At 68.1% G+C, this 57244-nt stretch carries 53 protein-coding genes (2 of these 53 only partly in view); 26 read left to right on the forward strand and 27 right to left on the reverse strand.

Annotation, left to right across the window (positions count from 1 at the left end; genetic code table 11):
• On the forward strand, positions 1–568 hold the 3' portion of the coding sequence (leuA, locus tag EQ874_RS18880; RefSeq protein ID WP_129977740.1) for a 2-isopropylmalate synthase. The gene continues 1244 nt to the left of window position 1, outside the view; only the last 568 of its 1812 coding nucleotides appear in the window; its start codon lies beyond the left edge, outside the window; the stop codon is at positions 566–568.
• Positions 569–748: 180 nt separating this feature from the next.
• On the opposite strand, the gene EQ874_RS18885 is transcribed toward leuA, so the two are convergent.
• Positions 749–1645, reverse strand: coding sequence for a LysR family transcriptional regulator (locus EQ874_RS18885; RefSeq protein WP_129977741.1), 897 nt, complete (start codon positions 1643–1645; stop codon positions 749–751).
• Between the two features lie 71 nt (positions 1646–1716).
• On the opposite strand from EQ874_RS18885, the gene EQ874_RS18890 reads away from it, so the two are divergent.
• Genes EQ874_RS18890 through EQ874_RS18900 form a run of 3 tightly spaced genes read left to right on the forward strand, consistent with a single transcriptional unit; the run spans position 1717 to position 4605 of the window.
• Positions 1717–2754: an EamA family transporter gene (locus EQ874_RS18890; RefSeq protein ID WP_129977742.1), complete on the forward strand. Its 1038-nt coding sequence runs from the start codon at positions 1717–1719 to the stop codon at positions 2752–2754.
• Positions 2649–3902: a Mur ligase family protein gene (locus EQ874_RS18895; RefSeq protein ID WP_064062829.1), complete on the forward strand. Its 1254-nt coding sequence runs from the start codon at positions 2649–2651 to the stop codon at positions 3900–3902. Before EQ874_RS18890 ends, EQ874_RS18895 begins: the two co-directional genes overlap by 106 nt.
• A complete protein-coding gene (locus tag EQ874_RS18900) occupies positions 3895–4605 on the forward strand; it encodes a glutamine amidotransferase (RefSeq protein ID WP_129977743.1) in 711 nt (236 codons plus the stop codon). The genes EQ874_RS18895 and EQ874_RS18900 overlap by 8 nt, the downstream gene beginning before the upstream one ends.
• A gap of 19 nt (positions 4606–4624) precedes the next feature.
• Here the strand turns inward: EQ874_RS18900 and EQ874_RS18905 are convergent, their stop codons facing one another.
• From EQ874_RS18905 to EQ874_RS18915, 3 genes are all read right to left on the reverse strand, one after another.
• Positions 4625–5467 (reverse strand): alpha/beta fold hydrolase, encoded by an 843-nt coding sequence (locus EQ874_RS18905; RefSeq protein WP_064062898.1) that lies wholly within the window; start codon positions 5465–5467, stop codon positions 4625–4627.
• A gap of 222 nt (positions 5468–5689) precedes the next feature.
• Complete coding sequence (locus tag EQ874_RS18910; protein ID WP_129977744.1) at positions 5690–6157, reverse strand: rhodanese-like domain-containing protein; 468 nt, start codon at positions 6155–6157, stop codon at positions 5690–5692.
• On the reverse strand, positions 6154–6825 hold the full coding sequence (locus EQ874_RS18915; protein WP_064062832.1) for a TetR/AcrR family transcriptional regulator: 672 nt from the start codon (positions 6823–6825) through the stop codon (positions 6154–6156). Before EQ874_RS18915 ends, EQ874_RS18910 begins: the two co-directional genes overlap by 4 nt.
• 222 nt (positions 6826–7047) lie before the next feature.
• Between EQ874_RS18915 and EQ874_RS18920 the strand changes: the two genes are divergently transcribed.
• The gene (locus tag EQ874_RS18920) at positions 7048–7983 is read left to right on the forward strand and encodes a metal-dependent hydrolase (RefSeq protein WP_064062833.1); all 936 of its coding nucleotides are present in this window, start codon (positions 7048–7050) and stop codon (positions 7981–7983) included.
• Positions 7983–9158 carry a hypothetical protein gene (locus EQ874_RS18925; protein WP_129977745.1) on the forward strand — a complete coding sequence of 392 codons (1176 nt, stop codon included), beginning with the start codon at positions 7983–7985 and terminating at the stop codon, positions 9156–9158. The genes EQ874_RS18920 and EQ874_RS18925 overlap by 1 nt, the downstream gene beginning before the upstream one ends.
• On the opposite strand, the gene EQ874_RS18930 is transcribed toward EQ874_RS18925, so the two are convergent.
• Both EQ874_RS18930 and EQ874_RS18935 read right to left on the reverse strand, forming a co-directional pair.
• Complete coding sequence (locus tag EQ874_RS18930) at positions 9064–10065, reverse strand: oxygenase MpaB family protein (protein WP_242496810.1); 1002 nt, start codon at positions 10063–10065, stop codon at positions 9064–9066. The two genes, EQ874_RS18925 and EQ874_RS18930, sit on opposite strands and share 95 nt — an antisense overlap.
• 79 nt (positions 10066–10144) lie before the next feature.
• On the reverse strand, positions 10145–10894 hold the full coding sequence (locus EQ874_RS18935) for a GntR family transcriptional regulator (protein WP_064062835.1): 750 nt from the start codon (positions 10892–10894) through the stop codon (positions 10145–10147).
• Positions 10895–11024: 130 nt separating this feature from the next.
• On the opposite strand from EQ874_RS18935, the gene EQ874_RS18940 reads away from it, so the two are divergent.
• A complete protein-coding gene (locus EQ874_RS18940; RefSeq protein WP_207213586.1) occupies positions 11025–12560 on the forward strand; it encodes an aldehyde dehydrogenase family protein in 1536 nt (511 codons plus the stop codon).
• A gap of 4 nt (positions 12561–12564) precedes the next feature.
• Complete coding sequence (locus tag EQ874_RS18945; RefSeq protein WP_129977746.1) at positions 12565–13530, forward strand: oxygenase MpaB family protein; 966 nt, start codon at positions 12565–12567, stop codon at positions 13528–13530.
• Positions 13531–13651: 121 nt separating this feature from the next.
• On the opposite strand, the gene EQ874_RS18950 is transcribed toward EQ874_RS18945, so the two are convergent.
• From EQ874_RS18950 to EQ874_RS18970, 5 genes are all read right to left on the reverse strand, one after another.
• Complete coding sequence (locus EQ874_RS18950) at positions 13652–15127, reverse strand: MFS transporter (protein ID WP_242496811.1); 1476 nt, start codon at positions 15125–15127, stop codon at positions 13652–13654.
• Positions 15128–15222: 95 nt separating this feature from the next.
• Entirely contained in the window at positions 15223–15825 is a 603-nt protein-coding gene (locus tag EQ874_RS18955) for a TetR family transcriptional regulator (protein ID WP_064062838.1), read from the reverse strand.
• A complete protein-coding gene (recR, locus tag EQ874_RS18960; RefSeq protein WP_016693177.1) occupies positions 15822–16430 on the reverse strand; it encodes a recombination mediator RecR in 609 nt (202 codons plus the stop codon). The genes EQ874_RS18955 and recR overlap by 4 nt, the downstream gene beginning before the upstream one ends.
• Before the next feature lie 9 nt (positions 16431–16439).
• Positions 16440–16763, reverse strand: a complete 324-nt coding sequence (locus EQ874_RS18965; RefSeq protein ID WP_016931828.1) for a YbaB/EbfC family nucleoid-associated protein — start codon at positions 16761–16763, stop codon at positions 16440–16442.
• A gap of 102 nt (positions 16764–16865) precedes the next feature.
• Positions 16866–17300 carry an SRPBCC family protein gene (locus EQ874_RS18970; protein WP_016931827.1) on the reverse strand — a complete coding sequence of 145 codons (435 nt, stop codon included), beginning with the start codon at positions 17298–17300 and terminating at the stop codon, positions 16866–16868.
• Positions 17301–17437: 137 nt separating this feature from the next.
• On the opposite strand from EQ874_RS18970, the gene EQ874_RS18975 reads away from it, so the two are divergent.
• The 4 genes from EQ874_RS18975 to EQ874_RS18990 all read left to right on the forward strand — a co-directional run bounded on the left by EQ874_RS18975 (position 17438) and on the right by EQ874_RS18990 (position 22539).
• Complete coding sequence (locus EQ874_RS18975; RefSeq protein ID WP_129977747.1) at positions 17438–18898, forward strand: FAD-binding oxidoreductase; 1461 nt, start codon at positions 17438–17440, stop codon at positions 18896–18898.
• Positions 18895–20202 (forward strand): class I SAM-dependent methyltransferase, encoded by a 1308-nt coding sequence (locus EQ874_RS18980; RefSeq protein WP_129977748.1) that lies wholly within the window; start codon positions 18895–18897, stop codon positions 20200–20202. Before EQ874_RS18975 ends, EQ874_RS18980 begins: the two co-directional genes overlap by 4 nt.
• 35 nt (positions 20203–20237) lie before the next feature.
• Positions 20238–21230: an AraC family transcriptional regulator gene (locus tag EQ874_RS18985; protein ID WP_165369280.1), complete on the forward strand. Its 993-nt coding sequence runs from the start codon at positions 20238–20240 to the stop codon at positions 21228–21230.
• A 109-nt stretch (positions 21231–21339) separates the two neighbouring features.
• On the forward strand, positions 21340–22539 hold the full coding sequence (locus EQ874_RS18990) for a serine hydrolase domain-containing protein (protein WP_242496813.1): 1200 nt from the start codon (positions 21340–21342) through the stop codon (positions 22537–22539).
• 56 nt (positions 22540–22595) lie between these two features.
• On the opposite strand, the gene EQ874_RS18995 is transcribed toward EQ874_RS18990, so the two are convergent.
• From EQ874_RS18995 to EQ874_RS19030, 8 genes are all read right to left on the reverse strand, one after another.
• Positions 22596–24731: a 3-hydroxyacyl-CoA dehydrogenase NAD-binding domain-containing protein gene (locus EQ874_RS18995; RefSeq protein WP_277986192.1), complete on the reverse strand. Its 2136-nt coding sequence runs from the start codon at positions 24729–24731 to the stop codon at positions 22596–22598.
• 35 nt (positions 24732–24766) lie between these two features.
• Positions 24767–25981: an acetyl-CoA C-acetyltransferase gene (locus EQ874_RS19000; protein WP_064062842.1), complete on the reverse strand. Its 1215-nt coding sequence runs from the start codon at positions 25979–25981 to the stop codon at positions 24767–24769.
• Positions 25982–26139: 158 nt separating this feature from the next.
• Entirely contained in the window at positions 26140–27147 is a 1008-nt protein-coding gene (locus EQ874_RS19005; protein WP_129977751.1) for a zinc-binding dehydrogenase, read from the reverse strand.
• A complete protein-coding gene (phnE, locus tag EQ874_RS19010) occupies positions 27123–28712 on the reverse strand; it encodes a phosphonate ABC transporter, permease protein PhnE (RefSeq protein WP_129977752.1) in 1590 nt (529 codons plus the stop codon). The genes EQ874_RS19005 and phnE overlap by 25 nt, the downstream gene beginning before the upstream one ends.
• On the reverse strand, positions 28709–29521 hold the full coding sequence (phnC, locus tag EQ874_RS19015) for a phosphonate ABC transporter ATP-binding protein (RefSeq protein ID WP_016931819.1): 813 nt from the start codon (positions 29519–29521) through the stop codon (positions 28709–28711). The genes phnE and phnC overlap by 4 nt, the downstream gene beginning before the upstream one ends.
• Before the next feature lie 2 nt (positions 29522–29523).
• Positions 29524–30492: a phosphate/phosphite/phosphonate ABC transporter substrate-binding protein gene (locus EQ874_RS19020; protein WP_129977753.1), complete on the reverse strand. Its 969-nt coding sequence runs from the start codon at positions 30490–30492 to the stop codon at positions 29524–29526.
• 25 nt (positions 30493–30517) lie between these two features.
• A complete protein-coding gene (locus tag EQ874_RS19025) occupies positions 30518–31192 on the reverse strand; it encodes a phosphonatase-like hydrolase (protein WP_129977754.1) in 675 nt (224 codons plus the stop codon).
• Between the two features lie 31 nt (positions 31193–31223).
• On the reverse strand, positions 31224–32354 hold the full coding sequence (locus EQ874_RS19030; RefSeq protein WP_129977755.1) for a TIGR03364 family FAD-dependent oxidoreductase: 1131 nt from the start codon (positions 32352–32354) through the stop codon (positions 31224–31226).
• A 98-nt stretch (positions 32355–32452) separates the two neighbouring features.
• On the opposite strand from EQ874_RS19030, the gene EQ874_RS19035 reads away from it, so the two are divergent.
• Positions 32453–33169, forward strand: a complete 717-nt coding sequence (locus EQ874_RS19035) for a GntR family transcriptional regulator (protein ID WP_016931815.1) — start codon at positions 32453–32455, stop codon at positions 33167–33169.
• Positions 33170–33177: 8 nt separating this feature from the next.
• Here EQ874_RS19035 and EQ874_RS19040 read toward each other — a convergent pair whose 3' ends face one another.
• The 3 genes from EQ874_RS19040 to EQ874_RS19050 all read right to left on the reverse strand — a co-directional run bounded on the left by EQ874_RS19040 (position 33178) and on the right by EQ874_RS19050 (position 36522).
• Entirely contained in the window at positions 33178–33813 is a 636-nt protein-coding gene (locus tag EQ874_RS19040) for a response regulator transcription factor (RefSeq protein ID WP_172506074.1), read from the reverse strand.
• Entirely contained in the window at positions 33810–35756 is a 1947-nt protein-coding gene (locus EQ874_RS19045) for a histidine kinase (protein WP_129977756.1), read from the reverse strand. The genes EQ874_RS19040 and EQ874_RS19045 overlap by 4 nt, the downstream gene beginning before the upstream one ends.
• Positions 35757–35826: 70 nt before the next feature.
• A complete protein-coding gene (locus EQ874_RS19050) occupies positions 35827–36522 on the reverse strand; it encodes a hypothetical protein (protein ID WP_207213587.1) in 696 nt (231 codons plus the stop codon).
• 633 nt (positions 36523–37155) lie between these two features.
• Here EQ874_RS19050 and EQ874_RS19055 point away from each other — a divergent pair.
• Positions 37156–38754, forward strand: coding sequence for an FUSC family protein (locus tag EQ874_RS19055; protein ID WP_129977757.1), 1599 nt, complete (start codon positions 37156–37158; stop codon positions 38752–38754).
• Between the two features lie 41 nt (positions 38755–38795).
• On the opposite strand, the gene EQ874_RS19060 is transcribed toward EQ874_RS19055, so the two are convergent.
• Positions 38796–40382 (reverse strand): hypothetical protein, encoded by a 1587-nt coding sequence (locus EQ874_RS19060; protein ID WP_129977758.1) that lies wholly within the window; start codon positions 40380–40382, stop codon positions 38796–38798.
• 327 nt (positions 40383–40709) lie between these two features.
• Between EQ874_RS19060 and EQ874_RS19065 the strand changes: the two genes are divergently transcribed.
• Entirely contained in the window at positions 40710–42179 is a 1470-nt protein-coding gene (locus EQ874_RS19065) for an MFS transporter (protein ID WP_129977759.1), read from the forward strand.
• On the opposite strand, the gene EQ874_RS19070 is transcribed toward EQ874_RS19065, so the two are convergent.
• The gene (locus tag EQ874_RS19070) at positions 42166–43818 is read right to left on the reverse strand and encodes a helix-turn-helix domain-containing protein (protein ID WP_129977760.1); all 1653 of its coding nucleotides are present in this window, start codon (positions 43816–43818) and stop codon (positions 42166–42168) included. The genes EQ874_RS19065 and EQ874_RS19070 overlap by 14 nt on opposite strands.
• A 328-nt stretch (positions 43819–44146) precedes the next feature.
• On the opposite strand from EQ874_RS19070, the gene EQ874_RS19075 reads away from it, so the two are divergent.
• The 8 genes from EQ874_RS19075 to EQ874_RS19110 all read left to right on the forward strand — a co-directional run bounded on the left by EQ874_RS19075 (position 44147) and on the right by EQ874_RS19110 (position 51019).
• Positions 44147–44596: a heme-binding protein gene (locus EQ874_RS19075; protein WP_006552488.1), complete on the forward strand. Its 450-nt coding sequence runs from the start codon at positions 44147–44149 to the stop codon at positions 44594–44596.
• A 40-nt stretch (positions 44597–44636) separates the two neighbouring features.
• Complete coding sequence (locus EQ874_RS19080; protein WP_006552489.1) at positions 44637–45356, forward strand: iron-containing redox enzyme family protein; 720 nt, start codon at positions 44637–44639, stop codon at positions 45354–45356.
• A gap of 84 nt (positions 45357–45440) precedes the next feature.
• Entirely contained in the window at positions 45441–45827 is a 387-nt protein-coding gene (locus EQ874_RS19085; RefSeq protein ID WP_064062904.1) for a Rieske 2Fe-2S domain-containing protein, read from the forward strand.
• Positions 45824–47050 carry an FAD-dependent oxidoreductase gene (locus EQ874_RS19090; protein WP_129977761.1) on the forward strand — a complete coding sequence of 409 codons (1227 nt, stop codon included), beginning with the start codon at positions 45824–45826 and terminating at the stop codon, positions 47048–47050. Before EQ874_RS19085 ends, EQ874_RS19090 begins: the two co-directional genes overlap by 4 nt.
• Positions 47047–48501: an aldehyde dehydrogenase family protein gene (locus EQ874_RS19095; protein WP_129977762.1), complete on the forward strand. Its 1455-nt coding sequence runs from the start codon at positions 47047–47049 to the stop codon at positions 48499–48501. Before EQ874_RS19090 ends, EQ874_RS19095 begins: the two co-directional genes overlap by 4 nt.
• 37 nt (positions 48502–48538) lie before the next feature.
• Positions 48539–48895: a non-heme iron oxygenase ferredoxin subunit gene (locus EQ874_RS19100; RefSeq protein WP_129977763.1), complete on the forward strand. Its 357-nt coding sequence runs from the start codon at positions 48539–48541 to the stop codon at positions 48893–48895.
• Positions 48892–50490: a gamma-glutamyltransferase gene (locus tag EQ874_RS19105; protein WP_129977764.1), complete on the forward strand. Its 1599-nt coding sequence runs from the start codon at positions 48892–48894 to the stop codon at positions 50488–50490. Before EQ874_RS19100 ends, EQ874_RS19105 begins: the two co-directional genes overlap by 4 nt.
• Before the next feature lie 97 nt (positions 50491–50587).
• On the forward strand, positions 50588–51019 hold the full coding sequence (locus tag EQ874_RS19110) for a RidA family protein (protein WP_242496814.1): 432 nt from the start codon (positions 50588–50590) through the stop codon (positions 51017–51019).
• Between the two features lie 98 nt (positions 51020–51117).
• Here EQ874_RS19110 and EQ874_RS19115 read toward each other — a convergent pair whose 3' ends face one another.
• Entirely contained in the window at positions 51118–51693 is a 576-nt protein-coding gene (locus EQ874_RS19115) for a DUF2231 domain-containing protein (protein ID WP_129977765.1), read from the reverse strand.
• A gap of 130 nt (positions 51694–51823) precedes the next feature.
• Between EQ874_RS19115 and EQ874_RS19120 the strand changes: the two genes are divergently transcribed.
• Positions 51824–52702, forward strand: a complete 879-nt coding sequence (locus EQ874_RS19120) for a PDDEXK nuclease domain-containing protein (RefSeq protein WP_242496815.1) — start codon at positions 51824–51826, stop codon at positions 52700–52702.
• A gap of 33 nt (positions 52703–52735) precedes the next feature.
• Here the strand turns inward: EQ874_RS19120 and EQ874_RS19125 are convergent, their stop codons facing one another.
• A complete protein-coding gene (locus tag EQ874_RS19125) occupies positions 52736–55003 on the reverse strand; it encodes a DNA polymerase III subunit gamma and tau (protein WP_129977766.1) in 2268 nt (755 codons plus the stop codon).
• 190 nt (positions 55004–55193) lie between these two features.
• Positions 55194–55883, reverse strand: a complete 690-nt coding sequence (locus tag EQ874_RS19130) for a GntR family transcriptional regulator (RefSeq protein ID WP_016932250.1) — start codon at positions 55881–55883, stop codon at positions 55194–55196.
• Between the two features lie 125 nt (positions 55884–56008).
• Between EQ874_RS19130 and EQ874_RS19135 the strand changes: the two genes are divergently transcribed.
• Complete coding sequence (locus EQ874_RS19135; RefSeq protein ID WP_129977767.1) at positions 56009–56905, forward strand: rhodanese-like domain-containing protein; 897 nt, start codon at positions 56009–56011, stop codon at positions 56903–56905.
• Positions 56906–56962: 57 nt separating this feature from the next.
• Positions 56963–57244: the beginning of a hydroxyethylthiazole kinase gene (gene thiM / locus EQ874_RS19140; protein ID WP_129977768.1), read on the forward strand. Its footprint extends 564 nt past the window's final position; the window shows 282 of its 846 coding nt (coding positions 1–282); the start codon lies at positions 56963–56965; its stop codon lies beyond the right edge, outside the window.

The raw sequence follows: 57244 nt of genomic DNA on the forward strand, positions 1-57244 counted from the left end.
TACCTACGAGGCCGTGATCCGCGTGAACTCGCAGTCCGGCAAGGGCGGCATCGCGTACATCATGAAGCAGGACCACGGCCTGAATCTGCCGCGACGTCTGCAGATCGAGTTCTCGCAGGCCGTGCAGAAGGTCACCGACGGCGAAGGTGGCGAGGTCAGCCCCAAGGAGATGTGGGACATCTTCCACGAGGAGTACCTGGCTCCGGTCACGCCGCTCGAACGCATCCGGCAGAAGGTCACCGCAGCCGAGACCGACGACGGCGAGGACACCATCACCGCTGTGCTCGTGGTCGACGGCGTGGAGAAGGAGATCTCCGGTACCGGCAACGGCCCGTTGGCGGCCTTCGTCGATGCCCTCGAGTCGCTGGGCTACCGGGTGGCCGTCCGCGGTTACGCCGAGCACGCCATGTCCGCCGGCGACGACGCCAACGCCGCCGCATACGTCGAGGCCGACGTCACGCGTCCCGACGGCACGACCACGCTGGTGTGGGGCGCGGGTATCGCCCCGTCGATCACCACGGCGTCGCTGCGCGCGGTGGTCTCCGCGGTGAACCGTTCGCACCGCTGACCCTTCCGACAGAAATGCGGTGGCCCCTTCGGGGGCCACCGCATTCGTCGTTGTCCGGGATTTCACCCCGGCAGTTCATCCGGACATCGACAGTTGCTCGACGACGGTGTCATCGACCGGGACGAGTTCGATGCACTGAAGGCCGGGGTGCTCGCCCGACCCGCACGATCGCGTCGTTTCTCACGTCGACAGCTTCCGCGCCGCGGCGGCACGGAAGCTGTCGAGCACCGCGCCCACGGCCGGTCGTCGCGCCGCGCCCGGGCGGGTGACGAGTTCGTAGATCCGTGCCGCGCGCACCCCGGCCAACGGCAGCCGCACCAGCGCCGGGTGCAGCACCGAGTACCGGGGCAGCAGCGCCACCCCGCGACTCGCCGCCACGAGCTCTTCGATGACACGGAAGTCATTGATGCGGTGCGCAACTCGCGGCCGTATTTCTGTCACCGCGGCGACGGAGAGCAGCACGTCGTCGACGGGGAAACCACCCCGCACACTGATCCAGCTCTCCCCCGCGAGTTCGTCGACCCGCACGCGTTCCTGCGACGCGAGGCGGTGCCCGGACGGCAGGACGAGATCGATCGGTTCACGCATCAGCGTCTCGACATGGAGGCGGGGTCCCGACAGCGGCGCCGATCGCTCGTCGCGGTGGGTGAGCACCACGTCGTAGTCGGCGAGCAGAGCGGGTGCGGCCGAGGCAGGGACGTCCTCGTCGCTCACGTCCAGCTCGACACCGATCGCTTCGGCTGCTTCGAGCACGGCCGGGAGCAGGAGCGCCGCCCCCGAGGGGAACGACGCCACGCGTACCCGCCCGCGAGGCGACCGCGCGTAGGCGGCCATCTCGTCGGTCGCTCGGTCGAGGGCGTCGAGCACCTCGTCGGCGCGCACCACCAGCGCACGACCCGCGTCGGTGAACCGTAGCCGGCGACCGTCCGGTTCGAGCAGCGGGACTCCCGCCTCCTGCCCGAGCACCTTGAGCTGCTGCGACACGGCCGACGGCGTCATCGACAGGGCCGCAGCGGTCGCGGCCACCGTCTCGCGGTCGGCGAGTTCGCGAAGAATCCGCATGCGCGCGACATCCATGTAGAAAAATTACACGATCTCTTCAGAAACATTCGCTTGATCTGATTGTTTCCTGGGCAAAGAATCTATGCATGTCGTTCCGGGACCGTCTGCTCGCTCTCACTGTTGTGGTGCTCTGGGGATGCAACTTCCTCGCGATCAGGATGGGTCTCGACCACTTCCCTCCGTTCTTCTTCGCCGGTCTGCGCTTCGCGGTCATCGCCGTCCCGGTGGTGCTGTTCGTCCCGCGACCCGCTGTTCCGCTGCGCTGGCTCCTGCTGTACGGCGCCGGATTCGGTTTCGCCCAGTTCGCGTTCCTCTTCTGGGCGATGGAGGCCGGTCTGCCCACCGGCCTCGCGTCCCTCGTACTGCAGTCGTCAGCGCCCTTCACGGTCCTGCTCGCCGCGCTGTTCCTGCGCGAACGGCTCGACGGCATCCGTCTCGCCGGTCTCGTGGTCGCCGTGTCCGGCATGGTGATCGTCGCCGTGGGACAGGGCGCCGCGGACGCGAGCCTGATACCCATGACCCTCGCATTGCTCGCCGGACTGTCGTGGGCGGTCGGCAACATCGGGACCCGCAAGGCCGGCGCCGGTGACCCCATGCGCCTGATGATGTGGATGTGCGTCGTGCCCGTGCTCCCGTTCTTCGGGGTCTCCTGGTTCGTCGAGGGCCCGCAGGCGTGGTCCACCCTCGGTACCGCCGTCACCACCGTGGACGGGGGCCTGGCACTGGCCGGACTCGCCTACGTCGTGCTGGCGGGCACGATCGTCGGTACCGGGATCTACGCCTCGCTGCTGTCGCGCTATCCCGCCGGGACCGTGGCGCCGCTCTCCCTCATCGTGCCGGTCGTAGGTTTCACCGTCGCATGGATCACGCTCGGTGAGCGACCGGCGCCGTCGTCCCTGATCGGCGGTGTGATCGTCGTCGTCGGAGCCCTCGCCGCCCAGGGTGGCCGCGGCAGTGTGACGAGCAGGACGCTCCTCCGGCGACACAACGCTCCCGCGCCTGTGGAACACTCGCCGACGTGGGAACCAGCACAGGAATCACCGCACGTGGACGGCTCGCACTACGCGCAGCCCGGGCCGCCGCGTGGGCGTCCCAGAAGGCCGGACGCGGTAAGGGCTCGATGATCGGAGGGCTCGTCGCCCTGAAGATCGATCCGGCACTGATGAAGCAGCTCGGCCACGGCCGGCAGACCGTGCTCGTCACCGGGACGAACGGCAAGTCCACGACGACACGCATGACGGCCGCCGCTCTCGAGACGATCGATTCGGTCGTCACCCAGGCGGACGGCGCGAACATGGACGCCGGGATCGTCGCCGCTCTCGCCACCGACCTCCGGGCGCCGCTCGCCGCGATCGAGGTCGACGAGCTCCACACCCCGCACGTCGCCGACTCCCTCGAACCCAGAGCGATCGTGCTGCTCAATCTCAGCCGCGACCAGCTCGACCGGGTCGGTGAGATCAACATGATCGAGCGGAAGCTGCGCGAGGGCCTGAAGCGGCATCCCGACGCCGTGATCGTCGCGAACTGCGACGACGTGCTCGTCACGTCCGCCGCCTACGACAACCCGAACGTCGTGTGGGTCGCCGCCGGAGCCGGCTGGGCCAACGACTCGGTGAGCTGCCCGCGCTCGGGCGAACCGATCGTCCGTGAAGGTGACCACTGGTACAGCACGGGCTCCGATTTCGCGCGCCCGACACCCGACTGGTGGGTCGACGACGAGAACCTCCACGGACCCGACGGTCTCGTCCTCCCGCTGAAGCTCACCCTCCCCGGCCGCGCGAACCGCGGGAACGCCGCCCAGGCGGTCGCGGCCGCCGTGGCCCTCGGCGCCGATCCGGAGAAGGCCGTCGCGGCCGCAGCGGTCGTGGAGGAGGTCGCCGGCCGCTACAAGACGGTGCAGGTCGGGCCGCATTCGGTGCACATGCTTCTCGCGAAGAACCCCGCCGGCTGGCAGGAGGCCCTGTCGATGATCGATCCGACCGTCGACGGTCTGGTCATCGCCGTCAACGGTCAGGTGCCGGACGGCGAGGACCTGTCGTGGTTGTGGGACGTGCGGTTCGAGCACTTCGAGGGCGTGCAGGTCGTCGCCGCAGGTGAACGCGGCACCGATCTCGCGGTCCGTCTGACCTATGCGGGGGTCGAGCACACGTTGGTGCCGGATCCGCTGAAGGCCATCGCCTCGTGCCCTCCCGGCCGTGTGGAGGTGCTCGCCAACTACACCGCGTTCCGCGATCTCAACACCGCCATTGCCAGGAGAGCTGCCCATGTCTGAGTCGACCGTCCGCATCGGACTCGTCCTGCCCGACGTGATGGGCACCTACGGCGACGGCGGCAACGCCCTGGTGCTGCGCCAGCGACTGCGGATGCGCGGTCACGACGCCGAGGTCGTCGAGATCGGATTGAACGATCCCGTCCCCGAGTCCCTCGACCTCTACACCCTCGGCGGCGCGGAGGACGCGGCACAGCGGCTGGCCACGCGGCACCTGCAGCGCTACCCGGGACTGCAGCGTGCAGCCGAGCGCGGAGCGCCGGTGCTCGCGATCTGCGCCGCGATCCAGGTGCTCGGCCACTGGTACGAGACGTCCTCCGGCGAACGTGTCGACGGCGTCGGCATCCTCGATGCGACCACCTCGCCGCAGCAGACCCGCGCGATCGGCGAGATCGTCATCCGGCCCGCCCTCGCCGGCCTCACCCAGCCGCTGACAGGATTCGAGAACCACCGCGGTGGAACGACTCTCGGCTCCGATGCCATCGGGCTCGGCCGCGTCGACCGCGGTGTCGGCAACGGCGTGGGCGACGGACTCGAAGGTGCCGTGCAGGGCTCGGTGATCGGCACGTATCTGCACGGTCCCGTACTCGCCCGCAACCCCGAGCTCGCCGATCACCTCCTCATGCGCGCTCTGGGCGTGGACTCCCTGCCGCCGCTGGACCTCCCCGAGGTCGATCTGCTGCGGCAGGAACGGTTGCGCGCCTGACGGTTGCGCTCCTGAGCGCTCAGCCGTGCGCGGCGACGTGTTCGAGGACCAGCCGTGCGAGTTTCTCCGGTTCCTCGTCCGGGATCCAGTGACTCGTGCCGACAAGGGTTTCCCGTCGATACGGTCCGGTCACGTAGCGGGCCGTCGCCTCGACCCCGCCGGGTCCGATCGCCGAGTCCTTGTCGCTCCATACCATGAGCGTGGGCACGGTGACCTTCGCGAAAGACCATTTCGGATTCGACAGTGGCACAGCCCGATACCAGTTCACGCCGGCCCGCACCGCAGCCCGGTCCTTCAGACGCGCGACATCGCGGTCGGTCGCGGCGGACGGCTGGCCGGTACCGCTCAGCATCCGGCGCGCGACCGTTTCCTTGCCCAACAGGATCTCGGGGATCCAGGGCAGCTGGAAGACCAGCATGTACCACGAGCGGAGCAGCTGCGGACCGGTGACGAACGAGCGCAGGAAGGCTGCCGGATGCGGAACGGACACCGCCGTCACGGTGCGGACGAGTTCGGGGCGGTGCGCGGCGAGCACCCAGGCGACGGCGGCTCCCCAGTCGTGCCCGACGACGTGCGCACGACCGCCCGGCACCGCTTCGACGAGCGCCACGACGTCGTCGACGAGCAGTTCGAGCAGGTAGTCGCGACGCCGGGGTGGTCGCGCGCCGGGCGAGTAGCCACGCTGGTCGGGTGCGAAGGTGCGATATCCCGCGGCATGCAGGTGAGGCGCGACCGCGTCCCAGGAGCGGGAGTCCTGCGGGAATCCGTGGAGGAGAACGATGGGTTCCCCGTCGAGCGGTCCGTCGTCGCGGATGTCGAACCGGAGTCCGTCCCTCTCGACGGTGGTGATGCGCTCCTCCATCCGGGCCCCCTTGCAGTCGTGGCGATCGGCACCGACCGACATGTGTCTGCGAATCTACCCCCGGACAGGGGTTCGGCCCGGTGATTCGCTTGACGCGTTCTCCGGGCCGGATCTCTGCTTCACGAGCTTCTCTCTGTCGTCCGCGGACGTCTCATAAGCTCGATTCGCACCTTCGATGTTAGCTACGTCACAGCTCGAATGCAAGCTTTTTCGTGCTGCCGGTCAGACCGGAGCGAGGGGGTATCCCAGCGTCGCCCAATCGTGCAGGCCCCCGCGGTAGTAGGCGAGCGCGGACGCGGGATATCCCGCCTCGATCAGCTTCCGGATCGCATCGGGCGACTGAGGACACTGGGGACCGTTGCAGAAGACGATCGTCGTCCGGGCGGTATCGAGCTCTCCCTTCCGCGCGACGATGTCGTCGTGCGGCATGTTCACGGCGCCGGGGAGAGTCACCCCGCTTCGGGAATCGGGCACACGCGTGTCGACGAGTACGGCACCCCGGCCGAGCAACTCGATCACCTCGAGCTCCCCCACGGTCGTCACGCCCGTCGCCACCTGCAGTGGCTGCACCTCGCCCCAGGTCGTCTCCACCACCATGCGGTCGGCTTCACCGTCCGCCGGACGGGGAACGTTCTGCGGGTCGCCGTCGCGCGTACGATCGGCGCGCCTGATCTGCTCCTCGTTCGTCACGAACCGGACTCTACGGGAGAGTGGTCGCTCCTCGCGGCCCCCGGCGTCGGATCCTTCGGTCCCCACTCCCGCTGGGCGAGGATCGCCGTTCCCATCCAGCGGCGCAGATAGCGACGCAGGTCGTCGTCGGAGCGCGGCGGGGTTCCCGGCGAGACGAAGAACGACTGCATGGTGCGCAGCACGTACTCGACCAGTTCGGCGAGGGAGTCGTCGTCGTAGCCGTAGCTCTTCCAGTCCACATCGAATCGCGTGATCATCGCCATGCCGAACATCCACGCCTCCTCCGAGGCCAGCGCCTCGGGGTGCGGGTTCGAATAGGTGCTCGACAACAGGATGCCGAGATGCGGGGTGCGACGCACCTCCGCGAGTGTGTAGACCACACCCTCGGTCATGGCCTCGACCGGATCGTCGAGTCCCGCGACCTGCCGGGTGAGTCGGTCCAGAAATCCTTCGACCGAAGCGATGGCGGCCGCGCGCATCAGCGCGTCGGCGCTCGGGAAGTAGCGGTAGACCGTCTGGCGGATCACCCCGAGGGACTGGGCCACGTCGGCGATGCTGATCTCCGCGCCGGTCCGGTCGATCAGGTCGACGGCAGCAGCGACGATCCGCTGCGACGCCTCGTCGTCGTCGGCGGGAGGACTCCCACCCCACCCACGTCTGCGTGCCACTTCGCGCTTCCTCGAACCGTCGCCTGGAGAAGGCCCGACGGTAACACGCTCGTCCTCTGCGGAGGTGGTCCGAAACGCTCCCCCTCGAGCGAATGGGACACCTATCATACAGATTGCGCCAGTCGTGTATGTTCACGCCGACCGGGGTCTCCCGGCTCTTCCGGGATCCTTCCCAACGGTGTCCCCCACCAGTCCGGTGTCGACGAGACGAGGTACCGCCCCATGACGAACCTGCAGGTCCGCAAGATGCGTTTCGCATTCGCGGATTACGACGTGCCGTTCCTGTGGAACGAGGAGAATCCCGCTTTCTCGAGCATGGCCAACGCCGTCTCGTTCCTCGCGATCGGCTTCGAGAAGATGATCGTGAACATGATCCGCGAGATCACTCCGCGCATCACCGACCCCGGCGTCCGCGAAGAGGCCGACGCCTTCATGTACCAGGAGGGCCAGCATTCGACCGCTCACCGGCAGCACGTGAAGGGCCTGATCAAGAGTTATCCCGGCCTGCAGGAGACCCTCGACGACGTCATCGGTGCCTTCGACACGCTCACCGCCGAGACCTCCGCCGAATACCGGCTCGCGTACACCGCCGACCTCGAGGCGACCTTCACGCCCGTCTTCAAGCTCATGCTCGACAACGACGCAGCGCTCTTCCGCCCCGGCGACGACCGGGTCGCCTCGTTGTTCATCTGGCATTTCGTCGAGGAGATCGAGCACCGCAGCTCGGCGCTCGTCATCTTCGACGCGGTGGTCGGCAGCGATCTGTACCGCATGCGGCAGGCACCGTCGGTGTTCAAGCACGTGCTCGACGTCATCGCCATCGCGTGCGAGGGTTTCAACAAGCACGTGCCCCTGCAGGAACGGAAGATCGACGCGATGTCGATGTTCGCCTCGTACCGCCGTAAGCAGAACCTGCGACGGAGGTTGCCGTTCCTGCAGTACGACGATCACGGCCCCATGCCGCGCGCGTTCGACGTCCTGCCGCTCGGCGAACAACTCGTCTCGCTGATGGGCATCATCCGCAGCCAGATGCCCAAACACAATCCCGACCACGAGAAGCTGCCGGCCCTCGCCGACGTGTGGTTCCGGCGATTCGACGAAGGTTACGACGTCTCGCACTGGTACACGGCGGACACCGCCGGCGGAAGGAACGATTGATGTCCGACCTGTGCTCGCCCACCTTCGAGGACCTTTCGGCCCGCCTCGGATTCTCGTGCGACGAAGCGGGTGGGATCTTCGAACTGCGCAGTCCGTTCGCGTCGGAGAACTGGACGCTGCCCGTCCTCGAGGCGACCATCGTGCTCGGCGCCGTGCTGATGCTGGTGTACGCGATCGTCCGGCTGCGGCGCACCGGTGACGCCACGAACCTCGTCGTCTGGCTCGGCACGCTCGCGTTCCTGTTCATCATCGAACCACTGCTGTACTTCCCCGACGTATTCGGCGTCGAGGAGTACCTCGATACGATGTTCGCGCACAACGTGTTCACCGTCGAGTTCCTGTGGGGGCGCCTGCCGCTCTACATCATCGCCATCTATCCGATGATGGCGACGATCGCGTTCGAGATCGTCCGCATGCTCGGGGTGTTCCGGCAGTACGGCACCCTCGTCGGGGCGGTTTGTGCAGGTTTCGTCCACCACGCCTTCTACGAGATCTTCGACCATCTCGGTCCGCAGCTGCGGTGGTGGGAGTGGTCGCTCGACAATCCGATCAACCAGCCCTTCTTCGACTCGGTGCCGCTTCCCAGTGTGGTGGTCTTCGCCGCCCTGTGGCCGATGTCCCTCGCGTTCTGCGCGCAGTTCTTCGTCGGCCGGCACATCGACGCCGGTCGCACCTTCGGTGGACTCGAACTGACCTGGCGCACGATCACTGTCGGACTTGTCGCGTCCGTGGGCGTCGTGATCCTCCCGGCGCCGGCGACCGTGATCGGCATGGGCAGCACGACGGTGCGGGCGGCGATCTACGCCGCCGAACTCGTGATCCTGTCGATCGTGGCGATCTACGTGCTCTCGCGCCAATGGTCCCGGCTACGGAGCACACCCGCCGATCGCCCCTGTTCGAACGACCTCGTCCGCTGGTACGCCGTCGCGTATCTCGCCGTGATGGCCGTGCTGTGGATCGGCGCGCTGCCCGACTGGTTCTCGGCCGTCGACGGGGTCACCGAGGCGGGTGACCCGATCGGCAGCCTGTGGTACACCGCGGCGTGCTTCGTCGTCGCAATCGCTTGTGTCGCTGCGACCTTCACCATTCCGCGGAAGGCCGATGCGGGCACGAACGGGACCGCATCGAAGACGCTCGCTGCCGCACCCGGCGGCACCCGCCCGCCCGAGACCTGAGCCACCCGGCATCCGCACCGTATCGGTCCTCGCGAACTCGATGCGCTGTGGGAGCCTGTCGGATGACCTGTCCGTGCGCCTTCATCCGGCGGCGCATGTCGTGCAGGTAACAGGTGGCCGAGAGCTGACGGATCGGCTCGGGCACCGCACGATAGATGGGCGGGACCACCTTCCAGAACAGATCGAACCGACGCTGGTCGCGCGGACTCCACGGCAGTGCGAACTCGTCACGCATACGTTGCGGGAGCAGCCCGATCGTCATGAAGCGCTGCAGCGGCATGAGCGCGCGGACGGGAAGCGGGGCGTCACCACCGGTGAGCAGATTGCGGGTGAACGAACGCACCTCCGCGTCGACCTCGAAGGTCGCGATCATCTCGTCCCAGTACTTGTCGAACTCCTTCCGCGTCTTCGGCCACATGTCGTCCTCGACCTGCAGGGCAGTGCCGTAGACCGCGGACTGGCGGTAGATGCGTTCGATGTCGGCCTCGGCGAGAGGGCCGAACATCCGCTGGTACATATCGATGCCGTTGCGGTACAGCGTTGCGGCAACCCACAACTGGAGTTCGGGATCGAAGGCGTTGTAGGTCTCCGAACGCACCGGGACGTGCGCCTTGTTGACCATCCGCACGATCTGCTTCTTCTCCTCGGGAGTCCCGAGGGTGACCGCGTAGACGTAGGTCATCGTGGTGCGCAGCCGGTCGAGAGGCCGCTGCAGGGTGCTGCTGTGGTCGGCGACGCCGTGCCCGACTCCGCGCGATGCCAACTGCAGGAGGACCGTCGCGCCGGCCCCGAGCAGGAGCATCGACTCACCGACGAAGTCGGCCAGATCGACGGTGGCGGCCTGGAGCGGCGCAGGGGCCGTCACGGATTTCCCGGCGGGGACGCGCTCGTCGGCGTGGGTCGTCATCGGAGGTCTCCTGATGGTGAAAGTACCAGTGCGGCACCGTCATACGATTGCGCCCATCCGTACCCGGATGGGCGGATGCCTATCCGGAAGGCGAATCGACCCCTGCTCGCTCGCGGTGCGCGACCAGACGCGCGGCCGCATCCTCGAACTGCACGAGCGTCTGCGTGATCACCTCGCTGTGGTCCTGCGCGGTGAGCGCCTCGATCAACGTGATGTGCGATCGGACGGCGAGCCTCCCCCACTCGGCGTCACGTGCGTAGAGGCGGTACGGAATCGTGCGAGCAGCGGCGTTGAGGAACCACGCGAGCTTCGGGCTGTCGGCGATGCGGTTGAGTTCCCGATGGAAGTCGAACTCCGCGTCGGCGATCCGTTCGATGTCGGGTGTCACCCCGTCCGGAAGGACGACGAGCATGCGCAGGCGCTCGTTCAGCTCGGTCAGACGTTCGAGATCGGCCGGCGTGGCGCGGTCGACCGCGCGGAGGGCGAGCTCGACGGCGATCTGCCCCTGCAGCCAGAAGATGTCGTCGATGTCGCCGCGGGTGAGCGGCGAGACCCGGTATCCGCGATTCGGGGCGGACTCGACCATCCCCTCACCTCGCAGCGTCAGCAACGCCTCCCGCACGGGAGTGACGCTGACGCCCAGTTCGACGGCGGTCTCGTCGAGCCGGATGAAGTCGCCCGGGCGCAGGACGCCCGACATGATCGATCCGCGGAGGTGGCCGGCCACCTCGTCGGAAAGTTGCGGACGGCGCCGCACGCGCCCCTCCGAACGTCGGGATGCCGCAGCGTGATCCGTCTCGATCCCGGGGCTGCGTGTCGGTGCCGCCATCGTGTCTCCTGTAGCAATCCGGACAACTGCGCACGGGGGTTGTCCAATCGGCCCGCGAACGCTTAGTGTGATGTCCACTACAGTTATCACATCAAATATATGTGATGTGGTCCACCAGGAAGTGTCGAATATGACCCAGAACCTCACCGATCCGAAGAGGGCCGTGGCCACCTCGGACTCGGCATCCACGACGGCGAGCACCGACACCTTCGCGAGCCTCGATCCCCGGAACGGCGAGGTGATCGCCGAGTACCCGATCGCCGACGAAGCCGCCGTGGGTGCGGCCGTCGAACGCGCCCGTGTCGCCGCCCGCTGGTGGGAGGCGCAGGACTTCCGCGGCCGTCGCGACTGGCTCCTCGAGTTCAAGAAGGCCGTCGCATCCGATGCATCCTCGCTCGCATCGACGGTGTCGAAGGAGACCGGCAAGCCCTTCGGCGATGCCTTCCTCGAAGTGATGCTCGCGGTCGAGCACCTCGACTGGGCGGCCAGGAACGCGAAGAAGGTTCTGAAGCCGCGCAAGGTGCCCTCGGGGCTCGCCGCCTTCAATCAGGCCGCGACCCTCGAGTACAAGCCGCTCGGTGTCATCGGCGTGATCGGTCCGTGGAACTACCCGGTGTACACGCCCATGGGTTCGATCGCCTACTCGCTGGCCGCCGGTAACGCCGTCGTGTTCAAGCCGAGCGAGCTCACCCCCGGCGTCGCGAAGTGGCTCGAGGACAAGTGGAACTCGATCGCTCCCACTCAGCCCGTCTTCCAGGTGATCACCGGTCTCGGTGAGACGGGTTCGGCGCTCGTGCGTTCGGGTGTCGACAAGGTCGCGTTCACCGGTTCCGGCCCCACCGCCCGCAAGGTCATGGCGGTGTGCGCCGAATCGCTCACCCCGCTCGTCGCCGAGTGCGGCGGCAAGGACGCGATGATCGTCGCAGCCGATGCGAACATCGACGAGGCCGTCGAGTTCGCGGCGTTCGGTGCCTTCGGCAATGCCGGCCAGACCTGTGCGGGTGTCGAGCGCATCTACGTCGAAGAGCCCGTCTACCGCGAGTTCCTCGACAAGCTCACTGCCACCGTCGAACGCGCGAAGCCGGGCGGCGACGAGAACTCGACCTACGGCCCCATGACGCTTCCCCGCCAGGTCGACATCGTCCGCAGCCACATCCGGGACGCTCTGTCGTCCGGCGGCAAGGCCGTCCTCGGCGGACTCGAGTCGGTGCAGGAGCGCATCGTCGAACCCGTCATCCTCACCGACGTGCCCGAGACCTCGGCCGCGGTACGCGAGGAAACCTTCGGTCCGACGGTCGTCGTCAACAGGGTCCGCGATCTCGACGAGGCCGTCGAACGCGCCAACGGCACGAACTACGGTCTCGGAGCGTCGATCTTCACGCGCGACAAGAAGAAGGGCCGCCGGCTCGCCGAGCGCCTGCGCAACGGCATGGTGTCGGTCAACTCGGTTCTCGGTTTCGCCGCCATCGCGTCGCTGCCCTTCGGCGGCATCGGCGAGTCCGGCTTCGGCCGCATCCACGGCGCCGACGGCCTGCGTGAGTTCAGCCGTCCCAAGTCCGTCACGGTGGCGAGGTTCGGCTCGCCGCTCGAGCTCATGAGCCTCGAACGCCCGGAGCGCCACCTGAAGATCGCGAAGATCATGCTCGAGTACATGCACGGAAGGTGAGCCGATGACGACCACTCCCCCGCGCACTCGAAGCCGGAAGGCCGCCGTCGTCGCACATCCCGAGGCACGCGTCGAGAAGGCCGGTACGTTCCCGCCTCCGAACAGGGATCCGCGCCCCAAACGTGGACGGAGGGGCTGGGTCGAGGTGATCGACGGACTCGATCCGGTCACCCACCACCAGGACATCGTGCGGATCACCGCCGGCTACGAGTTCCCGTGGGACTACCAGCGGTCGCTGGAGTTCGCCCTGTTCCGCACGTACTGCGTGCCGAGCATCTCGGAGCTGCTCGCCCGCACCGGCGAGTTCGAGAAACGGCCGCAGAAGCGGTACGACGACACGGCGCTGCTCATGGCCGAGCTGGTCGAGCACGGTTACGACGCCGAGCGGGGACGCGAGTCGCTGCGCAACATCAACCGGATGCACGGCAAGTACTCGATCGACAACGACGACATGTTGTACGTGCTGTCGACCTTCGTGTACGACCCGCTCGACTGGATCGACCGTTACGGGTGGCGTCGTCTCCATCCGAAGGAGCGGCTGGCGTCGTTCTACTTCTACCGCCAGGTGGGCATCCGGATGGGCATCAAGGACATCCCGGAGTCGTTCCAGGAGTTCCACCGGTTCAAGCTCGAGTACGAACGCGAGAAGTTCACCTACAGCGACGACAATCACGCCATCGGCACGTACACGCTGCGCCTGTTCCAGTCGTGGTACCCGAAGGTGCTGAACAAGGGCATCGAGAAGGTCGTCTTCGCGCTGATCGACGACCGCATGGCGTCGGCTTTCGGTTTCCCCCAGAGCTCGCCACAGCTGACGGAGATCGCCGAGGGCGCACTGCGGGCACGGTCGGCATTCGTACGGCGACTGCCGAAGCGACGTGTGTCGCTGTCGGCAGGCAATGCCGCGAACCGGACGTATCCGGGCTACCCCCTCGGCTACCGCCCGAGCGACCTCGGCGTCGAGCACTGAATCCGGTCGAACACTCGATCCGGTCGGATACCGAGACCTGGGGACAGGAGGGTCGGCCCCGCATTCCGGTTTCGCGACCGGGGTACGGGGCCGTAACCGTCGCGGAGGAAGCCGGAGCGACTCAAGTCGTGACGGAACGCAGGGACTGCTTCGAGGGGAGCGCGAAACCCGAGACGAAGACCACCACGGCGCAGCCGGCGCACACGAGATAAGCGATCACGAAGCCCGCGGTGCCGATGCCGAGCCCACCGCCGACGGTGTGGGCCGCGAGCACCGACGCGACCACCGCGCTGCACACGGTGCTGCCCACGGTGCGGAGCAGGACGTTGACGCCGTTCGCCGCCGCGTTCTGCGACAGGGGCACCGCACCGAGCAGGAGCACCGGAAGCGTGCAGTACACGAGCGATGTGCCGATGGCCGCGACGAAGATCGCGGCCACCACGACCCACAGCGGTTTTCCGGGCACCGCGTGGACGCTGTAGCCGGCGAGCAGGAAGACCGCTCCCGTCATGATCGTGATCTTGGGCCCGAAACGCTCGGTGATCCGGGAGGCCACGATCGCGAAGATCATCATCGCGAAGCTTGCGGCGAGCTGGCATGCCGCCGCCTGGAGGATGGTCAGGTCGTATCCGGCTCCGTGCGCGGACGACGCCTGCAGCAGCTGGGTGGTGATGAGGGTGTTGCCGTAGAAGGCGAACCCGACGAGCAGCGCCGACAGGTGCGGCGCGAGGACGGAGCGGCGGGCCGAGACGCGGAGGTCGACGAGCGGGTTGCGGTTGCGTAACTGCTGCGCGCCCCACAGCACGAACAGCAGTACCGCCGCGGCGAACGAGAGCAGCACGGCAGGACTCGTCCAGCCCCATGTGCTGCCTTGGGTGATGGGCACGAGCAGGCACACGAGGGCGGCGGACAGGCCGGCGGCGCCCACTGCGTCGAAACGGCCTCCGGTGCGGCTGCTCGACTCCGGGATGACGATCCACGCCGCGAGGGCCACACCGGCCCCGATGGCGGCGGTGATCCAGAAGAGCAGGTGCCAGTCGGCGAACTGGACGATGGCGGCCGCGAACGGGATGCCGACCGCGGTGCCGATGCCGAGGGTGGAGCTGAGGATCGCGATGGAGCGCTCCACCCGATCGCGGGGCATGACTTCCCGGAGGATCGCCATGCCGATGGGCAGTACGGCTGCGCCGGCACCCTGCAGGCCGCGGGCGAGGATGAGCAGTCCGATGTCCGAGGTCAGCGCGCAGATCAGTGAGCCGAGGGTCATGAGCGAGAACGCGACGAGCAGCATGCGCTTCTTGCCGATCATGTCGGCGAGGCGCCCGAAGATGGGCGTCATCACCGCACCGACCAGCAGTGTGCTCGTCACCAGCCACGACACCGCGGTGGGTCCGGCGCCGGTGAAGCCCGGCATGCTCGGCAGGAGGGGCACCATGACGGTCTGCATGATGGCCTGGAAGACGGCTCCCACCGCGAGGACCGGGAAGACGAAGTGCCCCAGGTCGCGTCGCTTCTCCGCAGCTCCCGAGGCCGGGCGCCTCAGGGCGGAGGTGGCCCTGCCCGGTACGTGCAGGCGCAGAGGGAGCGAAATCGACATGACGTCCCTCCTCACCGAATAGGTAAATAGCCATTCACCACATTAGGTGAACGGCTATTTACCCTCAAGGGAGGTGACCAAAATCATTTCAGCCGCTAAGAACCGTCTCCGTCGAGCAGTCGCTGCACCAGCGGCGCGTACAGCGCCACCACCTCCTCGACCGTGCCGGTCGCGCGTTCCTGCATCATGCGGCGCCGCATGATCGCCAAACCCATCACCGCCGACATCGCCAGCTCGGCCCGGAGGCGGGCGTCCTGGCCCGGAAGCCGCGCGGCGAGGGCATCGATCATCTGCGTGGAGTAGTTGTCGCGGAGCATGCGGTTGCTTTCCTCGCTGCTGCCCCCGCTCATGAAGAGGATGTTCATCGACAACGGCTTGTAGGGCTCGAGCGGGCGGGCGAGCATCGCGACCATCCTCTCCCCCAGGCTCTCGAGCGGGCCGTCGAACAGCACCTGCGCGCCGTACTGGAAGTCGACGAGTTCCTCGTACAGTTGCTCCTTCGAGCCGAAGTACTTGATGATCAGCGGTGCGCTGACCCCCGCGTCCTCCGCGATGTCCTTGAGCGTGATGTCGCGATAGGGGCGCGTCGCGAACGCCTTCCCCGCGGCATCGATGATCAACTGCCTGGTCTCGTCGGAAGTCCGGCGGCGCTTCTCGGGCTCTCCCCGACGCGATGCCTCCGTGCCGCGCACGGTCACATCGCCCGCCTCCCCGACAGCGCTCGTCCCAGCGTCAGCTCGTCGGCGAACTCGAGGTCGCCACCCATCGGCAGACCCGACGCGAGGCGTGTGACGCTCAGCCCCGGGAAGTCACGCAGCATCCGCACCAGATAGGTGGCCGTCGCCTCACCCTCCGTGTTGGGGTCGGTCGCGATGATCACCTCGGAGACGTCGACGCCGTCCTCCTGATTGCCGATCCGGGTGAGCAGTTCGCGGATGTGCAGCTGGTCGGGGCCGACGCCGTTGAGCGGGTCGAGTGCACCACCGAGGACGTGATAGCGCCCCCGGAATTCACGGGTGCGTTCGATCGCCTGCACGTCCTTGGGTTCCTCGACCACGCAGATCACCGTGCGGTCGCGGCGAGGATCGGAGCAGATGCGGCAACGCTGCTGGTCCGAGACGGTGCCGCAGACCTCGCAGAACTGGACACCGTCGCGGATCCGCTGGAGCGCCGCCTGCAGGCGGTCGATCTCGGGCGGCTCGACCGAAAGCAGGTGGAACGCGATGCGCTGGGCACTCTTCGGACCGACGCCCGGAAGTTTGCCCAGCTCGTCGATGAGGTCCTGTACCGGTCCTTCGTACAACGCCGACCTCTAGAAGCCGGGCAGGCCGGGGATTCCGCCGCCGAGCCCACCCGCGAGCGGACCGAGCTTCTCGGCCGCGATGTCCTGGGCCTTCGCCGAGGCATCGGCGATCGCACCGACCACGAGATCCTGCAGGGTCTCGACGTCGTCGGGATCGACGACCTTCGGATCGATCTTCACGGACACGACCTCGCCCGTGCCCTTCACCGTCGCCGTGACGAGACCACCGCCGGCCTGGCCGGTGACCTCCGCCTGCGCCATCTCGTTCTGCGCAGCGACGAGCTGCTGCTGCATCTGCTGGGCCTGAGCGAGGAGTTGCTGCATGTCGGGCATTCCACCACCGGGTTGCACGGCACGTCCTTTCTGAAGTGTGTACGCCAGCCTAGTCCCGGCGCATCGCGGTCGGCACGGACGCCGAGATCGACGAAACCGAGGTCAGTCGACTTCCTTCTTCAGGTTCTCGAGCACCTGCTGCTGGATCTTCCGCAGGCCGAGCGGCGCGAAGGTCTTCTCGAAGAAGCCCTTGACGCCTCCGGCACCCTTCCACTGCGTGAGCACGACGACCGTCGAACCCGTCCCGTTCGGCACGACGCTGTAGGTCGTCACGAGCGTGGAGTTCGCGTCGGTCTCCGTGACGGTACTGCCCTTGACCGACACGGTGGCCTGCACGTCGCGCTGACGCTTCTCCGTGGCCTGGAGGATCCAGTGCACGACCGTGCCGTCGCCGCGACCGCCGGAGATCACGCGGTAGTCGCGGTAGTGCTCGGTGAGGATGCGCGGACGGACCGTCTCGTAATCGGCGAGTGCGGTGAGTACCGCCTCGGGGGCGGCCGCCACCTGGATCGAACTGCTTGCGCTGACCTGTGCCATGAACGACTCCTTCTTCTTCGTGCGTGCTCGAATGTGCCTGTGACGACTGCATCCATCCTGCCTTCCGCCTTTCGGGACGGATGCGACCGCCGGGTCTATTGTGGACGTGCTACCGATGCGCCGCTCCGAGGAGTCGAATGCAGATGCCGAGATCGTCAGGTGTGAAGGTCCCGTACGGAGAGGCGGTACACCGGCACGGTGTCGACCGCCTGCTGCGTTCGTACCGCGCGATTCCGGCCGACGCGCCCGTGCGACTCGCCAAGAAGACGTCGAACCTCTTCCGAGCGCGCGCCGCGGTGAACGCGCCCGGACTCGACGTCTCCGGTCTCGGCGGGGTCGTCTCCGTCGATCCGCAGGCCCGCACCGCCGACGTCGCCGGGATGTGCACCTACGAGGATCTCGTCGACGCGACCCTGCCCTACGGTCTCGCTCCGCTGGTCGTCCCGCAATTGAAGACCATCACGCTCGGCGGCGCCGTCACCGGACTCGGCATCGAGTCGACGTCCTTCCGGAACGGTCTCCCCCACGAGTCGGTACTCGAGATGGACATCCTCACCGGGTCCGGCGAGATCGTCACCGCCCGCCCCGAGGGCGAGACCGCCGATCTGTTCCACGGCTTCCCCAACTCCTACGGTTCCCTCGGGTACGCGACGCGCCTGCGCATCGAACTCGAACCGGTGAAGCGGTACGTCGCGCTGCGGCACCTGCGGTTCGACACGATCGCCGACCTACAGTCCGTCCTCGCACGGATCGTCGACGAGCGCACCTGGGACGGCACATCGGTCGACTATCTCGACGGGGTCGTCTTCTCGGCAGCCGAGAGCTACCTGACGCTCGGCACGCAAACCGACGAGCCGGGACCCGTCAGCGATTACACCGGGCAGGACATCTACTACCGGTCGATCCAGCACGTCTCCGTCAACCGCCCCAAGGAGGATCGACTCACGATCCGCGACTATCTGTGGCGGTGGGACACCGACTGGTTCTGGTGCTCACGCGCGTTCGGCGCCCAGAATCCGAAGATCCGTCGACTGTGGCCGAAGCGGTTGCTGCGCAGCAGCTTCTACTGGAAGCTCATCGCCCTCGATCACAAGTACTCGGTGGCCGACCGGATCGAGGCACGCAAGGGCAATCCGCCCCGCGAGCGTGTCGTCCAGGACATCGAGGTTCCGCTCGAGCGCACCCGGGAGTTCGTCGAATGGTTCCTCGACGAGATTCCCATCGAACCGATCTGGTTGTGCCCCTTGAAATTGCGCGACACCGAGTCGTCCCCGGAGGGCCGGCGGCCGAGCGCCTCGGACGCCCAGCGGCCGTGGCCGCTGTACCCGCTCGAGCCGAAGCGCGCCTATGTGAACGTCGGGTTCTGGTCGTCCGTTCCCATCGTGCCCGGCGCCGAGGAAGGCGCCGCCAACCGGTTGATCGAGAAGAAGGTCGCCGAACTCGACGGGCACAAATCGCTCTACTCGGATTCCTACTACTCGAAGGACGAGTTCGAGAAACTCTATTACGGCGGTGGCGAATACCCCACCCTCAAACAGAAATACGACCCTCGGTCCCGTCTACTGGACCTCTTCTCGAAGGCGGTGCAACGAAAGTGACCATTTTCAAGGCCGAGAACGATCGATCCACCGAGGACAAGCTCGCCCTCGCCCAGATCGTCGAGATCGTGACCGGCGGCGACATGCCGCTGCGCTTCACGGCCTACGACGGCTCCGCAGCGGGCCCGGCGAACTCCCCCTACGGCCTGCACCTCGCATCGCCCAAGGGCGCGACGTACATCGCCACGGCTCCCGGCGATCTGGGCATGGCCCGGGCCTACATCTCGGGTGATCTCGAGGCGCAGGGCGTGCATCCCGGCAACCCCTACGAGTTGCTCGCTTCGCTCGGCGACCTGCACTTCGAGCGTCCTCCGGCCCGCGTCCTCGCGCAGATCGCCCGGTCGCTCGGCACCGAACTGCTCAAGCCGATCGCGCCGCCGCCGCAGGAACACCTGCCGCGCTGGCGCCGGATCGCCGAGGGTCTGCGGCACTCGAAGTCGCGCGACGCCGAGGTCATCCACCACCACTACGACGTGTCCAACGAGTTCTACGAGTACGTGCTCGGACCGTCGATGACGTACACCTGCGCCGTCTTCGAATCCCGGAATCAGAGCCTCGAGGACGCCCAGGAGAACAAGTACCGTCTGGTCTTCGAGAAGCTGCGATTGAAGCCGGGCGACCGTCTGCTCGACATCGGTTGCGGCTGGGGCGGAATGGTGCGGTATGCAGCTCGGCGCGGCGTGAAGGCCCTCGGCGTGACGCTCTCCGGGGAGCAGGCCGAGTGGGCGCAGAAGGCCATCGTCGAGGAAGGTCTGAGCGACCTGGCCGAGGTCCGGCACTCCGACTACCGCGACGTGACCGAGGGCGGGTTCGACGCCATCTCGTCGATCGGCCTGACCGAGCACATCGGCGTCGCCAACTATCCGGCGTATTTCCGGTTCCTCCACGACAAGCTGCGTGCCGGTGGTCTGCTGCTCAACCACTGCATCACCCGGCCGACCAACAACAGCCGGGTCAAGGCGGGCGGTTTCATCGACCGGTACGTCTTCCCCGACGGGGAACTCACCGGCTCGGGGCGCATCATCACCGAGGCGCAGAACATCGGCTTCGAGGTGATGCACGAGGAGAATCTGCGCGAGCATTACGCCCTGACGCTGAAGGGCTGGTGCGAGTACCTCGAGAAGCACTGGGAGGCGTGCGTCGCCGAGGTCGGTGAGGGCACGGCCCGTCTGTGGGGCCTGTACATGGCCGGCTCCCGTCTCGGCTTCGAACGCAATGTGGTGCAGCTGCACCAGGTGCTGGCGGTCAAGCTGGGCGACGACAAGAAGCCGCAGACGCCGCTACGGCCCTGGTGGGTCGCCTGACCTCACCCGGTTTCATCGCATATCTTGGACGCGTGTTGCCGGATCTGGACCCGAGACCGCTCCCGAGCCGCCGTCGGTCGGCTCGGGAATCGGATTGGGATGCCATTCGTGCCTGGACGGACGACAAGTACATGCGGTTCGATGTACGGCCGACGGACCGCACAGCCGTCCCCGCATCGTCGATGTTCTCGGTACCGATCCACGACATCACCATGACGCGGTTCCGCTACGGCGTAGAAGTCGATCTTCGGAACTTCGATTCCGACGCAGGAAACATCCTGGTGTTGACCACGATTCGAGGCAGGACACGTCATGCGACAGGAACATACGACGAGACCGAATTGGGTGCGGGCCAGACGTTCGTCGCCGACTGCAGTCGGGTGGACTATCGGCTCGACGCAGATCCCGACCATCTCCAGCTCAACCTGACGATTCCGCACCGCTTCCTGTCCGATCTCGCCCTGCAGTGGTGGGGCTACGTTCCCGACGAACGACTGTGGAGTCACCAGTGTGCGGTCGGAGGGCCGGACAGTGCGTGGCTCGCCCTGCTCGACTACGCCACAAGGACGGCTTCGACCGCCCCGGACGCTGTTGCCGCCGGAAGAATAGGCCACAATCTCCAGGAGATGCTCGCCGCTCACCTGCTCGACGAGTGGGCTCGCTCGGCGGGCATCGACCTCACCGGGCCCGCGCCGGTTGCCGCTCCTGGATATGTGCGGCTTGCTGTGCAGTACATCGACGAGCATGCGAAGGATCTGCCCACCGTCACCGAGACGGCATCAGCAGTGGGCGTCAGTGTCCGTGCCCTCAACGGTGCGTTCAAGAAATATGTGGGGACCTCCCCGCGGGCGTATCTGGTCGAGCAGCGACTGCGCGGCGTTCGTCGCTCTTTGAGCGCGGGGTCTCCTTCGGTGTCGTCCGCGGCCCACGAATGGGGGTACGTCAACATGGGTGTCTTCGCCGCGGCCTATCGGCGCCGGTTCGGAGAGAACCCGTCGGAGACCTTGCGTCGAGCGCGCACAGGCTAGACGCGTCATTCTTGCCGATTGCAGATATCCCCTACCGATCACAGACGTACAGAGCCGATCACATGTCCTACCTTCCATGCGTGTCACGCATCACACCGGAAGGACGGATATGCACACACTGGATCTCTCTGCTTTGACAACGAGTCTCGACGACGCTCTGGACCACGTCACCGCTTTTCCCGACGGACCGGCTCTGGTTCCCGGCGTTGCAGCCGCGGTCACGCGCTCGACCGGGTCCGTGTACGAGGGGGCGTCCGGCGTCCGCTCGTTGAGCGATGCCACTCCGATGACCACGGATTCGGTACTCGCACTGTTCTCCACCACCAAGGCGATCACCGGAACAGTCGTGCTCCAGTGCGTCGAAGAAGGACTGATCGACCTCGATGCTCCGGCATCGGAATACGTGCCGGACATCGCGGATCTCTCCGTCGCAGAGGGTTTCGACGAGTCCGGGGTCCTGACGCTGCGCGCTCCCCGCACGCCGATCACCACCCGAATGCTGTTGCTGCATACTGCCGGACTCGGGTACTCGTTCTTCGACGACACCTATCACCGTCTCTCGGTCGCGGGCGTCCACCCGAGCGTGATCACAGCAACTCGTGCGGCGCTGCAGACGCCTCTGCTGTTCGAGCCCGGTACCCGGTGGAACTACGGATCCAACATCGACTGGGCGGGGCTCGTGGTCGAAGCCGTTCGCGGGAAGCGACTCGGCGACGTCATGACGGAACGTGTCTTCCGTCCACTGGGGATGAGTGACACCGCATTCACCATGACCCCCTCGATGCAGGAACGACGAGCAGAGATCCACCAACGCAGGGAGGACGGGACGCTCGTGCCGACCGGTCTGGTGCTGCCGCAGGAGCCCGAAGTGGATATGGGCGGTCACGGCCTGTACTCGACCATCGGTGATTACACCCGATTCCTACAGATGTGGTTGAACGACGGTGAGGGTGAGTACGGTCGAGTGTTGCAGCCGGAGACTGTGGCGAAAGCTGCGATCAGCGGTCTCGGCGACCTTCAGGTGACGATGCTCCCAGGAGTCGAGCCCGAGCTCTCGAATGACGCGGAGTTCTTTCCGGGCCAGCGGAAGACGTGGTCGTACTCCTTCATGGTCAACGAGGAACAAGCGCCCACCGGCCGCAGCGCAGGGTCCCTGAGCTGGGCGGGACTGGCAAATCTGTACTACTGGATCGACCGTCGTGCCGATGTTGCCGGAATCTGGGCGGCACAGGTGCTCCCGTTCGCCGACCGCGCCTCCGTCGGTGGATTCCTGGAGTTCGAATCGCGCGTCTACCGCGCACTGCACTGAGAAAGGGCTCCCGACGCCGTGGCGTCGGGAGCCCTTCCGTGTAACCGTCGTGTGCGTCAGCTGCGCAGCGACGCCGGCGGGGTGAAGCGTTCGCCGTACTTGGCGGCGAGCTCCTCGGCCCGCGCGACGAAGCCTTCCTTGCCACCCGGGTAACCGACGATGTACTGAGCGACACCACCGGTCCAGGCCGGGAAACCGATGCCGAAGATCGAGCCGATGTTGGCGTCGGCGGTGGTCTCGAGAACACCCTCGTCGAAGCACTTCTGGGTCTCGATCGCCTCGGCGAAGAGCATGCGGTCGATCAGATCCTGCAGCGGCACATCGAGGGTCGCCTCGGTCTTGAAGTGATCGCGCACACCCTGCCAGATGCCCTGACGCTTGCCGTTCTCGTCGTACTCGTAGAAGCCGGCCTTCTCGAGACGACCCGGACGGCCCTGCTCGACCATCCAGTCGACCACGTCGAGTGCGGGATGACGCGTGGTGCCGAGCTTGGTGTCGCCCTGCTTGGCGGCCTCCTCGGTTTCCTTCGCGATCTTCTGCATGAGCTTCATGTTCAGCTCGTCGGTCAGCTGCAGCGGCGGAGCCGGGTAACCCGCCTGCGAACCGGCCTGCTCGATGGTCGCGGGCTCGATGCCCTCGCCGAGCATGGCGATGGCCTCGTTGACGAAGGTGCCGATCACACGCGAGGTGAAGAAGCCGCGACTGTCGTTGACGACGATCGGGGTCTTGCGGATCGCGAGCGTGTAGTCGAACACGCGGGCCAGGGCCTCGTCGGAGGTCTTCTCACCCTTGATGATCTCGACCAGCGGCATCTTGTCGACCGGCGAGAAGAAGTGGATACCGATGAAGTCCTCGGGACGCTTGACGCCGGTCGCGAGACCGGTGATGGGCAGCGTCGAGGTGTTCGAACCGAGCAGCGCGTCGGGATCGACGATGTCTTCGATCTCCTGGAACACCTTGTGCTTGAGCTCGGTGTTCTCGAACACCGCCTCGATGACGAAGTCGACGCCCACGAAGTCGGCGGGGTCGGCCGTCGGCGTGATGCGGTCGAGCAGAGCCTTCGACTTCTCCTCGGTGGTCTTGCCACGCGAGAGAGCCTTGGTCTCGATCTTCTCCGAGTAGTTCTTGCCACGCTCGGCGGCCTCGAGGGTGACGTCCTTGAGGACGACCTCGTAACCGGCCTTGGCGGAGACGTAGGCGATGCCGGCGCCCATCATGCCCGCACCGAGAACGCCGATCTTCTTGATCTCGCGCTTCGGCACGTCCTTCGGACGCGAAGCGCCCGAGTTGATGGACTGCATGTCGAAGAAGAACGCCTGGATCATGTTCTTCGCGACCTGGCCGGTGGCGAGTTCGACGAAGTACCGCGACTCGATGGTCGACGCGTTGTCGAAGTCCACCTGCGAGCCCTCGACGGCGGCGGCCATGATGGCGCGCGGAGCCGGCATCGGAGCGCCCTTGATCTGCTTGCGCAGGTTCGCGGGGAAGGCCGGGAGGTTCGCGGCGAAGGCCGGGCTGGAGGGGGTGCCGCCGGGGATCTTGTAGCCCTTGACATCCCACGGCTGGACGCCGCCCTCGGGGTTGGCCTTGATCCATTCCTTGGCGGCCGGAACGAGCTCCTCGACGCTGCCCACGACGTCGTGGACGAGGCCGATCTCCTTGGCCTTGACCGCGTTGTACTTGTTGCCCTGCAGCAGAACCGAGAGCAGCGCCGTCTGGATGCCGAGCAGGCGCACGGTGCGGGTGATGCCACCGCCACCGGGGAGCAGGCCCAGGCTGGCCTCGGGCAGACCGATCTGCACGCCCTTGACATCGGCAGCGATGCGGTGATGCGTCGCGAGGGCGATTTCGAGGCCGCCACCGAGAGCCGCGCCGTTGATGGCGGCGACGACGGGCTTACCGAGGGTCTCGAGACGACGCAGGTCGGCCTTGATGCCCTGGACCTCGTCGAACGCGGCCTGCGCGTCGTCGGGGCCGATCGCGATGATGTTGCGCAGGTCGCCGCCGGCGAAGAAGGTCTTCTTCGCGGAGGTGATCACCACACCGGTGATGGAGTCCTGCTCCTCGTACAGACGGTCGACGGTGGCCTTCATCGACGCCTTGTACAGCTCGTTCATCGTGTTGGCGCCCTGGTTGGGATCGTCGAGTGTCAGCACGACGATGCCGTCGGCGTCCTTGTCCCAGGAAATCATGTTGTCGCTCACTGTTTTTCGAATTCCTTCCGGTGTCAGACGCGCTCGATGATGGTGGCCACACCCATGCCGCCACCGATGCACAGGGTGACGAGGGCGCGCTTGGCTCCGCGGCGCTCGAGCTCGTCGATCATGGTGCCGGTGATCATGGCGCCGGTGGCGCCGAGCGGGTGGCCCATCGCGATGGCGCCGCCGTTGACGTTGAGCTTCTCGTCCGGGATGTTCAGGTCCTTCTGGAACTTCAGGACGACGGAGGCGAACGCCTCGTTGATCTCGAACAGGTCGATGTCGTCGACCGTCAGGCCCGCCGAGGCGAGAACCTTGTGCGCGGCCGGCGTGGGGCCGGTGAGCATGATCGTCGAGTCGGCACCGGAGGTGGCCGTGGCGACGACGCGGGCACGCGGGGTCAGACCGAGGTCCTTGCCGGCCTGCTCGGAACCGACGAGCACGAGTGCCGCGCCGTCGACGATGCCCGAGCTGTTGCCGCCGTGGTGGACGTGATCGATCTTCTCGACGAAGTGGAACTTCTGCTGCGCCACGGCGTCGAAGCCGCCCATCTCACCGATGGTCGCGAACGACGGCTGCAGCTTGGCGAGGCCTTCGAGGGTGGTGTCGGGACGCATGTGCTCGTCGTGATCGAGGATCGTCAGACCGTTCTGGTCCTTGACCGGCACGACCGACTTGGAGAAGTAGCCGCCCGACCAGGCTGCCGCGGCGAGCTGCTGCGAGCGCAGTGCGTAGGCGTCGACGTCCTCGCGGGTGAAGCCCTCGATGGTCGCGATGAGATCGGCGGAGATGCCCTGGGGAACCAGGTAGCTGTCGTAGTTGGTGGCGGGATCGAGCATCCACGCGCCACCGTCGGAGCCCATGGAGACACGCGACATGGACTCGACGCCGCCGGCGAGAACGAGCTCGTCCCAGCCGGAGCGGACCTTCTGCGCAGCCATGTTGACGGCCTCGAGGCCCGACGCGCAGAACCGGTTGATCTGCACGCCGCCCGTGGTGGCCGGCAGGTTCGCGATGGTGACAGCGGTGCGGGCGATGTCGGCACCCTGATCGCCGACGGGGCTGACGACACCGAGGATCAGGTCGGAGATGCGGTTCTCGTCGAGATCGGGGAATCGAACACGCAGCTCGTCGATCAGGCCCGTAACCAGGGAGATCGGCTTGACGGAGTGCAGCGAGCCCGTCTTCTTGCCTCGGCCGCGTGGTGTTCGGATGGCTTCATAGATGAATGCCTCGGTGGTCACAGTGCGCAGGTTCCTTCCCGTGCTTGCGGAGCGACGGCACCCACGGCCCTGCAGAGGGCCGCCGTGCCCAACCTCCCCCACGGTAGAAGCGGGTACCCCTCGGCCGTAAGGACCGAAGCGATCGGTGTCCGTGACCGAACCGAACGTCCGCAAACCCCTTACGGGACCACCGCCGCCCGCAGGTGCGGCCCCGCGTGCAGGACTTCTCGCAGCGCATCGAGGGGGACGGGGGTGCCGACGAGCTCGTCCCACGGGTAGACGGCGACCGTGCGGGACAGGAACGCCACGGCCTCGCGCAGGTGCGCGGGTTCGTAGTTGTGCACCCCGCTGATGGTGAGCCACCGGCGCACGATCGCCTCCGGATCCACGGGAACGGCGGGACCGGGCGCCACCGAGCCCGCGAGCACGAGGCGTCCGCCCACATCGAGGCGCGACACGAGCGACGCGATCGCATCCGCCGAACCCGAGAAGTCGAGAGCGATATCGGCAGGACCACCGTCGTCGAGAACCGCGCCGAACCGTTCGGCGCGTGCCGCGCGCTGCGGGTCGATGTCCACGATCGTGACGTCGGCACCGGCTTCGGCACACATGGCGACCGCCGTGACACCGAGCATCCCGGCACCGCACACCACGACCCTGCGGCCGTCGAGATCGCCGGCCGCCTCGACCACCGCGACAGCCGTCGCGGTCGCACACGAGGCCGGAGCTGCGACGACGTCGGGCACCGCGGCCGGGACGGGCACGGTCGTCGCGCCCGCGGGCAGCACGATGTACTCGGAGTAGGTGCCCGACAGTGGCCACGGCCCGGTGAACGGTTCGTGGCCGACCTTCGTCACCGACCTGCACTTGGCCGTGCGCCCGGATCGGCACCGGTCGCAGTCGTGGCACGCGCACGTCACGCTCCACACGATCCGCTCCCCCACCGCCGCGGAGGCGTGCGGACCGGCAGCGACGATCTCCCCTACCCCTTCGTGTCCGAGCACCGAGGGCGCCGGTCCGGGGCGGCGCCCGGACACGGTGTGCAGGTCGCTCCCGCACACCGTGGCGAGGCGGACACGCACGAGCAGTTCGCGGTAACCGAGGGCCGGTATCGGTACCTGCCGCAGCTCGATGCCCGTCCCGGTCCACACCGCCGTACGGCTCACACGACCTTCGAGCGGATCCATCCCGACATCCTTTCGATGACGTACACGACGGCGAACACGATGACGACGATCGCGCCGGCGAACTCGAAGTTCAGCGTCCGGACCGCTTCGAAGAGAAGGAATCCCACGCCGCCCGCACCGACGACACCGAGAACGGTCGAGGTGCGGATGTTGACGTCGAGCAGGTACAGCGTCGACCCGACGACCGACGGAACCACCTGGGGGATCACCGCGGCGAAGAGGGTCTTCCACCATCCGCCGCCGACGGCGCGGACCGCGTCGAGCGGCCCGGGGTCGATCTCCTCGACCGCGTCGGCGACGAGTTTGCCGAGGAATCCGACGGAACCGACGGCGAGCGCACACGCACCGGCGACCGGACCGAGTCCGATGGCGGCCACGAAGATCACCGCGAGTACGAGTTCGGGGATCGCCCGCACCACGAGGATCACGGCGCGAGCGGTGGCATAGACGGTGGGATGCGGAGACACGTTGTTCGCCGCCAGGATTCCGAACGGAAGCGACAGCACGGCACCGACGGCGGTGGCGACCGCGCCGATCGCGAGGGTCTGCAGCACCGCGTCGACGAGATCCGAACCCACCGCGGTGAAGTCCGGTGGAACGAGCCGTGTGAAGACCTCGAGGGACGGTCCGATCCAGGTGAACAGATCACGCGGATCGATACGGAGAGCGAACAGAGCGGCCGCCGTGGCCGCGATGACGGTGGACGAGAAGATGATACGCGAGAGACGTTCTCGTCCAGGACCGTTCGCGGACGGAGTGAGCAGAGCGCGCCGGACGACGATGGCGACGACCTCCATCGCCGCGATGATCACCAGGATCACGCAGACGATTCCGAGTGCACGTGGATAGACCAGTCCACGCAGTGCGTCCTGCAACGCGAATCCGATTCCGCCGGCTCCGACGAAACCGAGGACGACGGAGGTTCGGAGGTTGATGTCGATCCGGTAGACGAAGTTGGCGGTCCAGGACGGGACGACCTGCGGCAGAACCGCGTTGATCATCTCCCGGACGTATCCGACGCCGGTGCTGCGCACCGCCTCCCGTGGACCTGCGTCGGTCTGTTCGATCGCGTCGGCGAACAACTTGCCGAGCATGCCTATCGAGTGGAGAGCCAATGCCAGAACACCGGGCAGGACGCCGATTCCGAGTGCGCGGACGAACAGGACCGCAAACAGCAGGTCGGGCATGGCGCGGCAGAACGTGATGACGGCGCGGGCGATGCGGTGCAGCGCCGGGTGCGGTGTCGTGTTGCGCGCAGCCAGGAACGCGAGCGGTACCGATGCGACCGCCGCGAGGACGGTGCCGAGCACCGCCATGAGCAGCGTCTCGATCGCGAGCACACCGATGCGGCCGGGGTCGTCGAGCCGCGGCGGCAGCATGCGTTCGATCAGGCCGGCCGTCGAGTCGAGCCCGTCCAGCAAGGTTGTGGGAGCGAAATCGATGTACGCGGCCGACGCGACGACCACGACCGCGACGACGGCCCAACCGGCGGTGATCGTCCGCCGACGGTCACGACCGGCGCCGTGGGGCCTCGTCTCCGTGCGGGTCGGGGTGAGGATGCTCATGCCGACCGTGCTCCGAGAGAGCCGGAGGCGGGTTCGACGCGCTGGTAGATCTCCATGGCCTCGTCGCGGGAGAGCCCGACCGCCGGGCGATCGAGCACCTTGCGACCGTCTCGCAGGCCGACGATGCGGTGTGCCCAGCCGAGTGCGAGGTCCACCTGGTGCAGCGTGCACACGACGGTGAGCTTGTCTTCCATGCACACCCGGAACAGCAGATCCATGACCACGCCGGCGTTCTCCGGATCGAGGGAGGCGACGGGTTCGTCGGCGAGCAGCACCGTGGGCCGCTGCATGAGGGTCCGTGCGATCGCGACGCGCTGCTGCTGGCCTCCCGACAGGGTGTCGGCACGCCGGTCCGCGAGGTCGGCGAGACCGACCCGGTCGAGATGCTCCCGCGCCTCGACGCGCATGGTCTTCGGGTAGGTGAGCGCCCCGTAGCGGGGCAGCGACAATCTGCCGAGCCCGCCGATGAGCACGTTCTCGAGGCAACTGAGCCGTCCGACGAGATTGAACTGCTGGAAGACGAATCCGACGTCCTTGCGCAGCGACCGCAGCTCGCGGCGGGACGCGAGATCGACCCGTGTACCGGAGACGTCGATCCTGCCCTCGGTGACGGGGTGCAGACCGTTCAAGCACCGGAGGAAGGTCGACTTCCCCGAGCCCGACAGACCCAGCAGGACGACCAGTTCGCTGCGGTGCACGTCGAGATCGACGCCGGACAGCGCGGTGGTGGTGCCGAATTCCTTGGTGACGCCGCGGGCCGAGACGACGAGGTCGTCGCCGGCGACCTGGTGGGTGGGATCGATGCTCATCGTCAGCCCTTGCACTTCTCGGATTCGGTGATCTCGCAGACGTGGCGGACCCCGTCGTAGTCGGCGTCGGTCGCAGCCACGACACCCCAGGCACGCTCGTCGGTGATGCGGCATTCGCCGTCGCAGTATCCCTGGGCGAGCAGGTAGTCGGCGTTGCCCTTCTCGGTGAGGATGGTGGCGAGTCGTTCGGTGACCTCGGTGCCGAGGGAGTTGTCGGCGACGAACAGGGATCCGGCGATCGTCTCGGATTCCCAGACCTTCTTCAGTTCGCCTTCCCGGAGGTCGCCGCTCTCGATCATCGTCCGGTCGACCATGGTGTCGAACGCGAAACCGGCGTCGCAGTCGCCCGCTGCGATCGCCAGGGCGGAAGCGTCGTGCCCACCGGCGTAGACGGGGGTCAGACCGGCGACGAGATCCTGCTCGGTTCCCGACTCGACGACTCCCGCTTCGATGAGTCCTGCCGAGGGGTACAGGAATCCGGACGTCGAACCGGGATCGACGAAGCACACGTCCTTGCCCGCGAAGTCCTCGATGCTGTCGATCCCGGAGTTGCCGGACTGCGTCAGACCGTAGGAGCGGTAGCCGGGTTCGGCGTCCGGGTCCTGGACGACGGCACCGAGCGGAGTGGTGTCGGCGCCGTTGAGTTGCGCCACGACGTACGCGAAGGGACCGAAGAAGGCGAGGTCGACGTTGTCGGCGATCATGCCCTCGACCACGCCCGCGTAATCGGAGGCCTGGACGAACTCGACGGTGGATCCGGTCTCGTCCTCGAGCATCGTCAGCAGCGGCTCGTAACTCGACTTCAGATCGGACGAGTTCTCGGCGGGAATCGCACCGAGCGTGATGGTTTCGGGAAAGCCTTGTTCGTTGAGCGTGTCGGGATCCGAACCGCCGCAGGCGGTCAGAGCGAGGGTGAGACCGGCGGCGAGACCGGCGGAGACGGCGGCTCGGCGAGACGACAGGGAACGCATGGGAAGGGTCCTTCGAGTCGGCAGGTCAGGAGACGATCAGGGCGGGCAGAGCGACGATCGAGTCGAGAACGTGGGTGGCACCGGCTTCGCGGAGTGTCGCCTCGTCGTGGGCTCCTGTGCGCGTGCCGGCGACGACGGACGCTCCGGACCGCAGACCCGAGAGCATGTCGCCGGCGGTGTCACCGACCACGGCGGTCTCGCGGACGTCGTCGGTGCCGGTGCGCAGCAGCGCGGTGAGGATCATGTCGGGGTAGGGACGACCGCGACCGGCGTCGGCGGGCGTGAGGGCGATGTCGGCGAGGTCGCGCCAGCCGAGTGCGTCGAGCAGCCGGTCCTGGGTGGAGCGGCTGAATCCGGTGGTGAGTGCGACTTTCACGCCTGCCTCGCGTAGTTGCGTGATCGTCCTCTCCGCGCCCGGAATCGGGGCGACGTCCCCGGCGTCGACGAACCGTTCGTAGGCGCGTTCGAAGGCGTCGTTGGCGATCCGGGCGCGCTCGTCGCTGCCGAACAGGGCGCGGAAGACGACGATCTTCGACTGCCCCATCGTGTCGAGGACGTATCGGCGCGCGTCGTCCCGCTCGGGGCCGCTCTCGGGAAGGCCGACGGCGGTGGCCGCTTCGTCGAAGGCGCGGACGACGAGTCCGTCATCGGCGACGGTGGTTCCGGCCATGTCGAGCACGGCCAGTCGGATGGTGGTCATGATCTTCTGCTCCAAGGGTTTCGGGAGTCGGTCAGAGTCCGAGCAGGTCGGCGGTCTCTTCGCCGAGATAGGGGCCGAGTGTCATACCGCGGCCACCCGGCCCGGCGACGACCCACACGTCCTCGTCGGCCTTCGCGCGGTGGACGAGCGCGGTGGGATCGGTGCACTGGCTGTAGACCCCTGCCCAGCGCCGGACGACGGGCGGCAGACGGCGACCGAGGAGTTCTTCCGTGACGGCGGTGAGATGGTCGTAGGGTTCCTCGTCGACGTCGAAGTCGAACGGTTCGTCGTAGGCGTGGGTGTCTCCGATGGTCAGGCCGCCGTGCAACCGTTGGACGCACAGCAGCTGCATGCGATGTTGCTCTGCGACGGGGCGTTGCTGTTCGGCGACGGTGAGATCGTCGAGGGCGGTACCGGCGAATCCCGGGTAGTAGCGGAGGCTGTCGCCGTCGGCGATCGAGGTGGTGAGCGGTTCGTCCAGTGGTGCGGTCTGCATCATCTGCAACCGGACCCGGCGCAACGGCAGGTCGCCGGCGAGATCGCGGGCCAGGCCACCGAGTGTCGCGCCGGGGCAGGCGAGAACGAGATCCACCTCGTGCACGACACCGTGATCGTCGCGTACCCGGACCGTCCCGTGCGGCGTGCGGGAGACGTCCCGGGCCTCGGTGGACGGCAGGAACCGGTAGCGACCCGACGTGGCGAGGTGTTGCCGGATCGCCGGAAGCGCGATGCGGGACTCGACGGCGGCGTCGGTACCGCAGTGCAGTGCGGCGACGAATTTCCCACGGAGCGCAGGGTTGACACCGCGCGCTTCGTCGGCGTCGAGAAGTGTGAATCCTCGCCGGCCCGCGTCGTCACGCGCGACGGCCTCCTCGGCGACGGCGACCTCGGCGGCGGTGCGCAACAGCGTCAGTGAGCCGTTCGCACGGAAGCCGACATCGGGCACGCGCGCGCCGAGGTCCTCCCACAATTCCCGGGACCGGAGGGTCGCGTCGAGTTCGCCGCGCGTGCGGCCGGAGACCCAGACGAGACCGAAATTGCGCACGGTGGCACCGCGTGCTTCCGGTTCGCGTTCGAGATGCAGGACGTCGTGTCCGCGACGGACGGCGGCGTCGGCGTGTGCGGTGCCGAGGATGCCACCACCGATGATCAGGATTCGCATGTCTGCAACAGTGGAGCATGGTCTAGACCAGATGGGGGCGGTTCGGCGAACGCACGGTGAACAGTTGGTATAGACCGGAATTCGGTTACGCTGGATGTGTGGCCACCGTCGTTCGCGAAGCGCGCACCCTCAAGCACCAGGTCGTGCGCCGCCAGGTCGAGTGTCTTCTCGACCAGCTCACCGTGGGAGACCAGGTGCCCTCCGAGCGCGATCTCGCCACCCGATTCGACGTCGCCCGCGAAACCGTCCGCCAGGCACTGCGCGAACTGCTCGTCGACGGCCGCATCGAACGACGGGGTCGCAGCACCGTCGTCGCCGGACCGAAGATCGTCCAACCCCTCGTCATCGGTTCCTACACCGAAGCCGCCCTCCTCGAAGGACGGAGCGCGGGGCGTGTGCTGGTCGCGTGGACCGATCTCGTCGCCGACGACGAAACGGCCTGCCGCCTCGGCATCGAGGCCGGAGACCCCGTCCTCGAACTCGAACGTGTCCTGCTCACCGACGGGGTGCACGTCGGACTCGAACGCACCCGGCTTCCCGCACACCGCTTTCCGGAGCTGCGCCGGACGCTGGATCCGTCGTCGTCACTGTACGCCGCGATCCGCGCCTGCGGGATCACGTTCGCGCGGGCGGTCGAGAAGATCGAGACCACACTGCCCGACGCGCGCGAAGCGGCCCTGCTCGACGCCGACACCCGCACACCCATGTTGTTGCTCGAACGGATCTCCTACGACGAGAACGACGTCCCCATCGAACATCGCCGCTCGCTCTATCGCGGCGACCGGATGTCGTTCGTCACGACCGTCACTCCCTGAGCAGCAGGTCAATCGACGCCCAGGCCTGCTTCCCGCGCCCGGACGATCGCGCTCGCCCGGTCGGCCGCACCGATCTTGCCCAGGATGTTCGACACGTGGTTGCGCACCGTCTTCTGGCTGAGTATCAGTCGCCGGGAGATCGCCGCATTGTCGAGTCCGCGCGCCACGAGATCGAGGATCTCCCGTTCACGTTCGGTCAGATCCGGGAAGGCGGCCGCAGTGTTGCGGGATGTCGACACCGCCGCAAGGGCTTTCGCGGCGACCGCCGCGCCGACGATCATCTCCCCGGCGGCCACCGCCCTGATCGCCCGTTCGACCCCCGACGGATCGGCCCCCTTGACGAGATAGCCGGAGGCACCGGCGCGGATGGATGCGACCAGGATGTCCTCGTCCTCGTGCATGGTGACCATCAGGATGCGGGTGCCCGGGACCTTCCGGAGAATGCTGCGGGTCGCGTCGATCCCCGAGCCGTCGCCGAGTTCGATGTCCATGAGCACGACGTCGATGTCGGCGTTCACGCCTTCGAGCGCCTCCCCCACCGAACTTGCCTGGCACACCACGTCGATCCCGTCGAGGGTGCCGAGGAGCGCGGCCATACCGAGGCGGAAGACGGGATGGTCGTCGACGATCGCGACGCGTATCACCGGGTTGTCGCTCTCGATTCGGACCAGGGTAGCCGCGCGCGCACCACGACACCGCGCGGGTCGCCGGATTCGATGCCCACCGTCCCACCGACCTCCCGGGCCCGTTCACGCATGCTCGGCGTGCCCACGCCGACGCGTGCGTCGGCTGCGAGTCCGCTCCCGTCGTCGACGATGTCGAGTGCCAGAACGTCGCACTCCGCCGCGACCCGCACCGTGCACTCGTCGGTACCGGAATGCCGCCGGGCGTTGATGATCGCCTCGGAGGCGATGCCGTATGCGGCCCACGCGACAGGGCCGGACATCCCGGCCGGGAGGTCGGCCTGCAGGTGGACGCGGAATCCCGCGCGGGCGTGCGTGATCACGAGCTCGTCGAGGGCTGCGGTGAGACCGAGTTCGTCGAGGACCGGGGGCAGCAGGCTGCGCGAGAGTTCGCGGACACCGTCGACCTGGCGGTCGAGTTCGCGGAGCAGTTCGTCGACGAGCACGGCCGCGGCCTCCGGATCGGTGGTGACGAGATTGCGTGCCCCCTGCAGACCGAGCCGCACCCCGGCGAGCGACGGCCCCAGTCCGTCGTGCAGTTCACGGCGGATGGTGCGGCGTTCCTCGAGCCGGACCTCGGTGAGGCGCCGGCGGGAGTCTTCGAGGTCCTCGGCCGACCGCAGTACCACCAGTCCGGCATCGACGACGGTCGCGAGTTCGGTCAGCGCCCGCCGGCTGCGGGCCCCGAGCGATTCACCCGGCGGTGCGGTGACGGCGAGGGTCGCGTCGCCCGAGCCGACCGGCACCTCCTCGACAGGTCCCGAGGCGGTCCCCCAGCGCGCGATGACGTCATCCCCGCGGCGCACCTCGACCGATTCGAGGCGCAGCGCGGTGCCGATGCCGGCGGCGAGTTCACCCAGCAGCAGGTCGGGGGAATCGGCGCCGGCGAAGTGCCGCCCGAGAATCCGTACCGCGCGCGCCGGGTCGACACCGTCGCCGTAGACGAGCCGGTGCACCCTCCGGCCGAGCCACATCCGCACCGGTTGCACAGCGAGCGCGACGGTGGTGGCCCCGACCGCCTGGGCGAACACCGATTCGTTCGGGAGCACCAGCGAGACCGCGACCGTCACCGCGAGATAGCAGGTGACGAGCACGGCGGTGAGACTGCCGGCGAGAGCAGCGCGTCCGACCGCGAGGTCGATGCCCCAGAGTCGTTGGCGCAACACGACGGCGAGGATCGCGACCGGATAGAAGGCCTGCGTCGCGAGGTGGAGCAGAGGGGTGAGCATCCACGGCACATCCGGCACCGCCAGCGGGATGTACGAGGCCGTCATGAGCGCACTGCCGAGAGCGAGCCATCCCATCCCGGATCGTTCGGCCGCCGGGGCGTGACGGCGGCGCCACTCGACGTGTCCGGCGGTGAGGAAACCTACGGCCACAACGGGTCCGACGAACCAGATGTCGGCGATGCCGGTGAACGTGCGCGCCCAGAAGAACCAGGCGATCGTCACGACGCCGGCGAGAACCCCCGCTCGCACCACCGGGCCGGCAGGACGATCGCGGACGAGCCACGGCACCACCAGGAACAACGCGAGCGTCCCGGGGATCCAGGTGGTGTTCTGCAGCGGCCCGAGGAATCCCACGGGAAGTTCGGGACGGACGAGGGCGAGCTGGGTCCAGCTGTAGGACACCGCTGCCAGGCCCACCCCGATCGACGCGACGGCCAGCAGGATCGGAACGGCGTGGACGCGACGGGCGAGGATGACACCGGCGACCGTCCCGTAGACGGCGGCACCGACCACGTCCACGAGGAAGAACAGCTGGTCGGAGTCGAGCACGGGCCGGGCCGCGACGAACACGACCACGGCCGCGACGGCGAGCAGCCAGGAGGCGACGGCCACGACGGCGGCGGGTACCGGAGCCCCGGTACCCGCCGATCCGTTCGCTGTGGCTGTGTCCTTCATGGTGCGGTGAGTATGCACCACTGTGTCCTTGATGCGGCAGGTATACGCCGCTGGGCCGTTCGCAGTGGTACTAACGTGCACGCCGGTCCGTGAGAGCGAATCCGACACCGGCCACCAGCACCCACACCGGGCCGGTGAAACCCGCCATGTACTGCAGCGGGGAGATGCCGAGGAGCAGCGTCAGGCCACCGAGAACGATGCTCGCCCAACCGATCCACCGAGGTGCCGCACGGTGACGCAGGGCGGCCACCGCGACCGCGACGCCGCTCACTCCGGCCCCGACCCACAGCCACGGGATGGTGCCCATCCAGTGCGAGGCGAAGACCGCGACCTCGGGCACCATCCGATCGGTGTTCCCGAGCCCGAACAGCAGCTCGGTGTCGAGCCCCGTGCCCATGAGTGTCGCGACCGAGGTGAGCACGAGCCCGAAGGCCGCGACCGTCGGCACGAGGCCGAACTCCGGAGTGCCCGCGCGCAGTCGGCGCTGCAGGCCCGCAGCGAAGACGAGCAGCAAGGCCGTCGACGCCATCAACGTCAGGTGCATGACGAGCATGGCCGTGCGCTGCCCGGCGAACTCGGTCATGATCGCCGCCGCGTTGCCGGCGGTGCGCTCGTCGTACGCCGCGCCCATCGCCATGCTCGCCTGGATGCCCACGACGCCGGCGAGTCCGGCGGCGGCACCCGTCCACGCCCAGATCGAGCCGGGGCCACGAGGGTCGGGGGTGATCGGCGTGAGAGGTTCGGTCTCGGTGCCGAGAGTGTTCATGAGGGTCCCTTCGGATCGGTGCGACGTCCTGCGCGTCGTGGAAGGAACGATCCGGCGCCCGGTGTCCCGGATGGAAGGGGCGGCCGTCCCGATCTCTCGGGATCCCTGCCCGTGCCGCCGCCGGGCGGCACACACCCGCCGCTCACGAGCTCGGGGAGGTTGTACGCGATTCTCCCGGGCGGTTTCAGGTAGCCAGCGCAACACAACCTCCCCGAGATCGGAGAGTGCCGACGCGAATATTCTGCGGGCGCCCGGATCCGCGTCGTTCCGAATTCACTCAGGGATGACGGGCGCGGCGTTCGCTCGCCGAATGCAGAGCACCGACGGAAGCGAAGGCTGCAGCAAGTACCAGCAGCAACAGCACGACATTCAGAGTCATGGAAATGTCCTTTCACGGGCCGGGTGAAAATTACCCGGCATCGAAACAGGCGCCCCTCACTTCTATCCCATTCCCACCGAATATGCGAGTCGTTCCATTTTTCCGAACCGACTCGAATTGTTCGCTATTCGAACACCGAGAATTTCCCGCAACGTATTCGACGGGAGAATGCGCACTCCCGGACGAGTGACCTGGGCCTCATGTTCGCACGCCGACGCGAAGGACCGTCGGGACCGTTCCTAGAGTGATCGGTCGTGGCGGAGTCGAGCGGAGACCATCGGGTTGCCGAACTATCGCTGCCCACTCCCGCCCCCTTACGCACCGCTTTGCTGACGGTTCCCCGTCAGGGACGCCGGTGGCCCGGGGCCGCGCGTGCAGTCGCCACAGTCGCGGGGCCCGGTCTCGTGGGCGTCACTCTGGGATTCGGTGCCGTCTCCGCCGTCGCCACACTCGGCGCCTTCGCCGTCGTCTACGGCGAACAACGTCCCTATCGGGTACGTGCCCGGGTGGTCGCCCTCGTCGGCACGGTGCTCGTCGTGCTGGCGACGATCGGTGCCGCGGCCGGGTCGGTGGTCCACGACGCGGTGGCAGCCGGCGGGTCGGCGTGGTGGTATCTGCTGGTCGTCGCGGCGATGACCGCGACCGTCTCGGTGTGCGCGTTCGTCGTGGACGCATTGCGCATGGGTGCGCCCGGCGCCTTCCTGATGTTGCTGTCCCTCGAGATCGCCTCGGCTCTGCCCGCGTTGGGGGTGTCCGTCCCGGCGGTCGCGGTGTGGACGGCGATCGGAGCGGCGACGGCCGTCGTGATGTCCGTGTCCGGCGCCCCCTTCCGGCCACGGACCCCGGAACGCACCGCGGTGGCCGCGGCGGTCGTCGCCGTCGACGCGGTCTTCGAGGAGAACTCACCGGCGCATCGCCGTGCCGCCGTCCACGATCTGCACGTGGCCTGGCAGTGCCTGCACGACGCCGGCCTCGTCGGCTCGGGACACCCCCTGGAACGAGCATTGCACGCCGCCCACGTTCGATGTGCGGAGACACTGCACGAACGTCCGCGGGACGAAGCGGTCCCCGAGGACGACCTGCAATTGCAGCCTCCGCTGCGGCGACCCTCGGTGCGGTACCGCCTCGCGCGGGCCGCGCACCCGCGCAGTCGTTCGGCGACGATCGCGGTGCGCCTGCTCGTCGCGGGGCCGGTCGCCGGCACGACCGCGATCGCGCTGGGTGTCGGGCGCCCCGATTGGGCGGTCATCACGGCGGCGATGATCCTGCACCAGGGACCGGACCGGATCCTCGGCTCGTACCGGGCCGCGCACCGCTTCGTCGGCACCGTGCTCGGGCTCGTCCTGCTGGCCTGCCTGACGCCCTTCCATCCGAGCGGTGTCGCGCTCGTGGTGGTGCTGGCCGCGGCGATGGCCGGCACCGAGATGTTCCTGGTGCGGAACTACGGCCTCGCGATGGTCTTCATCACCCCGCTCGTCGTCGTTCTCGGCGGGCTGGGTACCCCCGGCGATCTGGTGACGGTCTCACGCGACCGGTTCCTCGAGACCGTCGTCGGCGTCTGTGTCGCGCTGGCGGTGATGTGGGGCGTGCTGCCCCGGGCCCACCGCCGCGTCCTCGACTTCGCCGACGGTCGCGTCCGTGACGCCGTCGCCGGGATCGCCGCGTCGACGGACGTGAAAGAACTGCCCGAACTGCGCCGCGACCTGGAGTTCGATCTGCACGCCTCCACCACCGCAGCGGTCATCGCCGCGCACACCGAGCCGGTGTGGACCCGGCAGCGCTGGACCGAGCATCGCCGGCTCCACGAGCTCGGCTACCGGATCCTGACCCTGCCGGAACGACCGGGACCCTGAAGCAGGGACCCGGTCGCTTCCGCACGAAGATGCGCCTTTCGTCAGAGCACCAACACTGCGAAGACGGTCGAGAGGATCAGCCCCGCCATCACCGGCAGGAAGCACTTGCGGGCGAGATCCAGCACCGGCACCCGGGCGAAACCGGCCACCGCGACCAGCGAGGACCAGGCGATGATGACGCCGCCGCCCGACCAGATGTTGCCCATCTGACCGATCGCCGCGAGCGTCGACGGGTCGACGTCGACGGCCGGGCCGAGAGCACCCGACAGCGCGCCGGTGAGGGGCAGTCCGCTGAATCCGGAACCGTCGAGTCCCGCGACCACTCCGATGAGCAGAATTCCGAACGAGGTGACGAAGGCGTTCTGCGGCAGATGTGCCTGCACCGAGGTCACGAGGTCGAACAGGATTGCCGGGCCTGCGGCGTCGGTGGACAGGCCGAGGATCGGGCCTGCGAACTCCGGGTTGCCGATGAAGAAGAAGCCGGCGATCGGAAGAACACAGCCCATGGCTTTGAATGCGAAGACCAGACCGTCGACGAGGTGATCCGAGGTGGTCTCGAGGAAGCTTCCCCGGTCGGTCGACGCTGCGGCAGCGAACAGGATCAGGGCTGCGATCCCGCCCACGATCGCGGCGGCCTCACCACCCTGCAGGGGCGGCACGACCTCGGTGAACTTGCCCAGCATCAGATAGACGATGAACGCGAGGTAGGCCAGCGGCACGAGCATCGCGAACGCCTTCGCGGTACCGCGACGCTCCTTCTCCGCCTCGGCGGGGTCGGCGACCGGCTCGGACGGAGCCACCAGCACCGCCGTGGCCGCCGTTGCCTGCTCGCCGCCACCACCGGGCCCGCCGGGACCGCCGGCCGGTTCGGGCCGGCGCGGAGGACGGGAGCCGCCTGCTCCACCCGAGGAGTCGTCGCCGCCACGGGTGTCACCGATGCCGCTGTCGGCTTCGGATTCCCATTCGACGAGCAGGTCGGCGGACGGTGCACGCCAGTGCCGCTTCTGGACGAAGTAGGTGATGAGCAGTGCCGTGACGCCCACGATCAGGGAGAGGACCAGTGCCTTGTCCGCGACGGAGTCGGCGTCGACGCCGGCGGCTGCCGCGGAGATACCGGGTGCGACCTTGATGATGTAGTCCGACGACAACGCCATGCCCTGACCGCAGATCGCGATGACCATGCCCACCGACAGCGGGGACATGCCGGCGCGGATCGCGACGGGGATGAGCACTGCGCCGACGAGGGGCACGGCCGGGGTGGGCCAGAAGAACAGGGAGATCACGTAGGTGACGGCGGCGAGGACGAGGAAGCTGCTGGTGCCCGCGCGCATGACGCGCCGGAACGGCGCGACCATCATCCGGTCCGCGCCGAGCTGGCGCAGCGCGCCGAGCATGGCCGTGACCATCGCGATGATGAGGAAGATGTTGAACAGTTCCTTCGCCGCGACGAGGCTCGCGTTGAAGATGGCCGACAGTCCCGTGACGATGCTGCCCGAGAACGTCAGTGCGGTCAGGAAGGTTGCGACGACTGCAGGAACGACGATGTTCTTCCGCAGGGCCATGGTGGCCAGGATGACGAGGATGCCGGCCAGGTAGACCCAGTGCGCGGCGGTGAGGTGTACGTCCAAGGCGTTTCCTTCGACAGGAGGGTGGAACGAGTCGGGCTGTGTTCGTGGACGGTGAATGGGCACTCGATGTATTGGGGGAACTTTCCGCTACCGCCCGTGCTCGGTCAACGAGAACGGTGCACAGTGACCGACACGCCAACTGTGCACTGTGTTCCACTTTTGCGATTTCGTGACGCCGAGTCGCTCGCATGTGAAAAATTGCTACGAACATGTGTCGCGAGCCCGGCGCCGGTCTCGCGATCTCGCCGAATGTGCACCCTGCCCCGGCTCGTCCGGATCCGATGTGCATCTCGACTCCGCGATGGCGATGCATCCGACGGTAGCGCAGTGCGACAGTGGTCCGACGGTACGAACCGTGCCGCGCACGTTCCCGAGGTTCCGGAGAGTTCGATGACCACTCGCACCGATACACCGGCAGCGCCGGCAACCGAAACGGATGCAGGCACCCCTACGGCCCTGTCCGCCCTGCTCGCCGGGACCCTCGTCGGGACACTGAGCAACAACATCATCAATGTCCCACTGCCACAGATTCTTTCCGACTTCGACGCAAGCCTCGACGACGGCGCGCTCCTGGCCGTCGGTTTCCTTCTCACTTTCGCTGCGGCGATGCCCCTCGCGGGGTACATCGGCGACCGATACGGCCGCCGGCGCGTCTACTGCGGCGCACTGCTCGGCACCGCGATCTGCGCGGCCGGAGCGGCGACGGCGCCGACCCTCGAGATCCTCGTGGTCTGGCGCGCCCTCGGTGGACTCGCGGCCGCCGCCTTCGCACCGGCCGTCATGGGGCTGATCGCGTGGCTGTTCGGCGCACACCGACGCGCACGCGCGGTGAGCGCGTGGGCCACCGTGAACGGACTCGGCCAGGCCGTCGGCCCCACCCTCGGCGGTTTCGTTGCGGGACAGTGGGGTTGGCGATGGGTTTTCGTCCCGATGATTCCGATTGCACTGATCGGACTCGCCGGAACGCTGCGCTGGATCCCGATCTTCCCCGGCCGCCGGATGACCCTCGACGTACCCGGCGCGATCGCACTGACACTCGGTTCCGCCGGAGTCGTGCTGGGGCTGAGCATGTTCGGACAGGCGGGGATCCCCACGTCCGCGGCAGGAATCGTGCTGGCGGTCTCGATCGTCGTACTCGTCGGTTTCGTCGGGCACTGCCTGCGCGCGACCGTACCGTTCGTCGACGTCCGGCTGCTGGTCGAGAGCCGGTTCGCGCGGAGCGCGGCCGCCGCCTTCGCGCAGATGTTCTGCCTGGGTGCGGCCCTGCTGGCCGTGCCGCTGCGGTTGCACGCGACGGGCGCGTCGACGGCTACGGCCGGGGTGATCCTGTTCGCGCTGCCCGCAGTGATGGCGGCCCTCGCCCCGGTGGTCGGCCGCACCGTCGATCGTGTCGGTGGACGACGGATGTTGCGGGCGGGACTGGTGGTGCTGCTCGTCGGTCAGGTCGCGCTCGCCGTCGTCCTCTCGGCGGACGAGCCACGCCTGTGGCTCGTCGCGACGGTCCTGGCGATCACCGGTGCCGGCATCGCCGCCGTGCAGACCCCTGCAGCGGCAGGATCGACCCGGTCACCGGCGGGTGAGCGCGGGACAGGGCTGGGCGTGTTCAACCTGATCCGTTTCGGCGGATCGGCCGTGGGGGCGGCGTGGGTGACCGTCGCGCTCGGCTCGTGGACGGTGGGCCCGCTCTTCGCGGTGTGCGCCGTGGTCGTGTGCGCGGGGTTGGCCGCCTCGTTCCTGGGGACGGATCCGGAGGACACCGAACCCGTCTCCGATTCGACAGCCCTCAGCGGTAGTTGATCTCGTTCTCGACCGAGGTGCGCAGCCGGTCGAGGAGCTCGAGCCGGACGGCGAGCCAGGCCGTGAACTGGTTCTCCGGTATCCGGACGTCCATCGCCATCGCGCGGGAGATCCGGTCGAGCTTCGACAGCATCGTGTTGCGATGAACCGACAACTCCCGCGCCGCCGCATTGACGTTCCCGCCGGCCGCGAGATAGGCCGACAACGTGTCGTAGAGGTCGGTGCCGGGCTCGAGCGCGCCGAGCACGTCGCCGACGAATCTGCGGCTCCGGTCGGTCTCGGCGACCAACTCGAGCACGCCGTAGCCCCGCAGATCGCGATACGCCACCGAACCCGACATCCCGAGCCGCTGCCCGATGCCGAGCGCCACGCGGGCCTGCCGGTAGCTCTCGCGGATCTGGTCCGCCCCGACGGCCGGAGCACCGTGGGCGACGGGTACCGGGCGCACGCGCCGGCGGGACAGATCCTGTGAGACCGCGTCGGCGTACTCGGCGATCTCGAGCTCGACATCGCGCGGGTCGCGGTAGCGCAGCGACCGCACCACGACCAGGACGTCGCCGATCACCGTGACGTACGAGCGCACCGACGGATGGGGCAGGACGCTGGCCGCGTACCGGGCCAACCGCAGCAGTCCACCGGATTCGTCGCCACCCGGACCGGCCGGGTTCTCCCCGTAGCCGGGCGCGACGAAGACCGCGAACGTCGAGGTGAGGTCGATGTCGTGGTACTCGGCGCGGGCCTGCATGTCGTGCTGGCTGGTGAAGCTGCCGTGCACCAGAGCCTGCACGAAATCGCCGCGGGCCCGTTCCTCGGCCTCGTCGACACTGCGTTGCCGCAGCATCTCCGACCCGATGATCGCCGTCGCCTGTTCGGTGACGACCGCGTGCTGGGCCAGCTCGTGCGGTCCCGGCGACGGCCCCGAGGCGAGAACGACCACCCAGCCCTCGAACCGTTTGCCGAGCCGGATGGTGCTCGCCGTGCACGTCCAGGGCGTGCCTCCGACGACCTCCTCCAGCACGCGGGTGTCGTGGTGCGCGTGACGATCCGCTGCCGTCACCGCCGACAACTTCTCGAGCAGGATCTCCGAGATCTCGTCCGCCCGGCCGGCATCCACGCCATGGAAGGCGACGGCCTGGCCACGCGCGTCGAGCGCGATCGCCGGATGCTGCGCGAGGGCGGAGACCTCCTTGACCAGCAACGTCAGTCCCGCGCCGCGGTGCAGCAGACCGGCGAGCGTCGAGTGCACGTGCGCGGAATAGCGCATGACGTGCATTTCCTGCATCAGCGACCGCTCGGCGAGCAACCTGTTGAGCGCCGCGAATCCCACGGGCAGGTCGAGTTCGATCACCACCGATCCCGGCGGCCAGGACACTCCGGCGGGCGCCGCGCCGTCGACGACCAGCGCCGCGGCGCCGCGGGCCGCAAGCGCGGACAGAGCGTGCGCGCTGTCGGCGAGCGACTCCGGCCGCATGTACACGGCGACACCGTCGAGATCGTCGAATCGGCCGATGACCTCGCCGAACGGCAGCACCCAGGTGAGCGCCCGGTCGAGATCGGCCTCCCGATCCACGACCCGGGCGCCCGCCATGAGCGGTTCGTCGAGCAGCCCTCGGACAGTCAGACGCGGGCTCGATTCCATGGGGACCTGCTTCCCTCGGGAGCATCTGCGGGCCGCGAGGGGGTGGGCCCGCCGACACCGTGGCGGTGTGCACTTTCTACACCAGTTACCAGAGTCGTGGGTCACAGACACATGTGCACTGTGTACACCGAATTCCGAAAACGACGGTGATCTTGACCGTCCCCATCGGCGCGCGGCCCTGTTAGAAATGAGCCACGCCGGACGCACCGCTTCACCACTCCGGCACCCGCCGACACTTCAGCGACGCGGCATCGGCGGGACGCATCCGGATCCCGACGCGGACCAGGAATCGTCCGACTCTCCGACCCGACCTCGAAAGTGGACACCCATGCACCGAATCCACCGCATCACCCTCGACGACGCACTCCCCCTGCTCGCCGCCGGCCGCGCGAAGGCCGAGGAGATCGGCGTGAAGCAGACCCTGTGTGTCTGCGACGAGAGCGCGAATGTCATTGCTCTGCACCGGCTTCCCGGCGCCCGCCTCACCGGCGTCGAGATCGCCATGGCGAAGGCGTTCACCGCCGCCGGGCACGAGCGCGCCACCCACCTGTTCAACGAGGGCCCCAACGGACCCGCCCTCCCCGGCAACGAAGCGTTCGGCATCAGCCACATGCTCCCCGGGAAGTTCGCGATCTTCGTCGGCGGCTTCCCCCTCGTCTACGACGGGCAGATCGTCGGCGCCGTCGGCATCAGCGGCGGCAACGGCGAGCAGGACAAGGCGGTCGGCGCCGCCATGATCGCCGAATTCGAAGCTCTGACCTCCGCGATCAACGCCTGATCGCATCCCCCGCACGACCTCCTCACCGAAAGGCATCATCATGACCGAACTGCTCGGACGCGACGAATTCCGCGCCGCACTCGAAGACGCCATCAAGGGACGCGAGGCCAAGAACGCCTCGTTCAGCAAGGCGTGGGCCGAGGGCAAGCTCGAAAAGCACCACTTCGCCCGGTGGGCCGAGAACCACTACCACTACGTCGGCCCCTTCGCCGACTACCTGGCGAACATCTACTCCAACACCCCCGATCACTTCACCGACGCCAAGGACTTCACCCTCCAGAACATGTACGAGGAGGAACTGGCCGACATCCGGCACACCGACCTGCTCATCAAGTTCGCCGAGGCGTGCGGCACCACCAAGGAGCGCGTCGAGGATCCGAACAACATGAACGCCGTGACGCGCGGCCTGCAAGCGTGGTGCTACGCGGTGTCCCAGCGCGAACACTTCGTCGTCGCCACCGCGGCGCTGGTCGTCGGCCTCGAATCGCAGGTGCCGAGCATCTACAAGAAGCAGATCGTCCCGCTGCGCGAGGTGTACGGATTCACCGAGGACGAGATCGAGTTCTTCGACCTGCACATCACCTCCGATGTGGTGCACGGTGAGCGCGGCTACCAGATCGTCCTGGACTGCGCCGACACCCCGCAGCTGCAGCAGCGCTGCCTGCAGCTCGTCCGCTGGGGAGCGGAGATGCGCTTCTCGTACACGAAGGGCCTGTACGACACGTACGTCGCTCCCGATCTGGAGCTGGCGTCCGCCTGATCCGATGTGCGGGAGCGGAAGTCGCTCGCGGCTTCCGCTCCCGATGTCGCACACGAGCGAAGGAGAAGCATGTCCACCGAAATCATGGGCAGCGGGACCACCGGCACCGATGCCGCAACGGAGTCCCCGGCCTGGGTCGCCGTCGCCACGGTGAAAGAGGTGACCCGCCGCCGCAAACTCCGCGTGGAGGTCGCCGGCCTCGCGATCGCACTGTTCCATGCGAACGACCGCATCTACGCCTTCGCCGACCTGTGCATCCACCAGGACCGCTCGCTCGTGAAGGGCACGCTCCTGCACGGCCGGGTCATCTGCCCGGGCCACCAGTGGCGCTTCGATCTCGAGACCGGATACGAAGAGGACCAGGACCTCTGCCAGCCGGTCTATCCCGTCCTCGTGCGCGACGAGACCGTCCTCGTCGACCCCACCCCGCGTCCGGCACCGGCCGCATCCGGAAAGGAGTGCACGGCATGACCGTTCGCACCGTAGTCACCGTGGGCGCCGGCCAGGTCGCCGCCGTCGCCGCACGCACCCTGCGTCGCCGCGGCTTCGACGGACGGATCGTGCTGCTCGGCGACGAGCAGCACGCCCCCTACCAGCGTCCGCCCCTGTCGAAGGAATTCCTCGCGGGCCGTGAAGGAGTCGACTCCCTCGCGCTGCTGACCCGGAAATGGCTCGACGCCAACGACATCGACATCCGCACGGGCGTGTCGGTGCAGCGCATCGACACCGCGACCCGCACCGTCGAGTTCGACGGCGGCGAGATCGCCGCCGACGCGATCGTTCTCGCGACGGGCGGACGCCCCCGCACCCTCACCACCACCGGATCCCGTCCCGATCTCGTCCACTACCTGCGCACTGTCGACGACGCGACCGCCCTCGCGGCACGCCTGACCCCGGGGTCGAGTCTCGCAATCGTCGGTGGCGGCTTCATCGGACTCGAGATCGCCGCGACGGCACGATCTCTCGGCGTGACGGTGACGGTCCTCGAACAGGCCGAACACCTGCTCGGAGGCATTCTCGGCGAGCGGGTCGGCGGCCACTGCGCCGATCTGCACCGCCGCAACGGCGTCGACCTGCGCACCGGCACGGGTGTCGCCTCGGTGACCACCTCCGACAGCGGCGTACGGATCGAGACCACCACCGGTGGGATCGTCGAGGCCGACGCCGTGGTGGTCGGTATCGGCATCGTGCCCAACACCGACATCGCGGCGGCGAGCGGACTGACCGTCGACGGTGGGGTCGTGGTCGACGCCACCGGACGCACCTCGGTCGAGAACATCTACGCGGCAGGCGATGTCGCGAAGCGCTTCTCACCGCGGGAAGGCCGGCACATCCGCGTCGAGCACTTCGACAACGCGAACCGGCAGGCCGCGGTGGTCGCCGACACGATCGCCGGACGGCAGTCGCTCTCCGACGACCCGCACTGGTTCTGGTCGGATCAATACGACACCAACATCCAGTTCGCCGGATCGGCTTCCGGAACAACCGAACTCGTCGTCCGAGGTGATGCCGGCAGCGGAGAGTTCTCCGTCTTCTATCTCGCGGGAGACGTATTGACCGCCGCCTTCGCGATGGACCGCGGCGAGGACATCATGGCGGCCCGCGAACTCGTCGGACGCCGAGTGGACGCGGCGCTGCTCGCCGACGAGGACACCGATCTGTGGGAGATGTACGAGGAGGTCGAGCCCGCATGACGATCACCGGCCTGAACCACATCGACGGCAACTGGGTACCGGCGGCCTCCGGAGCGGTCTTCGAACGCCGCAACCCGGCCGACGAGACCGATCTGATCGGCACCTTCCCGGATTCCGACAGCGTCGACGTCCGCAACGCCGTCGGCGCACTCGACAAGGCCGCGCCCGAATGGGCCGCCACCCCGCCGGAACGCCGCGCCGCGATCCTCGAAGCGGCCGCCGACCACCTCGCCGCGCGCTCGGCCGAACTCGTCGACGAACTGATCCGCGAGGAGGGCAAGACCCGCACCGAAGCGTCGATGGAGGTGAGCCGCACCCCCATGAACCTGCGCTTCTACGCGGGTGAAGCGCTGCGCGCCACCGGTGCGACCTTCCCGGCCCCCGGATCCACGACGATCTACACCGTGCGCGAACCGATCGGGATCGTCGGTGCCATCACACCGTGGAACTTCCCGCTCAACATCCCCTCCCGCAAGCTCGGGCCGGCGCTCGCCGCCGGCAACACGGTGCTGTTCAAGCCGTCCGAGATCACCCCGCTGATGGGGCAGCGACTCGTCGAGGCCCTGCTCGCCGGTGGTCTGCCGCCCGGCGCAATCGCACTCGTCCAGGGCGACGGCAAGGCAGGCGCGGCCGTGTCCGGCGACGAACGGGTCGCGGCCGTGACCTTCACCGGCTCCACCGAGGTCGGACGCGCCATCCACCGCAGCGTCGGCCCCGACCGGCGCGTGCAGCTGGAGATGGGCGGCAAGAACCCCGTCGTCGTGCTGGCCGACGCCGACCTCGACGCCGCAGCCGCACTGATCGTCAAGGGCGCCTTCGGATTGTCGGGCCAGGCGTGCACCGGCACCAGCCGTGTCGTCGCCGTCGACGCAATCCACGACGAGTTGCTCGAGAAGGTCGCCGAACGCACCCGCGCCCTGCGGGTGGGACCGGGTTCGGGTGCCGCCGTCGACCTCGGCCCGCTCGCGAGTCGCGGTCAGCTCGACAAGTTCCTCGAGTACGTCACCATCGGCACGGACGAAGGCGCACGGCTCGTGTGCGGTGGCGCGCGATGCGACGACGATGCGCTGCGAGACGGATTCTTCGTGCGGCCCACAGTGTTCGCGGACACCGCACCGGGGATGCGCCTGCTCACCGACGAGATCTTCGGACCCGTGCTGGCCTTCCAGCGCGCCGGTTCCTTCGACGAAGCCCTCGTCCTGGCGAACGACACCGCCTTCGGGCTCAGCGCCTCCGTCGTCACCCGGAGCCTCTCGGACGCCCAGCGATTCGTCGCCGGATCGAGGACCGGACTCGTGAAGGTCAACCAGCCCACCACGGGAATGGCCATGAACGCACCGTTCGGCGGTTACAAGCAGTCGAGCACGCAGACCTTCAAGGAACAGGCCGGCCCCACGCTCATGCAGTTCTACCAATCCGAGAAGACCGTCTACCTCGCCCCCGACGCCTGACCGGCGAACACCCCTACACATGCCTGGAGGAAAGACCATGGAGTTCAAACGAGTGGCCCGATCCGGGCAGGTGCCCGAAGGCATCGTCCGCCGGTTCTACGCCGACGACTACGAGTTCGCCGTCTCCCGGCTCGACGGCAAGGCGTACGCGACATCCAACTACTGCTCGCATCTCGACTGCCTGCTCTCGTCCGGCAAGCTCGTCCAGGACGGCATCGGGTGCTCCTGCCACGGAAGCGCGTTCGACCTCGCAACCGGTGAGCCGATCTGCCCTCCGGCCACCGAGCCGATCAAGACCTATCCGTGCGAGGAGCGCGACGGGGAGATCTTCGTCGGGATCGACCCCGCCGAGCCGCCGGAAGGACCGCGCCGACGCAGGATGCGGTCGGCATGACCCGGCGCGCTGTACGACCGGCGACGCTCGCTACCGGGGGCATGGTCGCGTCGAGTCATCCGCTCGCGAGTCGGGCCGGGGTCCGCGTGCTCGAAGACGGTGGTAACGCCGTCGACGCGGCCCTGGCGATGGCGGCGGTCACGTGGCTGACCCTGCCCGGGCAATGCGGCATCGGTGGCGACGCCTTCGCCGTGGTGCGCGAACCGGACGGATCGGTGTGGACGGTCAACGGCAGTGGTTACGGACCCGACGGCGGCACACCGGATTTCTACCGGGAACACGGACTCGGCGCGATCCCGCTCGACGGGGCGCTCGCCGTCGCCGTGCCCGGTGCGCCCGCCGCGCTGGCCGCACTGCACCGGCGGGGAGCGAGCAGGTCGCTGCCCGAACTGTGGGCACCGGCCGCCCGTCTCGCCGGAAGCGGCCTGCCCTGCTCGGCGAAGACCCGGACCGATGTGCAGACCGCTCTCCATGCGATCCGCGGCGACGCCGGACTCACCTCGGTGTACACCCCGGGCGACCGTTTCCCGCGCGTCGGCGACATACTGCCGCAACCGGATCTGGCCCGCACCATCCGTGCTCTCGCCGACGATCCGGGATCGTTCTACACCGGCGCGCTCGCCGAACGCTGTATGGCTACGCTGCAGGGGGGCGGAGCACCGTTCACCGGCGACGAATGGCAGGCCGGGGCGACAGTGGACGCGGAAGCACCGCTCACCGCCACCTATGCGGGGCACGTCGTGCACCAGACCCCGCTCCCGACGCCGGGATGGATGGTGCTGCACCAGGCCGCCCTGTGCGACGGCGCACTCGGCACGCATCCCGTGCTCGGGGCGGCATCGATCGACCGGATGGCCCGCGCGGCCACCCTCGCCTTCGAGGACAGACTCCGCTGGTGTTCGTCGGACAACGACGGGGTCGCGCGGGTGCTCGACCCCGCGAATATCGCAGCGGGTCGCGCACGGATCGACGAGCGTGCACCGGCCGGGGCGTTCGCGGTCGCCGCCGGGGACACGACGTCGTTCGTCGCCGTGGACGCCGACGGGCGGGCGGTGTCGTTCATCCATTCGCTGGCGTTCACCTTCGGCGCGAAACTCACCGTGCCCGGCACCGGCATCGTGCTCAACAACCGGCTCGGTCGCGGTGCCTACCTGATCGACGGTCACCCCAACGAGGTTGCACCGCGCCGCAAGCCCCTGCACACACTCAACGCGTGGATCGTCACCGACTCGGCGGGCGAGCTGCGGCACGTCGGCAACACCCCCGGCGGCGACGGTCAGGTGCAGTGGAACATGCAGTTGCTGTCGCACCTGCTCGATCACGGTCTCGATCCCCAGGAGGCGGTCTCGGCGCCGCGCTTCACCGTCTTCCCCGGATCGGACGCCGACGTGCTCGGCGAACCGACCGCGTTGCGGATCGAAGGCGACGTCGCCGACGGTGTGTGCGACGAACTGCGCCGGCTCGGTCACCGGGTGGAGATGCTCGAACCACTGGGCGCCGACGGAAGCGCACAGGTGATCTCGATCGACGACCGCGGAGTGCTGTCCGGCGGCAGCGATCCACGACAGGAGGGGGTGGCGCTCGGTGTCCTCTGACAGTGCTCCGCAACGGGTGTCCTCTGGCAGTGCTCCGCAACGGGTGTCCTCTGACAGTGCTCCGCAACGGGTGTCCTCTGACAGTGCTCCGCAACGGGTGTCCTCTGATATTGCTGCTGTCGCACCGCGTCCGCAGGGCCGGTACGTCCCCGCCGTACTGGCCGGCGACACCGTCCGCACGGCGGGCATGACGCCCCGGCGCGACGGCGAACTGATACTCACCGGGCGGGTCGGCGCGGAGGTCACCGTCGACGAGGCACGTGCCGCCGCGATCGTCGCGGTGGGCAACGCGCTGGCGGCGATCCGTGCGGCGCTGCCGGAGGGCACACCGTTCCGGCCGGTCGAGATGGTCGTCTACGTCGCGACCGCGCCCGGGTTCACCGACCTGTCGGTGGTCGCGGACGGCGCGTCGAACGTGATCGAACGCGAACTCGGTGTCGCCGCACTACCGGCACGCACCGCCGTCGGCGTCCACACCCTGCCCGGTGGAGCGCCGCTCGAGATCGCACTGACCGCCGTGTGCGGATAGACGGAGGCCACAACCGGGAAACGAAGCTCACAACCCCGGTGGTCGGCCATCAGGGTTGCGAGCCTCGACTGTGGGTGGTCCACCTCGGCGACGAGCGCTCACCTCTTCGCGCCGATGTCCTCGAGTTCGGCTGCGAGATCGACACTCTCGGACGGTCGCTGCCACCGATACACTCCCCCGCCCTGGGCGTAGGAGAGGTGACCGCCGAGCGCGCCGCCGACACTTACGGCGCCGAGACCGACCAGGGTCCACACCGTCCCCGTCCGGTCGTGCCGCGCGCGACGCGCGCGATAGGACGTCGCCATGCAGATCGCCCCGATCGCATTGGACACAGCATGCACCGCGCCGACCCTGCGCTGGGGAACATCGAGGGTGGAGAAGTCGGCGTATCCGGTGATCACGGTCGGAACGGCCGCGGCCAGTCCGAGGGCGACGAGTTTCCGGGACGCGTCCCGCTGACCGGACAGCGCATCCAACACGGCAGCGGAGATCCACGATCCGATCGGGACGGTGACGAGGAGGGGATGGACGGGGTGTCCGAGCCAGGAACCTCGGAGCAGGTCGTCGACGACGGAACCGTCGAGGACTCGCCGTATGCGCTGCGCGATGCGCTCGGCGGGCCGATCCACAGCGTCGAAGGATTCGACGGTGCGCAGGAGTTCGTGCAGGTTCATGATGGGGCGATACCCGCCGGCAGCAGATACGAATCGCCGGGTGACCGCGATGCGACGGCACCCTTCGATCGCCGGCCATGACGAGAGCGGCATTCGTATTTCTGTCGTATCCCGAGGGCACCATGCGGCCGTGACCGAAAAGACCGTCGGGCTTCCCGAGGACTATCCGCAATTCCTGGACGAACTCGAAGCACAGGTTCGTCGAGCGCGTCTACGGGCTACACGCGCCGCGAATACCGAACTGCTGATCCTGTATTGGACGCTCGGGCACTCCCTTCTCGAGCGTCAACGTGTACACGGCTGGGGATCGAAGGTCGTCGACCAACTGGCCAGGGACCTGCGCTCCGAGTTTCCACACATGCGCGGTCTCTCGCGCCGCAATCTCTTCTACATGCGGTCCTTCGCGGACGCCTGGCCCCAGGAAACAGTGCAACAGCCTGTTGCACAATTGCCATGGGGACATGTGACGGTCCTTCTCGACAAGCTCGACAACCGAGAGCTTCGCGACTGGTACGCAGCTCGCGCAGCAGAACACGGGTGGTCGCGTCACGTTCTGGCCCATCAGATCGCCGGGCAGTTACATCGCCGTGTAGGTGCCGCACCGTCGAATTTTCCGGACCATCTTCCTCCACAGGACTCCGACCTCGCACAGCAACTCGTCCGCGACCCGTACATCTTCGATTTCCTCGATCTCGACGAGCGGGCCGCGGAACGAGAACTCGAAGCGGCACTGATGACACGTCTCGAACAGGTACTCCTCGAACTGGGGCACGGGTTCGCGTTCGTCGGCCGCCAGTACCACTTCACCGTCGACCACGACGACTTCTACATCGACCTGCTCTTCTTCAACTGGATTCAGTCGCGCTTCGTGGTGGTCGAGCCGAAGATCGGCCGGTTCGAGCCCATCCGCGAACTCGTGCCTACCGACAGCGAGTTCGCCGACGCGGTCGATGCGACCTGGGACAAGCTCACGCCGGACCGCACCGACGGAGACGATCCGCAGAGCTGACACCGTTCGTCGGCAGCTCCGGACGCGGTACGACTATTTCTCGTCGAGCGGTTTCGCTCCCAGTACGTCCTTGAGCAGTTCGATGGCGACTTCCTCCGGATCGCGACGCGTCGACGGATCGCCGGGTGTGGCGGCCTCGGCGAACATCTCCTCGACGTCCGCCTCCGTCATCTGCGACGGGTCGGGCGGCGGCGCGTCGTAGCCCGGCCCCGGATCGTCGGGGAGATCGGGGGCTTCGGGCGGCGGGATGTCGTCGATGTTCTCGACGGACGGACGTGTGAAGGTCGGGGCTGCGGAAGCGGAAGCGGTGGCCACCGGCCGCTGCGGTGCGGCGGAGGCTTCGGCGGGCACAGCCGGCGCGGCGTTCTTCGCCTGACTCGGCCGGGAGAAACGGGGCTGACCTGCGGGGCGCGAATTCTTCTCGGGCGCCTGGGTTCTGACGGGCGCCTCCGCAGCCGAACCGTGTACGCAGGTGACCTCGAACTCCCCACCGAAGACCTCGTGCAGCGCATCGGCGATGACTGCAGCGTTGCGCGGGTCGGCGAGTCGCTTCGCGAGCGGAGCGGAGTCGTGCACGAGCACGACGCGCGTGCCGTCGACCGAGCGCACGGTGGCGCCCGAGAGCATCACCTCGACGGTGCGGCTCCGTTCGCGGACCTTCGCGCGCACCTCCGACCACACGCCCCGCATCTGGGCTGCATCGGGACCGCTGGTCGCGCGGACAGGTTCGGGCTCGGGTTCGGGAGCAACCGGCTCCTCGATCTCGGGTGCAGGCGCGGGCGCGGGCGACGGAATCTCCTGCCCGACACCCTCGTCGGGCACACTCTGCGGCTGCGACACCTCCGGAACGACGGGAGGCGGCACCGCAGCGGGAGGCGGCGTCGGGGCAGATACCGACTGGGCCGGTTCAGGCTGCATCGGTGCCTGCGGGGCGGGGGCCTGCTGGACAGGGGTCTGCTGGACAGGGGTCTGCTGGACAGAGGCTTCCGGTTGCGGCCGAGTGGCCTCGCGAGGCGGCGCGGCAGGCGGCACCTCGCTCACCCGGCGCTGGGAGGGTCGCTGGAAACGCGCTGCGGGCTCGTCGGGCGAGAGGGGCGGTGTGGCAGGGGCGGACACGGGCCTCGGTGCAGCATCTCCGGCCGGAGGCGCGACGATACCCTGTTCGAGACGTTCGATCCGTTGCAGCACAGCGGTTTCCGCATCGGATGCCGCGGGGAGCAGCATGCGCGCACACATCACCTCGAGCAGCAGTCGCGGCGACGTCGCCCCACGCATCTCGCCGAGCCCGGCGTGCACGATCTCGGCGTAGCGCGTGAGGGTGGCCGGACCCAGACGGGTCGCTTCGTCGCGCATCCGCTCGAGGACGTCGCCGGGTGCGTCGACGAGCCCACGCTCGGCGGCATCGGGCACCGACTTCATGAGAATGAGGTCGCGGAGGCGTTCGAGCAGGTCGACGGCGAAGCGACGCGGGTCGTGTCCGGCGTCCATGACCTTCTCGACGGTGCCGAACAGCCCCGCGCCGTCACCGGCCGCGAGCGAATCGACGGCCTCGTCGATGAGCGCGACGTCGGTGACGCCGAGCAGCGACAGGGCGCGGTCGTAGGTGACGCCTTCGGGTCCGGCGCCGGCGAGGAGCTGGTCCATCACCGACAGCGAGTCGCGGGGGGATCCGCCACCGGCGCGGATGACCAGCGGGTAGACCGCATCCTCGACCGGAATGTTCTCCTGGCCGCAGATCTGTTCGAGCAGCCCCCGCATCGCGGTGGGGGCGAGCAGCCGGAACGGGTAGTGGTGCGTGCGCGACCGGATGGTCGGCAGCACTTTCTCGGGCTCGGTGGTCGCGAAGACGAAGATCAGGTGCTCCGGCGGCTCTTCCACGATCTTGAGCAGGGCATTGAAGCCCTGCGTGGTGACCATGTGCGCCTCGTCGATGATGAAGATGCGGTAGCGCGACTCGGCGGGAGCGTAGAAGGCGCGGTCGCGGAGTTCGCGGGTGTCGTCGACACCGCCGTGGCTCGCGGCATCGAGTTCGGTGACGTCGAGATTGCCGCCGCCACCCGGCCCGAGCGACACGCACGACCGGCACGTACCGCAGGGCGTCGAGGTGGGGCCCGTCTCGCAGTTGAGCGAGCGGGCGAGGATACGGGCCGAGGACGTCTTGCCGCATCCACGAGGACCCGAGAACAGGTAGGCGTGGTTGATGCGGCCTGTGTCGAGCGCCGTGCTGATGGGCACGGTGACGTGCTCCTGCCCCACCACCTCCGCGAAGGTCGCAGGTCGATACTTCCGGTACAGAGCCACGCGCCGAGCGTACCGGCGGCGGCCGACACGCACGGAGGTCGGTCCGCCGCCCTCTGTGGCCGAGACCACTCCTGCGTCGGGCGTATACCGAGATCCATCGCGCCTGACGCCCCGGCCCGGGCACGATCCACCCTGACGATCCCCGAGCTCGAGGACGAAGGAGTCGTCACGGTCGAGAAGGAGGGCGGGCTCAGCCGCGAGCGAAGAGGCGGATGCGCTGCTCGCGGCTGCGCTCGAGATGAGCACGCATGTGCTCACGGGCCGCGGACTCGTTCCGCGCCCGCAACGCGCCGAGGATCTGCGCGTGCTCCCGGTTGAGCAGATCGGGTTCGCCGTAGTTGGACGGCGGCCCGGAGTCGTAGATCCGCAGCTGGGTGGTCAGTCGCACGAGCAACGTCGTGATCGTCGTGTTGTGCGCGGCCTGCCACAGCGCCTCGTGGAACCGGAAGTTCCCGATGCGCACCGCGGCATCGTCGGTGGCGGAGCAGCACGAATCGTGCAGCCGCTCGAGCCGGGCCATGTCGAGATCGGTGTGCCGGACCGCCGCGGCGCCGGCCGCCTCGGATTCGAGCGCGACGCGCGCCGCATAGATCTCGATGACGTCCTCGGGAGTACCGGAACGCACCCGGAAGCCGCGGCTCGCCCGTTCGAGCAGACCGTCGTGCGCGAGCCAGTTGAGCGCCTCGCGGATGGGGGTGCGGGAGGCCCCGTAGGTCTCGCTGAGCTGGGTCTCGTGCAGAGCGGCGCCGCGCGGGAACTTCCCGGCGAGGATGTCCGAGCGCAGGCGCAGGTACTGCCTGGAGGTCTGGTCGTCGCGCCCGGTGGGCGGTTCGACGAGAAGTGAGCTCTCCAGCTCGGCCGTCGCGTCCTGCTCGGTCATCTACACCCTCCGTAGGCATGCCGGTTACGTGCGCCGATTATGCCACTGTCAACGTGCGAATACTTGCGTATACGCTATCCGTCGTTTAGCGTCGGTCGGGCGAACACGACGAGAGGACCGAACGCGTGACCCAGGCGAGTTTTCGAGACGAGCAGGTGCTGATCAGCGCCGACGAGCTCTCGAACGATCCCGGTGCATACACCGTCCTGCACGCCACGGTCACCTTTCCGAAGCCCCGATTCGACGGCGACTACCGGCCGGAATCCGGCTACGCGACCTGGCGCGCCGCACACATCCCCGGGTCCCTGCACGCCGACCTGCTCGGTGGATTCAGCGCCCCGGACCCCGACCTGCACTTCACCCGTCCCACTCCGGACGCCCTCGCGGCAGCCCTGGCCGAACTCGGCGTGGCCCCCGAGGCCGACCTCGTCGTCTACGACGACGGTGGCATGACCTGGGCGTCCCGGCTGTGGTGGATGCTGCGCAACATCGGCGTCTCCGCCCGCGTCCTCGACGGCGGCTTCGCCCGCTGGACCGCACTCGACCTGCCTGTGGAGGCCGGCGACGCCGCCGAACGCCACCCCGCCACGCCTCGGACCGCGCGGACCGACCGCGGCCTGTGGCGCGACCGCGACGACGTGCTCGCCGTGGTGTCCGGCGACGCACCGGGCACCCTCGTCTGCGCGCTCGACGCCGCGCAGTTCGCGGGCACCGCCACCACCCGTTACGCACGCCGCGGGCACATCGACGGGAGCCGGAACCTGCCGGCCAAGAGCCTGCTCACCGACGGGATCCTGCGGAGCACCGATCGGATCGGCGAGCTGACCGAGCAGGTGCTCACCGACACGTCCCGGCCGCTGATCCTGTACTGCGGTGGCGGCGTCTCGGCCTGCCTGCTGGCGCTCGCCCTGGTACGGACGGGACACGACGACGTCGCCGTCTACGACGGCTCGCTCGAGGAGTGGACGGCCGACCCCGCCCTCCCCATGCGGACCCTCGGAGAAGAGAAGGGCGGCGCATGATGCGATGTCCGCGATCCTGACCGCTTCGTCCTCTCCCCTCCCCCGACAGGATCTTCCGTGACCACGATCCCCACCATCGACGATCTCGCCGCCACCCTCGACGCTCTGCGCGCGCGGACTCCGCTCGTACACTCGCTGACCAACATCGTCTCGGCCAACTTCCTCACCAACGTGCTGCTCGCCGCGGGCGCCAGCAACGCGCACATCGACAATGCCCATGAGGCAGGCGATTTTGCACGCATCGCCGGTGGAGTGCTCGTCAACCTCGGCACGCCCTTCGACGAGACCTCGGTGGCCTTCACCCGCGCGGCCGAGGCGGCGCACGAAGCCGGCACCCCC

Source organism: Rhodococcus sp. Q1, from assembly GCF_004153645.1.
GTDB classification, from domain to species: Bacteria; Actinomycetota; Actinomycetes; order Mycobacteriales; family Mycobacteriaceae; genus Rhodococcus; species Rhodococcus gordoniae.

What these genes read in the sequence shown, in the direction of transcription:
- EQ874_RS19075 (WP_006552488.1), top strand. Translation starts at nt 44,147, where the DNA reads ATGCACCGAATCCACCGCATCACCCTCGACGACGCACTCCCCCTGCTC.
- EQ874_RS18905 (WP_064062898.1), bottom strand. Translation starts at nt 5,467, where the DNA reads ATGGAGGAGCGCATCACCACCGTCGAGAGGGACGGACTCCGGTTCGAC.
- EQ874_RS19025 (WP_129977754.1), bottom strand. Translation starts at nt 31,192, where the DNA reads ATGACCACCATCCGACTGGCCGTGCTCGACATGGCCGGAACCACCGTC.
- EQ874_RS19045 (WP_129977756.1), bottom strand. Translation starts at nt 35,756, where the DNA reads ATGAAGGACACAGCCACAGCGAACGGATCGGCGGGTACCGGGGCTCCG.
- EQ874_RS19030 (WP_129977755.1), bottom strand. Translation starts at nt 32,354, where the DNA reads ATGCGAATCCTGATCATCGGTGGTGGCATCCTCGGCACCGCACACGCC.
- EQ874_RS19020 (WP_129977753.1), bottom strand. Translation starts at nt 30,492, where the DNA reads ATGCGTTCCCTGTCGTCTCGCCGAGCCGCCGTCTCCGCCGGTCTCGCC.
- EQ874_RS19005 (WP_129977751.1), bottom strand. Translation starts at nt 27,147, where the DNA reads ATGGATCCGCTCGAAGGTCGTGTGAGCCGTACGGCGGTGTGGACCGGG.
- EQ874_RS18965 (WP_016931828.1), bottom strand. Translation starts at nt 16,763, where the DNA reads ATGCCCGACATGCAGCAACTCCTCGCTCAGGCCCAGCAGATGCAGCAG.
- EQ874_RS19115 (WP_129977765.1), bottom strand. Translation starts at nt 51,693, where the DNA reads ATGAACCTGCACGAACTCCTGCGCACCGTCGAATCCTTCGACGCTGTG.
- EQ874_RS19080 (WP_006552489.1), top strand. Translation starts at nt 44,637, where the DNA reads ATGACCGAACTGCTCGGACGCGACGAATTCCGCGCCGCACTCGAAGAC.
- EQ874_RS18940 (WP_207213586.1), top strand. Translation starts at nt 11,025, where the DNA reads ATGACCCAGAACCTCACCGATCCGAAGAGGGCCGTGGCCACCTCGGAC.
- EQ874_RS19085 (WP_064062904.1), top strand. Translation starts at nt 45,441, where the DNA reads ATGGGCAGCGGGACCACCGGCACCGATGCCGCAACGGAGTCCCCGGCC.
- EQ874_RS18890 (WP_129977742.1), top strand. Translation starts at nt 1,717, where the DNA reads ATGTCGTTCCGGGACCGTCTGCTCGCTCTCACTGTTGTGGTGCTCTGG.
- EQ874_RS19070 (WP_129977760.1), bottom strand. Translation starts at nt 43,818, where the DNA reads ATGGAATCGAGCCCGCGTCTGACTGTCCGAGGGCTGCTCGACGAACCG.
- EQ874_RS18925 (WP_129977745.1), top strand. Translation starts at nt 7,983, where the DNA reads ATGTCCGACCTGTGCTCGCCCACCTTCGAGGACCTTTCGGCCCGCCTC.
- EQ874_RS19050 (WP_207213587.1), bottom strand. Translation starts at nt 36,522, where the DNA reads ATGAACACTCTCGGCACCGAGACCGAACCTCTCACGCCGATCACCCCC.
- EQ874_RS18945 (WP_129977746.1), top strand. Translation starts at nt 12,565, where the DNA reads ATGACGACCACTCCCCCGCGCACTCGAAGCCGGAAGGCCGCCGTCGTC.
- EQ874_RS18995 (WP_277986192.1), bottom strand. Translation starts at nt 24,731, where the DNA reads ATGATTTCCTGGGACAAGGACGCCGACGGCATCGTCGTGCTGACACTC.
- EQ874_RS18885 (WP_129977741.1), bottom strand. Translation starts at nt 1,645, where the DNA reads ATGGATGTCGCGCGCATGCGGATTCTTCGCGAACTCGCCGACCGCGAG.
- EQ874_RS19105 (WP_129977764.1), top strand. Translation starts at nt 48,892, where the DNA reads ATGACCCGGCGCGCTGTACGACCGGCGACGCTCGCTACCGGGGGCATG.
- EQ874_RS18935 (WP_064062835.1), bottom strand. Translation starts at nt 10,894, where the DNA reads ATGGCGGCACCGACACGCAGCCCCGGGATCGAGACGGATCACGCTGCG.
- EQ874_RS18990 (WP_242496813.1), top strand. Translation starts at nt 21,340, where the DNA reads ATGCACACACTGGATCTCTCTGCTTTGACAACGAGTCTCGACGACGCT.
- phnE (WP_129977752.1), bottom strand. Translation starts at nt 28,712, where the DNA reads ATGAGCATCCTCACCCCGACCCGCACGGAGACGAGGCCCCACGGCGCC.
- EQ874_RS19090 (WP_129977761.1), top strand. Translation starts at nt 45,824, where the DNA reads ATGACCGTTCGCACCGTAGTCACCGTGGGCGCCGGCCAGGTCGCCGCC.
- EQ874_RS18900 (WP_129977743.1), top strand. Translation starts at nt 3,895, where the DNA reads ATGTCTGAGTCGACCGTCCGCATCGGACTCGTCCTGCCCGACGTGATG.
- phnC (WP_016931819.1), bottom strand. Translation starts at nt 29,521, where the DNA reads ATGAGCATCGATCCCACCCACCAGGTCGCCGGCGACGACCTCGTCGTC.
- EQ874_RS19130 (WP_016932250.1), bottom strand. Translation starts at nt 55,883, where the DNA reads ATGACCGAGCAGGACGCGACGGCCGAGCTGGAGAGCTCACTTCTCGTC.
- EQ874_RS18930 (WP_242496810.1), bottom strand. Translation starts at nt 10,065, where the DNA reads ATGACGACCCACGCCGACGAGCGCGTCCCCGCCGGGAAATCCGTGACG.
- EQ874_RS19095 (WP_129977762.1), top strand. Translation starts at nt 47,047, where the DNA reads ATGACGATCACCGGCCTGAACCACATCGACGGCAACTGGGTACCGGCG.
- EQ874_RS18975 (WP_129977747.1), top strand. Translation starts at nt 17,438, where the DNA reads ATGCAGATGCCGAGATCGTCAGGTGTGAAGGTCCCGTACGGAGAGGCG.
- EQ874_RS19100 (WP_129977763.1), top strand. Translation starts at nt 48,539, where the DNA reads ATGGAGTTCAAACGAGTGGCCCGATCCGGGCAGGTGCCCGAAGGCATC.
- EQ874_RS18920 (WP_064062833.1), top strand. Translation starts at nt 7,048, where the DNA reads ATGACGAACCTGCAGGTCCGCAAGATGCGTTTCGCATTCGCGGATTAC.
- EQ874_RS18970 (WP_016931827.1), bottom strand. Translation starts at nt 17,300, where the DNA reads ATGGCACAGGTCAGCGCAAGCAGTTCGATCCAGGTGGCGGCCGCCCCC.
- EQ874_RS18950 (WP_242496811.1), bottom strand. Translation starts at nt 15,127, where the DNA reads ATGTCGATTTCGCTCCCTCTGCGCCTGCACGTACCGGGCAGGGCCACC.